The sequence below is a fragment of the Pseudomonas nicosulfuronedens genome (assembly GCF_005877905.1).
GTDB lineage: Bacteria > Pseudomonadota > Gammaproteobacteria > Pseudomonadales > Pseudomonadaceae > Pseudomonas > Pseudomonas nicosulfuronedens.
Genome location: NZ_SWDV01000043.1, coordinates 1 through 57,671, shown reverse-complemented (window position 1 = coordinate 57,671; position 57,671 = coordinate 1). Strand labels below are relative to the sequence as shown.

The following is a 57,671-nucleotide window of genomic DNA, read 5'->3' as shown; positions in this document are numbered from 1 at the left end:
GGCGGCGCCATCGCCATCGGCCACCCCTACGGCATGAGTGGCGCTCGCATGGTTGGGCACGCCCTGCTCGAAGGAAAACGCCGTGGGGTGAAGTACGTAGTGGTGACCATGTGCGTCGGTGGCGGCATGGGTGCGGCCGGCCTGTTCGAGGTGCTGTGATGCGGGATGATCTGTTCTCTCTGGCTGGCAGGACCGTGCTGGTCACCGGTGCCTCCAGCGGTATCGGCGCGCACCTGGCGCGAGTCGCCAGCCAGGCTGGTGCCCGTGTAGTACTCGCGGCGCGGCGCATTGATCGCCTCGAACATCTGGCTGCCGACCTGGGCTGGGAGGGAGGGCGTGCCATCGCGGTCGCCATGGACGTCACCTGCCGGGAAAGCGTCGAGTCAGCCTTCACCGCTGCCGAGAAGGCTTTCGGTGTGGTCGACGTGGTGCTCAACAACGCCGGTATCGGCAATGGCCAGCGCGCCCTGGAGATCAGCGAGGAAGACTGGCGCGCGATGCTCGCCACCAACCTCGATGGCGTCTGGCGCGTGGCACAGTGCGCCGCCCAGCGCATGGTGCGTGCAGGCGTATCGGGCAGTATCGTCAACATCGCTTCGATGCTCGGCCTGCGTGTCGGGACGGGCTACAGCCACTACTGCGCGGCCAAGGCCGGCGTGGTGCAACTGACGAAGTCTCTGGCACTGGAATTGGCGCGCCACGGCATACGCGTCAACGCTCTCGCACCGGGCTATTTCAAGACCGAGATGAACGATACCTACTTCGACAGCGAACAAGGCCAGGCCTACATCCGCAACGCCGTACCGCTGCGCCGCCTGGGCCAGTTGGCGGAACTGGAAGGCCCGTTCCTTCTGCTGGCCAGCGAGGCCGGCGCCTACATGAGCGGTGAGGTGATTGCCGTGGACGGCGGGCAACTGGTCGGTTCGCTCTGACGAGGCTCGAAGCAGGGTTGGCGCCGGAAGGCAAAAGCCTGGCGCCTTCGAGCGATATGCCCACGCCCCTCAACTGCCATCGTTTCGTCACGGCGCCTGCAAGGCGCCCCCTATATGACAACGAGGCCTGCAATGCACGATATTCCGCAAGACGAGCAACCCACTGGCGTCAGTCGCCGCTCCTTCATCCGTAACGCTGGAGTGGTCAGCGCTGCCGGAGCAGTGGCGGCACTTGGCGCGAACGCCACGCTAGCAGCGACGCAGGACACTGCGCGCCCGCTGCGTGCCAAGGACTGCGACTACGACGTTATCGTCATTGGTGGCGGTTTTGCCGGCGTTACCGCCGCGCGCGACAGCCGCAAGCAGGGCTACCGCACTCTGCTGCTGGAAGCCCGTAACCGTCTCGGCGGAAGAACCTTCAGCAGCCAGTTCGCCGGGCACCACATCGAGCTCGGCGGTACCTGGATCCACTGGACGCAGCCTTTCGTCTGGAGCGAAGTGCAGCGCTACGGGTTGCAGCTCAAGGAAACGCCTGAGCCTTTCGTTGAAGACAAACAGGTCATCTACGTCCAGCACGAAGGCCAGGGCGTTGAACTCAAGGGCGCAGACCTGGTGACCGTCGCCGAGGCGGTTCAGGCCTACTTTGCCGAAGGCCGGCGCATGTGGGAGCGGCCGTACGATGCCGCCCACACCTGGGAGGCGATCAGCGCCGCCGATGCCATGACCGCGGCCGACCGCTACGACGCGCTCAAGCTCACCCCGCTGCAGCGCACCATCGTCGATGCCTATGTCGGCGGCGCCGCCCATACCTCCAGCGACAAGGCCTCCTATGTCGATGCCCTGCGCTGGTGGTCTCTGCCCGGCTGGGACCTGTCGCTGTTCATCGATTCGCTGGGGCACTACAGCTTCAAGGACGGCACGATCAGCCTGATCAACGCCATGCTCGAGGAAGGTAAGCCCGAGGTCCGCTTGTCCACCCCGGTAAAGCACGTCGAGGACAAGGGCGACCGCGTGCTGATCACCACGCAGCAGGGTGAAACCCTGAGTGCCGGTGCGGTCATCGTGGCCGTGCCGATGAACGTTCTGCCGCGTATTGGCTTCTCCCCTGCCTTGGACCCGGCGCTGGTGGAGGCCGCCAAGGAACGTCACTCCGGTAGTGGTGTGAAAGTCTTCATCAAGACCCGTGGCAAGCTGCCGGTGGAAGGCAAGATGCTCGGCATCGCTGACTCGCACCAGCCGCTGAGCCTGCTGGTGACCTATGCCAAGGCCGAGGACCACACGATTTTCGTCGGTTTCGGCAGCGACCCGGAAAAGCTCGATATCCAGGACCGCGACGCGGTGCAGAAAGTCGTCGATGGTTTCTTCCCTGGCATGCAGGTTGAAGAGTGCTACGGCTACGAATGGACCCTCGACCCCTACTCCCTCGGCACTTACTGCAGCTACAAGCCCAAGTGGTTCGGCAAGTACTACGACCACTTCCAGCAGGATCGCGGCCGCGTGCTGTTCGGCCAGGGCGACCATGGCGAAGGCTGGCGCGGCTTCATCGATGGCGCCATTGCCGCCGGTGGCAAAGCGGCGCTGCGGGCGCACAAGCTGCTCGGCTGAGGCACGCCCGGTGATCGCCTGTACAAGGCGATCACTGGGAACTCAACCGCGTGCGGCCTGCTGGCGGAATTCCCGCGGCGTGAAGCCGGTCCAGCGGCGAAATGCGCGGGTGAAGGAGCTGGACTCGTTGTAACCCAGCCGCGTGGCAATTTCCGTGAGGTTGGCCGGGGAGCGACGCACCAGGTCCACTGCCAGGGCCTGGCGAATCTCTTCCACCAGATCGTTGAACTCCAGATCAAGCTCGCGCAGGCGACGTTGCAAGGTGCGCTTGCTCATGCACAGCTGGCCGGCGATGTCATCCAGGTTGATGCCACTTCCCAGGCACGTCTCTATCGCCAGTCCCAACCGAGCGGTCAGGTCAGTATCAGCCAGGCGCTGCCGGCGGGCCTCTTCCAGGCCCGGCTGCAAGGCCTGGAACAGCCGGGGGTCGGCGCTCAGCAGCGGCTCGTCGAGCATTGCCGCAGGCCACAGCATGAGGTTATCCGGCTGGCCGAAACGCACCTGGCAGGGGAACGACCGCAGGTGCTCGCTGATGTCGTCCGGTTGCTCGTGGGCAAAATCGACGCGGCACACCTCGTACTTGCCGCCCGTGACCTCGCGTATCCGGTTGTAGAGCGCGCCGAAGGCATATTCGGCGTCCTGCCGGCGTTGGGTGATGCTCGGGTCGCTGATCCGGTAGCGGATTGCCAGGTGCTCGCCGAGTGTCGACCAGCTCACTTCGTTGGCCTGCGCATGCACGACCAGGTAGCGCTCCGCGAAGTCGAGCATCGCACGCACGTTGGCGGCCGCGCGGATCGCATGACCGAAACCGCCCAACAACGTCGCGTTAGGCGTGGTGTTGAAATGGCCCAGACCGAGTTTGAGGCCCAGCGCGGGGTCCAGCTCACTGGCGGCGATTTCCAGCAGCTGCACGTAGTTGCTCAGCGGAATCTGCCGCTCGGGGTGGTCGAGCACGCCCTCCCCCAGCCCTGCCGCTGCGAGAAAAGGCCGAAACATCGCCGCGTGGGTCTGCAGCAAGGCCTCGGCGTAGATGGTGTGTTTCAATCGAGACATGAGGCGTCGCTCGTTGTTGTTCTTGTCATGGCCAGTGCGAGGCAGTTCCTCGCTGTCATTTCATTGTCCCTCACGCCCGGATAAAGAGCAGTGGCACTTCGTCGATTGGCGTGCAAGGACAATATGCTGACACGCAAGGACGATATGCATACCCCCCGTTCTGGGATCGTTTGGCCTCATCCGGCAAGCCATCCCGAGGAACGCCATGACCCGCCAGTCGCTGCTGTGCCTGTTCGTCTGCACGCTGATCTGCCCCTGGGCACTCGCTTCGTCCACCGACAAGCCGAACATCGTGCTGATCCTGATGGACAACCTCGGCTATGGCGAGCTCGGCGCTTATGGCGGTGGCGTCCTGCGCGGTGCAGCGACTCCGCGGATCGACCAGCTCGCTGCAGAGGGGGTGCGCCTGACCAACTTCAACGTCGAGGCGCAGTGCACACCGTCGCGCTCGGCCCTGATGACCGGCCGCTATCCGATTCGCTCCGGTACCTCTCGCATCCCCTCGGGCGGAGCGCCGGATGGGCTCACCCTGTGGGAGGTAACCCTCGCCGAAGTCCTGTCCAGGCGTGGCTACGCCACCGGCATCTGGGGAAAATGGCATCTGGGCAGCAGCGAAGCGCGCTTCCCGACACACCAGGGCTTCGACGAATGGTACGGCGTGCCGCGCACCTACGATGAAGCGATGTGGTCCGGCTCCGATCACATGGAGGGGCTGACGCCGGCCATTGGCAGCCAGCAGGGATTGAGCCCGTCGCTGGTGCCACCGCAATACATCTACGAGGCGCGTGCGGGCGAGCCAGCGAAGAAAGTGGCAGAGCTGACCTTGCAGACACGACGCACCCTGGATGCCGAGATCACCCGCCGGGCAACCGACTTCATCCAGCGCAACGCCAAGGTAGGCAAGCCGTTCTTCGCTTACATCCCCTACTCACTCGTACACATGCCGGTCATGCCCAATCCGGCTTTCGAAGGGCGCACCGGTAATGGCTCCTGGGCCGATGGTCTGGCGGAGATGGACGACAACACCGGACGCATCCTTGATGCGCTGCGCGAGGCCGGTGTGGCCGACAACACGCTGGTGATCTTCACCAGCGACAACGGTGGCGAGGCCACCAGCCCGTGGGAAGGCGCCAACGGTCCCTGGCGCGGCACCTACTTCACTGCCATGGAGGCCTCGCTGCGCGCACCTTTCATCCTCCGCTGGCCTGGCAAGGCGCCCATTGGCATGGTCAGCAACGACATAGTGCAGATATCCGACCTGTTCACCACCCTGGGGCATGCAGCAGGCGCCGAGCTGCCCAGTGACCGCCCGATCGATGGGGTCGACCAACTGCCCTTCCTCACCGGGCAGCAACCGCACTCCGCGCGTGACAGTGTTCCGGCCTATGTGGGCGAGCGTTTGTACGCGGTGAAGTGGCGCAACTGGAAGGTCCATTTCATCTGGCAGGAAAACATGTACGACCCGCCTCAGCAGCTGCCAGTACCCAAGATCATCAATCTGCTGACTGACCTGCGCGAAGAGCACAACGTCGCCGCCACCAATTCCTGGGTCGCTCACCCGGTAATGAAAATGATCGGCGCGCTCAATGCCAGCCTCAAGCAGTACCCGCCGATTCCCCCCGGCAGTCCTGATCCCTATCAGCCTCCCCGCTGAACCGAGAAGGTGCTGCTCCTTTGGGCCGGGCTTTGCCCGGTCTTTTTTTGCCTGCACGTCGCCTCCGCAAATTGGCACCCAATGACAAGACGGTGGCGTGCTTCAGCGATCCACCCGGGCACCGGAACTGCGATTTTTCAGGCAACGGCGTTCACAGCGCCGCACTCCCCTGAACCTCCTGTCGCGCGCCAAGGCGCGCAGAGCCCTGATGACAATGCCCAGAAACCTTTCACCACTGGCTCTGACCAGTCTGTTCGCGGGAGCACTGCTCCTGGCTGACCTTGCGCAGGCCGCCAACTGCGATGCCACCCCCGGCCAGCGGGTCTTCGAAAACAAGTGCAGCGCCTGCCATGCCCTCGGCGAGGACCGCGTGGGCCCGCACCTTTCCGGCGTGGTCGGCCGGCGAGTCGGTTCGGTTGCCGGTTACACCTATTCGGCCGACCTGGCCTCGGCCGGTACCGACTGGTCGCTGGAACGCCTCGACCAGTGGCTGAGCAGCCCCGCCCGACTCTACCCCGGTACGGCAATGGCCTTCGGCGGCATCCGTAATCCAGCCGATCGCCAGGCCCTGCTGTGTTTCCTCCAGCAACAGCACTGAGCCTTTACCTGCACTTCCTCACCCGTATGGCATGACAACAAGGAAAACAATCAATGCACGCCAACACCTTCACCCGTTGCCTGCTGGCCGGCGCGGTCTCCCTCGCCGCGGCCGGCCAGGCCGGCGCAGCCGCCTTCACGCTGGGCGAGATCAAGGGCCAGTTCGACTCGAGTCTGTCCATCGGCGAGAGCTGGTCGACGGCCAGCCCCGACAAGAAACTGATCGACGTGAGCAACGGCGGAACCGGTCACTCGTCCACCGGTGATGACGGGCGCCTGAATTTCAGCAAGGGCGACGCCTTCTCGAAAATCTTCAAGGGCGTGCACGACCTGCAGCTCACCTACGACGACACCAGCTTCTTCTTGCGCGGCAAGTACTGGTACGACTTCCAGCTGAAGGATGAGAACCATCCTTTCAAGGAAATCAGCGACCACGGCCGCGAGATGGCCTCGCGATCCTCCGGTGCCGAGTTCCTCGACGCCTACGTTTCGCAGAAATACGAGCTGGCGGAGCGGCCAGGTAACGTGCGCCTGGGCAAGCAGGTCATCAGCTGGGGCGAAAGCACTTTCTATGGCAACTCGATCAATGCCATCAACCCGCTGGATGTCGCCGCCTTGCGCCGCCCCGGCGCGGAACTCAAGGAAGGGCTGATTCCGGTCAACGCGCTGTATGTCTCGCAGAGCGTGAACGAAAAGGTGAGCGTGGAGGGCTTCTACCAGTTGCAGTGGAAGCCCTACGCCTTCGACAACTGCGGCACCTTCTTCGGCAGCGATGTAGTCGCCAAGGGCTGCAATACCAACATGACCGTGGGCTTCGCCGATGCAGAGGCGCTCGAAGCCCAGGCGGCCGCCCTTGGCCTGGGCTTCGGCGTCAACGGTCGCGAAGGCGTCTACGTGCCGCGGGAGAAGAACCGCGAGCCCGGCGACAGCGGCCAGTATGGCCTGGCCATGCACTGGCTCGACGATGGCGCGGAGTACGGCGTCTATTACCTCAACTACCATTCGCGGATTCCCTTCGCCAACACCCGCACAGCCAAGGGCGTGGTCGGCCAGCTCGATGCCCTGCTCGCCGCCGATCCCAGCGGCGAGCTGGCCATCGCCAGCACCCTGGGCAACAGCAGCTATTACCTGACCTACCCAGAAGACATCCACCTGTTCGGTGCCAGCTTCGCCACCACCCTGCCCACCGGCACGGCCTGGAGCGGCGAGATCAGCTACCGCCCCAACGCTCCCGTCGACATCAACGGCACCGACGTCGGCGCTGCGGTACTCAACCCGGTCTACACCGCACTGACCGGCGCCGCCGCGGAGCCCACCGTTCCGAGCGTCGAAGGTCAGGTCAACGAAGGCTACAAGCGCAAGGAAGTGACCCAGCTGCAGAGCACCCTGCTGCACATCTTCGACCCCATGCTTGGCGCGGAGTCCCTGGTGCTGGTTGGCGAGGCGGCCATCACCCATATCGGTGGCCTGGAATCCCTGGACCGCCAGCGCTACGGCCGGGACTCGGTGTACGGCGATGTCACCAACTCGCGCCACGGTTACTACAGCGCGACCTCCTGGGGCTACACGGTCAGCGCCCAGCTCGACTACAGCGACGTCTTCGCTGGCATCAACCTCAAGCCCAACCTGGGCTGGAGTCACGACGTGCATGGCTACGGCCCGGTGTTCAACGAGGGATCGAAAGCCATCAGCGTCGGCGTCGACGCGGACTACCGCAGCACCTACACCGCCAGCCTGGCTTACACCAATTTCTTCGGCGGCGACTTCAACACCAACGTCGACCGCGACTTCGTCTCGCTGAGCTTCGGCGTGAACTTCTGAACAGGAAAACGAGCAGCATGAAAAACCGCAAACTGATGCAAACCGGTACCCTTGCAGTCGCACTCTCACTGTTGGCCAGTAGCGTGATGGCGGCCGTCAGCCCTCAGGAAGCCGAACTATTGGGCACCAAGCTGACGCCGATTGGCGCGCAAAAGGAAGGCAATGCCGACGGCAGCATTCCCGCCTGGACCGGCGGCCTGCCGAAGAGCGCGGGGCAAGTGGATGCCGGCGGCTTCCTCAGTGATCCTTTCGCCGCTGAAAAGCCGCTTTTCGTCATCACCGCTGCGAACGCCGAGCAGTACAAGGACAAGCTCAGCGTCGGCCAGCTGGCGATGCTCAAGCGCTACCCGGACAGCTACCGGATCCCTGTGTATCCGACCCACCGCAGTGCCGCGGTTCCACAGCAGATCGCAGCCCTGGCCAAGCAGAGCGCGCTCAAGACCCAGTCGATCAATGATGGCAACGGTCTGGCCGAATTCTCCAGCACGGGCTACTACGCCTTCCCTATCCCGAAGAACGGCGTCGAGGTGGTGTGGAACCACGTCACCCGCTACCTGGGCGGCAGCTTCAAGCGCAGCTACATCCAGGCAACTCCCCAGGAAAACGGCGGTTTCACCCCGGTGCGTTTCGAGGAGGAGCAGGTCTTCCCGCCACAGATTTCCGGCCTGCCCAAGGACGAAACGGACAACCTTCTCTACTACTACAAGCAGTGGGTCACCGCGCCGGCACGCCTGGCCGGCACCGTGGCAGTGGTGCATGAAACCATCGACCAGGTGAAGGAGCCGCGCCTGGCCTGGGTCTATAACGCTGGCCAGCGCCGAGTAAGACGCGCGCCACAGCTGGCGTATGACGGCCCGGGCACGGCCTCGGACGGCCTGCGCACTTCCGATGACCTGGATATGTTCAACGGCGCGCCGGACCGCTACGACTGGAAACTCGTTGGCAAGAAGGAGATGTACATTCCCTACAACAGCTACCGCCTGGAGTCGCCGCAGCTGAAATACGACGACATCGTCAAGGCCGGACACATCAACCAGGACCATACGCGCTATGAGCTGCACCGGGTCTGGGAGGTAGTCGCCACGCTCAAGCCCGGCGCCCGGCATCTCTACTCACAGCGGCACTTCTACCTCGACGAAGACACCTGGCAGATCGTCGAGGAAGATCGCTACGACGGCCGCGGCCAGCTCTGGCGCGTCGGCGAAGGGCATATCCTCTATCGCTACGACCAACAGGCCTCCTACGCGGCGGCGGAAACGCTGTATGACTTGCAGTCGGGACGCTACATGGTGGTGGGCTTGCGCAACGAGGAACCGCGCAATACCCAGTACGGGTTCACCGCCAAGGCGTTCGACTACACCCCCGCTGCCTTGCGCAACGATGGTCTGCGCTGAGTCAGCGCCGCACCTGGAGAGCGGGGCCCGGCGGGCCCCGCTTCAGGTTTGCAGATCAAGGCAACGGCTTCGCCTCGGGGAACTTCCAGCTGCCGTCCAGCAACTCGGCCTGGGGACGATACAGACGCACCATGTAGTTCCAGCCCGGAGTGATCGGCAGGCAGTTCGCCTGCTTGCCATCGCAACCGCCAAACAGCACCTGCACCGAACCATCGGCGGCGCGCTTGGCCGTGAGGTTGTTCAGGGTGTAGGCGTTCTGCGGGTTGGCCTGGAAGTAGCCTGCGGCGTTGTACACACTGATCGACCAGAAGGCATCCACCGGTACCCGTCCGACCGTCAGCCCGTAGCGCGTGGTGCCGTCATTTCGCTCCGGCGTGACATTCAGGTACAGCGCATCGCGCTCCGGGTTACCGCCCCAGGCCGAGGCACTGCCGATCAGGTGCCGCAGCGGATCGACCTGGCCGCGCGCGCCGAACATGCCGCGCGAGTCCGGCAGGGTCGCCGCCAGGCCTAGCAACGCAGTGCGAACACGTTGCTGACTGGCTGCATCCCACGAGGTCTCCTCATAGCGTCCGGGCCCTGCCGGTTGGCTCACCCGTACCTGCTGCTGCAGCGCATGGGCAGCCTGCAGGTCACTGGCATCGGTGGGGTCGACCAGAGTACGGATACCGACGAGCACATAGCGCGTGCCGATCTGCTGGCGATCGAAGCGATAGGTGCCAGCGCCGTAGCCCATCGGTGAGGTGTACTGGTCCTGGCTATAGGCGACCAGCGAGAAGTAGCGCTTGCCGGCATCGGGTAGCGTGATGCTCACCGGGCCGGCGTCGAGGTCGAACACCGCCGAGGAATACAGCGTGTCGCGGTTAGGGCGGACAATCACCTGGCTGTCGATCGGCACCAGTGCGGCGTTGTGCACGAACTGGCCGAAACCGCCGCGCTTGACGGTCAGATCGAAGAAGCGCGCCGACTCGGCACGGGTGAAGTTGTCGATGGTCACCGTCGTTTCGGCGGCCAGCGCGGGCGCCTGGGCAGTGGCGACCGCCAGGGCCAGGAAAGTGGCCTTGAATGCGGACATTGCGGTTTCCTTGTTGTTGTATTCAGTCAATGCGTTGCACGCGGGGAGCCTGCCAGTGGCCGTCGAGCGCTGCAGGCCTGGGCCAGTAGAGCCGACCGGCGATGTAGAACGGCCCGTCGGGAGCGGGTAGCCAGTTCGCCTGCAGCGCGCCAGCCGGCGGCTGGTGCTGGATGTAAAGGGTCAGGCCGCCATCGGCATCGTGCTGCAGCGTTGGCAGCATCGCCGAGTTGATCAGATAGCGATTCAGCGGGTTGGCCACCAGCAATCGAGCCGAGTCGTACATCGTCAGCGACCAGAAGGCGTTGACTGGCGGCAGTTGGCCGGGAGCGAAGCGCAAGGTGTAGCGATGCCGCGAGGCATCCAGTTTTTCGCCGCTGCTGTCTAGGTAGAACGGCGGATAGAGGGTTTCCTCCTTGTCATTGCCGTACAGCCCGGTGACCGTCGCCCGCATCCGATATAGGTAGTTGTCGCCCAGGAAGGCGCGACTGCCGAGGAAATTGCTGGTGGCGACCTCGCCGCGTGCCACGCGCTGGCCCAGGGCGTCGAAATCGCGCCAGGCGTCGGCAATGCCTGCCTTGATCGCTTCCCGCAAGTCCGCCGGCAGGTTGTCCGCATCGAAATGCTGGCCCGAACCTATCCCCAGCCTGGCGAAGCGGGCCATCAGAGCCTTCTCGGATGGATGAGTCGGGCAGTACCCGAGCACGAAGTTGAGCTGCTCGAAGAACTCGAGACTGCTGCGCTCCGCCTCGGCGCTGAGCGGCACACGGAAGTCCACCGGCGGTACGGCAGGCGGCGCAGGCTGACCAAGGAACGCCGAGAGCGTCTGCACCTTGTAACCCGCCTGGACCTGCTTGACATTCTCCAGGTCGTCAGTCCCCTTGAGCTGAGTGCGATAGAAGACGAAAGCGAACTCAGTTTCCGAGCGGAATACGCGATCGATGCCCGGCGGTACAGCGCCGTCCCAGTCCGGCCCGGCGAGCAGGAAGCGCCCACCACCATTGCCAGTGGTGCGGCTGCCGACGTAGCCGAAGTTGTAGGTGTAGGCATCGACGAACTGCGCCGAGTAGTAGCGCCCGTCCTCGATTGCCGGCAGGGTCAGTACCAGCGGCTCGCGGCGCAGGTCGGCGCCGAGCTGGGAGTACGGAGTATCGGCATTGGGCGTCGGGTATGCCTTGTCTTCCGGGGTGTAGATGCGCGCGGTGTTGTGCAGAGTGTTCCAGGGTGCCTTGAATTCCGGATGCTGGCGGTCCTGGAAATAGGTGTACTGCACCCGGTAGTTGTCCACCAATGGGAAGCCGTAGATATAGGCATCCCTGGCGATGGCCCGGGCCTCCTGCGGCGATGGTGCTGCTGCGTGGGCGCCCGAGAACGCCGTCAGCAGCAAGGCAATGAGGAAAAAGGGACGTTTCTTGTTGTTCACGTTCGTCTCCTGGAGCCGGCCAGCGACGACCGGCATGGTGGGAAGGCTTGAATCTTTCTATTTCACGGGATCGATAGCCGGACCGTTCGGTTTCCAGGTACGAATCCGCCGGGCAGCCTCGCCCTCCTCGCGGTAGGCATGGCAGGTATTGAGGACCCAATGGGTTGGCATCTGGAACGACGGATCGGCGGCTGCACGTTCACGCAGGCGTTTCTGTTGCAGGGGTGCGAGCGTCTGAATGGCAGTGGTGGCCATGGGGCCGAGCAGTTCGGTCAGGTGCGTGCAACCGACGGTTCCGCCAACCCGTTCGGCGACTCGTCGTTTGAAACCAGCGCCGATGCGCACCCCTGCCAGTGCGCGGTAAGCCTCGGTCACCTGGCCGCATTCGGGGGTCGGAGCCTGCTCGCTGAAGGCCTCGACGCTGTGAATCACCAGGTCCCAGTCCAGCACCATCACCAGACGCATCTGGTGCAGCACGCCGCTGGCAGCCACCTTGCCGTAGATGAATTGTGTCTCTTCGCCCTTGGTGTCGATCAGGCAGCCTTCGATTTCGAACAGCCCGTCCTCGCGCTGGTAGCCACGGCACTGCACCTGGCGGTCATGCAGCAGGCGACGTGGCGGTCGTGAGTCTTGCATGGAAATTTCTCCGCTTGAGCAAAAGACCAGGGGCGCCGTGGCGCCCCTGTCATTTACACGGTGCCCAGGCCGCCACCGCAGACCAGGACCTGCCCGGAGACATAGTCGGACTCCGGAATGCAGAACAGGTACACCGCATCGGCCGCTTCGTCCGGGGTACCCGGACGACCCAGTGGGATCAGCGTCTTCGAGGCCTCGACGGTCGCTGGGCTGATACCCACCTTGATCTGCCGGCCTTCGATGTCGATGAAGGTCGGATCGCCTTCCACCGGCTGGGTCTGGCGGGTCTCGATGTGGCCGAAAGCCACGGCGTTGACGTTGACCTTGTAGCGCCCCCACTCCTTGGACAGGGCCTTGGTCATGCCCAGCACGCCGGCCTTGGCGGTGGAATAGTTCATCTGGCCCGGGTTGCCGGCGGCCGATACCGAGGAGATGTTCACCACCTTGCGGTTGACCACCCTGCCCTCCGCTGCCTCCTGCTTGGCCAGGGCGCTGATGATCGGCTGGGCGGCACGCAAGATGCGGAATGGCGCGGTGATGTGGCAGTCGATGATGGCGTACCACTGCTCGTCGCTCATCTTCTGGATCACGCTGTCCCAGGTGTAGCCGGCATTATTGACGATGATATCCAGCGTGCCGTAGGCATCCATGGCGGTCTTCACGAAACGATCGGCGAAGTCCACGGCGGTGACGCTGCCGATACAGGCAACGGCGTCGCCACCCTCGCTACGAATCTGTGCGACGACCTCCTCGGCCGGGGCCGCATCGAGATCGTTGACGACCACGCGGGCGCCCTCGCGGGCCAGTTTCAGCGCGACGCTGCGGCCAATGCCACGGCCGGAGCCGGTGACCAGCGCCACCTTGCCTTCGAGTTTCTTCATCGGGGTTTCCTTGTTTCTTGTCATTGGAGTCAGGCCAGCGCGACGACGGCCTCGCCGATCAGCTTGTCTTCGCCGTACTGGTTGCTGCAGCGCAGCGCCAGGCGCACGAGGCATTCACCGCCGGCCTCGTACTTGTCGATGACCCGTCCCCGGCAGGAGGGGACATGGCCCAGTTGGGTAATGCCGGTGAAGCGCACTGACAGCGCGCGGATCTGCGCCTGTGGGACCCAGCGGGTGAGCATTCGGCCCAGGTAGGCGACCGAGAGCATGCCGTGGGCAAAAACGTCGGGCTGACGCGCGCGACGGGCGAAATCGAGGTCGATGTGCACCTGGTTGTGGTCGCCGGAGGCACCGGCGTACAGGGCCAGCGTGGTGCGATCAACGGCTGGAAGTGACAGCGGCGGAATTTCGTCGCCGACCTGCAGGTCGCTGTAACAGGGTTGCTGCATGGCTCTCTCCTCAGCGTTGCACCAGGGACGAACGGATGTCCGCAACATGCTCGCCGCGCTGGTTGGTGACGCGGGTTTCCTGGACCACGAAAGTCAGCGCTCCTCCCTTCTTCTCGTACACGTCGACCACCCGCGTGTCGAAAGTCAGCAGGTCGCCGGCGAACGCCAGGCGGTGGTACACGAATCCCTGCTCGGCATGCAGGATGCGGCCGAGGTCGAAGCCGAAGATGTCCTCGACGATATGATCGCTATCGCGTCCTTCGCACTCCAGGCACATGAGAAAGCTGGGCGGCACCGGCAACGAGGGATGGCCGGCCGCGCGTGCAGCGGTTTCGTCGGTGTAGACCGGGTCGGTTTCTCCGATGGCCTTGGCGAAGAAGCGCAGGCGCCCCTTCTCCACTTCGGCCTGGGTGACGCCCAGTGACCGGCCGATCAGGCTCTTGTCTGGCATCTGCTATTTCCTCCGCAAGGAGACGCCCCGCGCCTGTGCGGCGGGGGCGTCCGAGCCGTCAGCCGCGACCGAACAGGGTGACGATGCCCGCACCGCCGAGGCCCAGGTTGTGCTGCAAGGCGTGCTGCAGGCCTTCTACCTGGCGTGCGCCGGCGGTGCCGCGCAGCTGGTTGGTCAGCTCGTAGCACTGCGCAAGGCCCGTGGCACCCAGCGGATGGCCTTTGGAGAGCAGGCCGCCGGAGGGGTTGGTGACCACGCGGCCACCGTAGGTGTTGTCGCCGTCGAGAACGAACTTCTCGCCCTCGCCTTCGGCACAGAAGCCCAGACCTTCGTAGGTCAGCAGCTCGTTCTGGGCGAAGCAGTCATGCAGTTCGCAGACACGGATATCCTCTGGGCCGACGCCGGCTTTCTCGTATACCTCGTTGGCAGCCTGACGGGTCATGCCGACACCTACCGCGCTGATCATCGACGGCGGGTCGAAGGCCTCGGGCTGGTCGGTCACCAGGGACTGGGCAAGGATGGTGACGTCGGTGCGCAGGCCATGCTTTTTCGCGAAGCGCTCGGAGACGATGATCGCCGCGGCGCCGCCGCAGGTCGGCGGGCAGGCCATCAGGCGCGTCATCACGCCGGGGAAGATGACCTGGTCGGCCATCACATCCTCGACGCTGACCACCTTCTTGAACACCGCGAGCGGGTTGTTCGCCGCATGGCGGCTGGCCTTGGCGCGGATCGCCGCGAAGGTTTCCATCTTCGTGCCGTACTTCTGCATGTGCTCCAGGCCCGCGCCACCGAAGAAGCGCAGTGCGTTGGGCATGCCGGCGCCTTCGGGGAAGACGATGTCGGCCACCGCGCACCCTTTGCCAACCGTGGCCGGGCGGTCGGTCCAATGGTCCTTCAGGGCGCCAGGCTGCATCTGCTCGAAGCCGAAGGCCAGCGCACAGTCCACCGCGCCGCTTTCCACCGCCTGGCGCGCCAGCCACAGTGCCGAGGAGCCGCTGCCGCAGTTGTTATTGACGTTGAGCACCGGGATACCGGTCAGGCCCACTTCATAGAGGGCCGACTGGCCACTGGTGGAGTCGCCGTAGACGTAGCCGGCATAAGCCTGCTGCACCAGGCGGTAGTCGATTCCGGCGTCCTGCAGGGCCAGGCGCACGGCCTGGGCGCCCATCTCGATGTAGCTGGCGCTGGCGCCGGGCTTCGCGAACTGAATCATGCCGACACCGGCGACGTAGGTTTTCTGCGACATCACTCTCTCCAGAGTCATTGGACGGTGGCCAGCCGCCGCGGCATGCGGCGAACAGGCCAGGCTGGATTCGATGGTTGCGCAGTGCATGCGGGGCGCCATCCCCTCCCCTCGCCGATGGCGCCCCCTCCCGACGAGGGGGGAACCGTTGGAACGCGCTCCAGGCACTCTCGCTGGTCCCCCCCCCATCAGGGAGGGGGGATTGCGCCCCTCCGAGGGGAGGAGGTAGCCACCCGGCAGGTACAGGATGAGCTCGCCGTCGTAGGACGGCGCAAGCCACAGCAGCCGGGGCGCAATAGCCGCGCAAACCACCTCACCGTCAGCCGCCCCGGCACTGTCAATTCCCGCGTCGGATGGGCTCCTGGCCGCTTCCGATGTCGGGGAAACACGCACTGGAGAACCGCATGACAATAAGAAAAACCGGAGTCTTCCAACCGCACCTGCTCGCCGCCGCCGTCGCTCTTGGCGTGGCCACGCAGGCTGCCGCCGTCGACTTCAACATCGGCGAAATCGAGGGCAAGTTCGACTCGTCGTTGTCCATTGGTGGCAGTTGGTCCACCACAGGCGCCAACCCGAACTTCATCTCCAACTTCAACTCCCAGGGCGCCAAGGGCAAGGCCGCCTCGCGCACTGCCGACGATGGCCGTCTGAACTTCCGCTCCGGGGAAAACTTCTCGACCATCTTCAAGGGCATTCATGACCTGGAGCTCAGGTACGGCGACAGCGGCGCCTTCCTGCGCGGCAAGTACTGGTACGACTTCGAGCAGGCCGACGGCAACCAGCATTTCTACGACATCGACGACAAGGGTCGCGACGAGGCCGCGCGGACCAAGGGTGGACAGTTCCTCGATGCGTTCGTCTACCACAACTACAACCTGGGCGATCTGCCGGGCAACGTGCGCCTGGGCAAACAGGTGGTGAACTGGGGCGAGAGCACCTTCATCCAGAACGGCATCAGTTCGATCAACCCGGTGGACGTGGCCGCTCTGCGCCGGCCCGGTTCCGAGGTCAAGGAAGCCCTGGTACCGGTGAACATGTTCTACCTGTCCCAGGGTCTGACGGAGAACCTCACCGCCGAGGGCTTTTATCAGATCGAGTGGGATCACACCGTCGTCGACAACTGCGGCACGTTCTTCGGCGTGGATGGCATTGCAGCCGGCTGCTACGACCGCCTGGTGGTGACCGGCGACGACCTCGCCCCTGGCCAGGCGAACAACACCGGCGGCCCAGCCACGCTGGTGCGTGGCGGCACCGACGATGCCTACATTCCGCGCAGCAAGGACCACGACGCCCGCGACGGCGGTCAATACGGTATCGCCTTGCGCTGGTTCGTGCCGGAGCTCAACGACACCGAGTTCGCCGCCTACGCGATGAACTACCACAGCCGTTCACCGGTGCTCAGCCTGACCACCGCCACCAACCTGTCCAACCAGTTGGCGGCCATCCGCAGCGCGCGCTACTACATCGACTACCCCGAGGACATCCGCCTCTACGGCCTGAGTTTCGCCACCAACCTGGAAGGCGTGTCGCTGGGCGGCGAATTGAGCTTCCGCCCCAACATGCCGCTGCAGATCAACACCGCTGACCTCAACCTCGCAGCCCTGGGCAGCGCGGCGTCGCCGATCTACGTCAGCGGCGAGCAACGCCTGAGCGCCGGCGCCGACATCCCGGGCTACAAGCGCATGCCGGTCACCCAGGCACAGCTCACCGCCACCAAGCTGTTCAACCAGGTCCTGGCTGCCGAACGCCTGACCGTCGTCGGCGAGGTCGGCTACAACCACATCGGCGGTGTCGGCGACGCCGACGGCAGCGACATCCGTTTCGGCCGCAACCCGGTGTTCGGCGCCGGCCAGCTGTCCAACCAGGCCGTCTGCCGGGGCAGCGCGGTGGGCACGGCCAACGCCAGCAACCCGCAGCAGGAATGCAACGACAACGGCTTCTACACCAGTAGCTCCTGGGGCTATCGCCTGCGTGCGCAGCTCGACTACCCGAACGTGTTCGCCGGCATCAACCTCGCGCCGAACCTGGCCTGGTCGCAGGACGTCAGCGGCTACGGTCCGAACTTCGAGGAAGGCCAGAAAGCAATCAGTGTCGGCCTCAACGCCGATTACCTGAACACCTACACCGCCAGCCTCGCCTACACCGACTACTTCGGCGGCCACTTCAACACCCAGACCGACCGCGATTTCGTCGCCCTGAGTTTCGGCGTGAACTTCTGACGCAGGTATCCGATCATGAAAAACTCGATGTTGATGAGCACTGGCGCACTGGCGCTGACCCTGCTGGCCTCCAGCGTCATGGCGGCTGTCTCACCACAGGAAGCCGCGGAACTGGGAAACACCCTCACGCCACTTGGCGCGCAGAAGGAAGGCAACGCCGATGGCAGCATCCCTGCCTGGACCGGTGGCCTGAAGCCTGACGCCGCTCCCGTGCAGAATGGTTTCCTGGGTGATCCCTACGCTCAGGAAAAGCCGCTGTTCGTGATTACCGCGGCCACCGCCGCGCAGTACAAGGACAAGCTGAGCGAAGGGCAACTCGCGCTGTTCAAGCGTTACCCGGATACCTACCGCATTCCGGTCTACCCCAGCCACCGGAGCGTCTCCAACCCACAGGCGCTGTATGACGCGGCGAAGACCAGTGCGACCTCGACCGAGCTGGTCAACGATGGCAACGGGTTGGCGCACTTCACCGCACGCAACTACGCATTCCCGATTCCCAAGAGCGGCGTCGAGGTCGTGTGGAACCACGAGACGCGCTATCGCGGCACCAACTACCAGCGCACCACCGCCCAGGCCGTTCCGCAGGCCAAAGGCGACTACATGCTGGTCGGCTTCCGCGAAACCATGGGGCTGCCGCAGTACCTGCCCGACGCCGATCCGGCGAAGACGGCCAATACGCTGTACTACTTCAAGCAGGAAGTGATTTCCCCGGCGCGCCTGACCGGCACGGTCAACCTCGCCTACGAGACCATCGACCAGCTCAAGGACCCGCGTCAGGCCTGGACCTACAACGCCGGCCAGCGCCGTGTGCGACGCGCCCCCGAGATTGCCTACGACGGCCCAGGCACCGCTGCGGACGGCATGCGCACCACGGACAACACCGACCTCTACAACGGCTCGCCGGATCGCTACACCTGGAAACTGGTGGGCAAGAAGGAGATGTACATCCCGTACAACAACTACCGGCTTTGGTCACCGTCGGTGAAGTACGCCGACATCATCAAGCCGGGCCACATCAACCAGGACCTGACCCGCTACGAACTGCACCGCGTCTGGGAGGTCGAGGCGACGCTCAAGCCCAACGAGCGGCACATCTACGCCAAGCGCCACATGTATTTCGACGAGGACAGCTGGGCGCTGGTTGGGGTCGACCACTACGACAGCCGTGGTCAACTCTGGCGCGTCGCCGAAGGGCATCTGGTCAGCGACTACCAGCACGGCATCGCCAGCTATGCCGCGCAGACGCTGTATGACCTGATCGCCGGCCGCTACGTGGTGCTGGGCCTGATCAACGAGGCCAAGCAGGGTACGCAGTACGACCAGAAGTTCACCACCAACGACTTCACGCCTGCCGCCTTGCGCAACGCCGGCATCCGCTGAGTCAGATCTGCTGCACTACGCACGCCCCGCTCTGCGGGGCGTGTCGTTTCTGCTGCGGTCGCTAAGCTTCGCTGGTCAGCAGCCCGTGGAGCATCCGCGCGATCATCGCGGCGCTCTCGTCTTCCACCAGGTAGTGCGGGCGCTCCAGGCGCATGGCCCGTGGCAGGGTCAGGAGTGTCTGGTACACGAAAAACCGTGCCTTCTCACGGTCCTTCACGCGGATTTGCGCCGCGAACCGCTCGAACAGCGCAGGCGTCGCGCCGGCAGACCAGCATTGCCGGGAGTCCACCAAGTCCAGGCGGACCAATTCGTCGTAGCGGGTCACCCGCTCGCTGAAGTCCGGGTCCAGGCAGGACTTGCGGTGATGCACCGCCAGCCCCCTACGCAGCACCAAAAGCAACCCGTCGAGCAACGTCGCCGCTTCGGGCAGGGCATCGATGGCGGCCAGCAACTGCTCGCCCGCCTCGCGGCGGTAATCTTCGAACACCGCGGCAATCAGCGATTCCATCGCCGGAAAGTATTCGTAGATCGAGCTGATGGCCACTCCGGATACATCCGCGAGCCGCAGAGCCGTAAGGGCCTCGCGGCCCTCTTCCTCGAGAATCTGCCGCCCGGCCTGCTTGAGCGCCTCCACCAGGGCAATGGAGCGCGCCTGTCGCGGTTGCTTGCGCGGTTGCGGCGGCATGCCCAGCGGTATCAGCGCAGGATCCGCATCGTGGTGTTCCTGGTCTTTCGGCGGTTTGCCCATGGTTTCCAGCCCTCCGGCTGACTTGGCACCGCGCCGAGGCTGCACGGTGCCAAGGCGCTTCAGACGATCAGGGTCGACAACTCGCGACGGACCGCACCCGGAATGCTCGCCGAGCTGCGGCTCTCACGGTCGACATAGACGTAGACCACTTCGCCACAGGCGCAGGCCTCGTCTTCGTCTTCACGGAACACACCCAGCTCGTAACGCGCACTGCTATGCCCCAGGTGGACGATACGCAACCCGATGCTGACCCGCTCGGGAAAGGTGATCGATGCGAAGTACGTGCAGTTCGAGGCCACGATCAGCCCGATCACCGGGCTGTTCCCGATATCCAGCGTGCCGCTTTCCACCAGGAACTGGCTGATCGCGGAATCATAGAAGGAGTAATAGACCACGTTATGCACATGGCCATAGGAGTCATGGTCGCCCCAGCGCGTGGTCACCGGGTAGAAACGCACATAGTCGGCCCGACGCGGGCGCCCTGCCGGCTTCACAGTACCGCCTGATACAGTGCAAGGGCCGCATTCAGGTTGACCTCGCGCGGGTTGTTGGCGAGCAGGCGACCCTGTTTCAGCGCATCCTCGGCCAACCCCTCCAGGTCATTCTCAGCTACCCCGACTTCACGCAGGCGGGTCGGCAAACGCAGGCGTAGCGGCAGGTCGGTGAAGTACTCGATCAGCGCCTGTGTCCTGCTTCGAGCGTCACCCTCCAGCCCCGGCAGGACGATATCCGCCAGTTCGGCATAGAGAGGCGCCGCAGCGTCCTGGTTGAAGCGCAGCACACCGGGCAGCATCAGCGAATTGGACAGGCCGTGAGGCACATGGAAGCGCGCACCCAACGGGTAGGCCAGCGCATGCACCGCCGCCACCGGCGAATTGGCGAACGCCATGCCGGCCAGGCAGGCGCCCATGAGCATGTCTTCGCGGGCCTGGATATCTGCACCGCTGCTGCACGCGCGCTCGATACTTCCAGACAGCAGGCGCAGGGCTTCACGCGCCAGGCAATCGGAAATCGGATTCTTGCGGTGGCGGCTGGTGAAGGCCTCGATGGCATGGACCATCGCATCGATCCCGGTGGCCGCCGTGACATGCGACGGCAAGCCGATAGTCAGGTCGGCATCAAGTACCGCGAGATCCGGCAGCAACAAGGGCGAGATAACCACGCTCTTCTGCCCGTCGCCATTGGTGACCACGGATACCGCGGTCACCTCAGAGCCGGTACCCGCCGTGGTCGGCACCAGGATCAGCGGCAGGCGGGGCCCGCGCGCCACCTCGGTGCCGTAGACGCAAGCCAGCGACTCGCCGCTGCGCGCCAGCAGTGCCGCCAGCTTCGCAGCGTCCAGAGAGCTACCGCCGCCCAGACCGATCACGCAATCGGCCTCGCATTCCAGCGCCGTGGATACCGCAGCCTCGATCACGCTCTCCGGCGGGTCGGCCTGGACTTCAGCGAACACGCGCAGCGATAGCTGACTGCGGGCGAAATCGTCAATCACTGGCTGCAGCAGTCCGGCGCCCAGGACGCCCGGATCAGTGACCAGCAGTACCGAGCGGCAGCCCATGCTGCGCACACGTTCGGCCAATCGCGCGGACGCGCCGCGCTCGATGTGAATGGATGGAGTCGTATTGAAAGTCAGCGTCGCCATGGTGTCTTCGTTCCGGCTGGTCTGTCGCTTTGCGAAGGCGCCGAGGCGTGTCGGCGCCGGACGGCGATCCCCGCTCCCACAGCCAGCATAGGGACCTCGACACGCCATCGGTCCCCCCTCATTCGGGAGGGGCATTCATGGCGTACAGGACACTTGATCGGCGAATCCAGAATGCTCCTGGCAGCGATTTTAATCTCTTGATAACTCCTTCTAAAACAACAAGTTAACCACACCATCGGAACGCCGAATCCGGAACGTGATGGGCAGTTTTCGTCCCTATACTGGCCCCTCGATTCGGCCCCTGCCGGCCCCGGCCGCCTTGTCGAAACGCTCCGGCGCCCCTCGCCGGCCCTGTCATTGGAGTAGCGAGTCAATCGATGACTGCATCGCTGGAACAAAGAACGCAGCTGCTGCTGAACGATCCCGTCGCCCTTGCTGGGCATTCCTGCCAGACCTGGAGCCACTTGCCGCGCGAAGAGGTCGATGCCCTGCAACTCGCAGGACTGAAGCTGCGTTTCGCCCAGTTGCGCGGACGAATTCCGGTGCTGAAGAAACTGGCCGATGGCGAAGGGCTGGAGCGCATCGATACGCTTGAAGATGTGGTGCCGTTGCTCTTCGAGCATACGGTGTTCAAGTCCTACCCGCCGTCGCTGCTGGAGAAGAGCAACTTCGCCGCGATCAACAAATGGCTGGCCAAGCTGGTTACACCCGAAATCGGCGAGGCGATCTGCGCCGTGGACGTCAGTGCCTGTCAGGGACTCGACGACTGGTTCGAGACCATGGATGCGGCACTGCCGCAGCTGTGCATCAGCCATACCTCAGGTACTTCGGGCACCCTCTCCTTCCTGCCCAACAGTACCCGCGAGTTCGATAAGGCCTGCGCGGTGCGCAGCATGTTCGCCTGGAGCCTGCAGGGCCCCGATTCACCGCGCCCCGAGATGCACACTGCCTACCCGTACTACCGCAATGGCTACCTGAGTCACCTGCGCGGCAACGTGGCGCTGATGCAGCAGTTGCTACCGAGCGAGGCGAACTTCCATGCCGCCTATCCCGACACCCTCTCCAGCGACGTGCTGCACCTGGGTGCCAAGGTTCGTGCGGCGCAAGCACGCGGCACCCTCGATCGGCTGGTGATCAACCCGGCCCTGCTGGCCAAGAAGAAGTCCTTCGACGAACAGCAGGCGCAGATGCCCCAGCACCTGGCCACCTTCTTCGACCGCATGGCCAGCGAGCTGCAAGGCAAGCGGGTGTATATCGGCGGCACCTGGAGCCTGCTGCACAACATGGCCAAGGCCGGTCTGGAACGGGGGCTGGAAGGCGTATTCCATCCGGACTCCTACATCGCCACCACCGGTGGAGCCAAGGGCGTGGTGCAGCCTGAAGGCTGGCGTGAGGAGGTGCTGCGGTTCACCGGTGCGCGGCGCATCAACGAGTCCTACGCCATGTCCGAAGTGGTCAGCGGCTCGCACTTGCGCTGCGAGCAGGGCAACTACCACTTCGCCCACACCGTGATCCCCTTCGTGCTCGATCCGCAGACCAGCAAGCCGCTACCGCGCAGCGGGCAGCAGACCGGCCGTGCGGCCTTCTATGACCTGGGCGCCGATGTGCACTGGGGGGGGTTCATCACCGGTGACGAAATCACCGTCGAATGGGACCAGCCCTGCACCTGCGGCCGGCCCAGCCGCTACGTGGTCGGCGCGATCCAGCGCTACAGCGAGAAAAACGGCGGCGACGACAAGATCACTTGCGCCGCGTCGGACAACTCGCACCGCGAGGCCATGGACTTCCTGAATTCCTTTGAGGGCTAAGCCGATGAGCAAACCCATTGCGCCGATGATCATTCGCGGCGAAGTCATTACCGACAACCTGATCGAAGTCGGTGGCCGTGGCGGCGACCTGAGCTTCCTGACCCCGGATGCACACCAGTACATCGACAGGCTGCCACTGGGCAATCCAGCCAAGCTGGCCGATCTGTACCAGCTCAGCTTCGAGGACATCCTCGACTACGCCGGCGCCCTGGCCGAGCGACTTGACCTGTCGACCAACCCCTTTCTCCAGGAAGCCTGCGAACTTTCCTACCAGACCGCGCCGGTGACCCCGACCATGGTCAAGGCAGCCTACATGAGCCTGCGTCAGTACCTGGACCGCAACTTCATCGTGGAAATGGTCGAAAGCACCGTCGGCATCAAGTACCTCGAAGGCTGGGTCCACCAGCGCCTGCTCGATGGCACCGAACTCGAGACCCGTTGCTTCGGCTCCCGCACCCTGCACATCGTCGCCGGCAATGCCGCCCCACTGTCGCTGGTGACCATCCTGCGCAACATGGTGCTGCGCAGCGACGCCATCATCAAGGCACCGTCCAACGACCCGTTCACCGCGCTGGCCATCGCCCGCACCATGGTCGAGATGGCGCCGGAGCACCCGCTCACCAAACACCTGTCGGTCGCCTACTGGAAAGGTGGCGACCAGTCCCTGGAACAACGCCTTTACCAGCCGCAGAACATCGAGAAGATCGTCGCCTGGGGTGGCTTCGCCTCACTCAAGCATGTAACCCGTTACATCCAGCCGGGTCTGGAGCTGATCTCCCTCGATCCGAAGCGCAGCGCGAGTGTAATCGGCGAGGACACCTTCGCCAGCGAAGTGTGCATGCGCGAAGCGGCTCTGCGCCTGGCCACCGATATCGGCGCGCTGAACCAGAAAGGCTGTGTCTGCGCGCGGGTCATCTACGTGCAGAGCGGCACCGACGAATCAGGTCTGGAGCGGCTCAACACCTTCGGCCGCTATGTCTACGATGCGCTGCAGACGCTACCCAATACCCTGAGCACTGCGCCCAAGCGCTACGACCAGGGGCTGAAGGCACACGTCGACGCGCTGCGTCTAGATGACGAATGGTACCGAGTGATCGGCGGCCAGGACGGCGAAGGCGCGATCATCTGCTCGCAGCTGCCCGAGCCCGTATCCTTTGCCACCCTGCTCGATGACCGCACCGCCAACCTGGTCCCCGTCGACGAGCTGAACGAGGTGCTGGATGCAGTGGATGCCTACACCCAGACCGTCGGCGTCTATCCCGAAGCGGTCAAGGACGAGCTGAAGAACATCCTGCCGCTGTATGGCGCCCAGCGCATCGTCTCGCTGGGTTATGCGGCGGCGATGAAATGGCAGGCGCCGCAGGATGCCATTGAGCCGATGCGACGCATGGGCAAGTGGATCTCCAACCAGATCGCCTCGCCGGAAACTACCGCTGCGCCCTGGCTGCGCCCTTCCCTTTGACTCTCCCCCCTTGACTCTCACCCTTTGAATCCAGCGTGCCCGGCAAGCCGGGCACACGCATCCCCTGCCCGGAGAAATCCATGAGCCATTGCCTCGCCTACGCCGCCCACGCGGCCCACGCTCCACTTGCACCAACGCGCCTGCAACGCCGTGACCTGCGCGACGATGACGTGCAGATTGCCATCAGCCATTGCGGGGTCTGCCACTCGGATCTCCACTACCTGCACAACGACTGGAACAGCAGCGTGTTTCCCTGTGTTCCGGGCCACGAGATCATCGGCCGGGTCACCGCCGTGGGCCCGACGGTCAGCCGCTACCAGGTAGGCGACAGCGTGGCGGTCGGCTGTATGGTCGACAGCTGCCAGCACTGCGCGGCCTGCGAGGAAGGCCAGGAGCAGCTCTGCGCGACGATGTTCACCCCGACTTACAACGGCAAGGATCGAATCAGCGGCGACCTGACCTACGGCGGCTACTCGCAATCCATCGTGGTGCGCGAGAAGTTCGTCCTGCGCCTGCCGGAGTCGCTCGACCCCGCCAGGGCCGCGCCGCTGCTATGCGCCGGCATCACCGTCTGGCAGCCACTGCGCAAATATGCCGTGCAAGCTGGCACCCGCCTCGCGGTGGTCGGCCTGGGCGGGCTCGGTCATCTGGCGGTCAAGCTGGCGCGGGCGATGGGCGCCGAGGTGACGGTGCTCACAACATCCCCGCACAAGGCCGACGACGCCCGCGCGCTGGGTGCCCAGCACGTGCTGCTGTCGAAGGACGCGGCCGCAATGAAGGCTGCCTACGCCAGCTTCGACATCATCCTCGACACCATTCCCAGCCGGCACGACGTCAATCCCTACCTGATGCTGCTGGCCCGTGGCGGTAAGCTGGTGCTGATCGGCGCGCTGGAGCCGCTGGAGCCGATCCACGGTGCGCTGCTGATGATCAATGACCGGTCCATCGCCGGCTCGCTGATGGGCGGCCTGCCGGCCACTCAGGAGCTGCTGGACTTCTGCGCCGAGCACCAGGTCCTGCCGGAGTGCGAGACCATCGCCATACAGGATATCAACACGGCTCTGGAGCGCCTGCAGAAGAACGACGTGAAATACCGCTTCGTGATCGACATGGGCAGCCTGCAAGGTGACGCGCAGCGCTGATTGGCAGAAATGAAAAAGGCCACCGTGGGGTGGCCTTTGTTTTGCCTGCAACGATCAGGGCGTGGCGATATTGAAGTCCGGCGTGAAGGCATCCAGCAGGCTCATCAGCTCGCCCAGCTTGCGCGGGTCTCCCTCTACCTTGGCCAAGCCCTGCTTGAGTGCGGAGGGGAAATCCAGCTCCTTGAGGCTGATGCGGTCCAGCGTGGCCTTGTCGATGCTCAGCGCTGCATCGGGGTGCACGTGGCTACTGTGCTCGCGATAAGTCAGCACGCCGTTGCGCAGGGTCAGGGCAAAGCTCTGCTTGCGATCGGTGAAGGTCCAGTTCAATTGCATGTCGTGGCCTTGCGCCCGTTCGGCATTCAGGCGCACCGCCATGTAGTCGAAGAACATCGACGGCTCCAGCGCCTTGACCAAATCTGCCGAAGGCTTGCGAAGGCTCGCCTGGCGCACTCCATTGCGCAGCTCGACGGCTGCCGACAGGTACATGTTGCGCCATAACGAACTCTCGGCCTGGTAGCCCAGCTGTTCCAGCGCGTCGGCCTGTGCGTCACGGGCCGCACGATTGTCCGGTTGGGCGAAAACCAGGTGGTTGCCCAGCTCTACCGCCCAGCGGTAATCGCCCTTGTCCATCGCGGCGCGCATCAGCTCCAGCACGTGCTCCGCGCCACCCAGCGCCTCGACATAGCGAGTACCGGCGTCCTGCGGCGGCAAGGGGTCTAGGTTGGCCGGGTTGCCGTCATAGAAACCCATGTAGCGCTGGTACACCGCACGCGAATTGAAGCTGAGCGAGCCGTAGTAGCCTCGGTTATACCATTTGCGTTCCAGGTCGCCCGGCAGCTTCTGCATCGCTGCTGCAATCTCGGTCGGGGTCAGGCCCTGGTTGAGCAGGTGCAGGGTGTGGTCGTTGATGTAGGTATACATGTCGCGCTGGTCGGCCAGCAGCGTGCGGATCCGCTCGCCGCCCCAGGTCGGCCAGTTGTGCTGGGCGAACATCACGTCGGCACGGTCGCCATAGCGCACCAGGCTGTCGTCGAGGTAGCGGCCCCAGGCCTTGGCGTCACGTACCAGCGCACCCCGTGGGGTGAGGATGTTGTGCTGGGTGTGGGTGGCGTTCTCGGCCATGCACAGCGCGCGCATCTGCGGCAGGTACAGGTTCATCTCCGCCGGCGCTTCGCTGCCGGGGGTCAGCTGGAACTCGATGTCGATGCCATCGACGCGCACCTGCTGATTGGACTTGTCGATCAGCACGGTCGGGGCGATCAGGCCAATGCTGCCGCCGGTTGGGCCGCCCTTGCCGATACCCGTATCCACCTGCCCTTTGTCCCCTCGCGGCACTAGGCCGCCTGACTGATATTGGGCACGGCGGAACATCGCGGTGCCGGCGAAGACGTTCTCGCTCGCCGCCTCTTCCATGAAGCCGCTTGGCGCGTACACCTGCACCTTGCCGGCGACCACATCGGCCTCGTCGATGACTCCGCGAACGCCACCGAAGTGATCGATATGGCTGTGCGTATAGATCACCGCCGTCACCGGACGCTGCGGGCGATTACGGTAGTACAGGTCGAGGGCGGCGCGCGCCGTTTCGCTGGTCATCAGCGGATCGATGATCACCAGGCCCTTGTCGCCCTCGATAATCGTCATGTTCGCCAGGTCCATCCCGCGCACCTGGTAGAGGCGCTCGGCAACCTGGAACAGCCCGGCGTTGCTGTTGAGCTGGGCCATCCGCCAGAGACTCGGGTTCACCGAATCCGGGGCCTGCTCGGCGTTGAGGAAGTCGTACTGGTGGGTATCCCAGACCACCTTGCCGTTGGCGTCCCTGATCTGACCGGAGAATGCAGCGACCAAGCCGCGGCTGGCGTCTTCGTAGTCCTGCCGGTCGGTGAACGGTAGTGCCTGCAGCACTGCTGCGTTGCTGGCACGGGTCGCCGCGCTGGCCGGTTTTGCCAGGGCCGGGCCGTTGTCCGCCTCCGCTGCGCTGGCCATACCCGTGCATGCCAACAGGACGGCGAGCGCCAGGGCATTTCGGCGGCACATGCCCGAGGTAGTGAGGGAAATCATTATTGTTCTCCGTAAGTCATTGAATTCATCGTCGCCGACATGGCAGCGTCCGCGAGGGCCGCCTGCTGCCGCTGGGTGCAGTAAGCTTCATGGCTGTCAGCGCTGCCCAGGAGCAGGTCTGCGACTACCGCGCGCTTGAAGTAGTGGCCGACGCTGCACTCCTCGGTAGTACCGATCCCGCCATGCAACTGGATGGCCTGCCCGCAGACGAACTTAGCCGCGCGGCCGACCTGCGCCTTGATCTGCGAGGTGCGCAGCTGCAGGTCGTGGATCTGCGGGTTGTCGATGGCATCGAGCAGGACGAACAAGGCCGATCGTGCCAGCTCAAGCTGAGCTGCCATGTCGGCCATGCGATGCTGCAGGGATTGGAAGCTGCCGATGGGTACTCCGAACTGCTGGCGCACCTTGAGATAGTCAGCGCTGATCTCGATGACCCGCTCCATGCCGCCCACCAGCTCGGCGCAGAGGCAGGCAGTGGCCTGGGCCATGCCCTGGCGCAGCGCAGCCAGGCCCTCGCCCGGTCGTCCCAGTACGGCGGCTTCGCTGACGTCGACCTGCGACAGTTGCAACTCCACCACCCAGCTGCCGTCGTGCAGCGGTACCGGGATCAGGCCCAGACCTGGGAGGTCAGCCTCCACCAGGAACAGCGTGCAGCCCTCCTCCGCCTGCGCGGAAATGATGAACGCATTGGCCTGCGTGCCGCCCATTACCAGCGTCTTGCGGCCGTTCAGCCGATAGCCGCCAGGATGGCGTTTCGCGCTAGCGCGTTGCCCCTCAACTAGCCCACGGGTCTGCACCTCGGCATAAGCCAGGGCCAGCCGTGCGGAGCCATCGGCCAGGGCCGGCAACCAGCGCTTCTGATGTTCAGGTGCTGCCGCGGCGACCAGGGTCTGCGCGGCCAGCACGGCGCAGCCGGCATAAGGCGCGAGGACCAGTCCGCGACCCAGTTCCTGGGCGATCACCACACTGTCGACAATGTTGCCGCCAAGGCCGCCATGGACCTCCGGAAGTGCGGCACAGAGCCAGCCCTGTTCGGCAAAGGTAGTCCAGCTGGAATCGCTGCCTTCACCCGCCTGCAGGCGGGCGACGCGAGCCTCGAAGCTGTACTCCTTGTCGATGAAGCGGCGCACGCTGTCCTGCAGCATCTGCTGCTCGGAAGAAAGTTCGAAATTCATGGTTGCTGGGCCCGTTCAGAGTTGAAACAGCATCTTGGCGATGATCCCGCGCTGGACCTCGCTGGTGCCGCCGTAGATGGTCGAGGCGCGGCGGAAGAACATTTCCATGGCGATGCCACGGGCCAGCGCTTCCTGCGGCAGTTCCGCGCCGGGCGGGTCCTCGGGCTGATCCTCAGGAGTCGGATAGGCGATGGCGCCGAAGTCACCCAGCGCTTGCACCATGAACTCGGTGATGCGCTGCTGCAGTTCGGTACCGCGCACCTTCAGGATCGACCCCAGGGCGTGGGCCGCCGGGCTGTGGTCGCCGGCTTGCTCCATCGCCGCCACGCGCTTGACCAGCATGGCGACCGCATCGACCTCGGCCTCAAAACCTGCGAGTTGCCGGGCGAACCCTGTCTGTTCGCCGAGCCACCCGTCACCTGCCGGCAGGCTGCGCGCCAACTGGCGCAGTTGCATCAGGTAGCGGCGCAGGATCGGCAGGTCGGCGGCGGTGGCGTGTTCGTTGTTGAGCAGGAACTTGGTGATCTTCCAGCCATCGCCTTCGTTGCCGATGCAGTTAGTCACCGGCACACGGACGTTGTCGAAGAAGGTCTCGTTGAGGTGATGGCAGCCGTCGATGCTGTGGATCGGTCGTACGGTGATGCCCGCGGTCTTCATGTCCACCAGCAGGAAGCTGATGCCGGCCTGCTTGCGGGCGCTGGAGTCAGTGCGCACCAGCAGGAAGATCCAGTCGGCCTGGTGGGCATAGCTGGTCCAGATCTTCTGACCATTGATCACGTAGTGATCGCCATCCAGATCGGCGCGGGTACGCAGCGATGCCAGGTCCGAGCCCGAGCCCGGCTCGGAGAAGCCCTGGCACCACAGGCGCTCGGCCTTGAGGATCAGTGGAATCTGCGCGGCCTTTTGTTCGGCGCTGGCGAAGTGATTGATCACCGGCCCGAGCAACTTGTGCGCGAAGCCGTCGAGGGTTGGTGCACCGGCAGCAACGCATTCCTCGTCGAAAACCAGGCGTTGCAGCACACTCCAACCGGTGCCGCCATGCTCTTTCGGCCAGTACGGCGCGCCCCAGCCGCGCTCATCGAGGATGCGTTGCCAGCGCACCAGGTCGGGCAGCGCGGAACGGATGCTGGAGCTCGGTTTGCCCGCCAGTTCAGCCGGCAGGTGCAGGCGCAGGAACTCGCGGATCTCCTGGCGGAACTGGTCAAGGCCGGCGTCGGGAAGAAAATCCATGGCGGCCTCCTCAGTTGCGGTACAGGGTGACGACACAGGCGCCGCCGATCCCGACGTTATGCTGGAGTGCCACGCGGGCGCCCTCGACCTGGCGCTGCTCGGCATTGCCACGCAGTTGCTGGGTCAGCTCGTAGCACTGGGCAAGGCCGGTAGCGCCGATCGGATGACCCTTCGACAGCAGGCCACCGGACGGATTGACCACGTAGCGGCCGCCGTAGGTGTTGTCGCCGTCGTCGATGAACTTCGCTGCGCCACCTTCGGGGCACAGGCCGAGGCCTTCATAGGTGACCAGTTCGTTGTGCGCGAAGCAGTCGTGCAACTCGACCACGTCGATGTCTTCCGCGCCGATGCCGGCCGCCTCGTAGACCTGCTTCGAGGCGCTCAGAGCCATGCCGTAGCCGGCGGCATAGCGCAGGTCTTCCTCGAAACTGCGGCCGTCGTCGGTAGTCATCGCCTGGGCGGCGATCCAGACCCGCGCATCCAGACCATGGCGGCGCGCGTAGTCCTCGCTGCAGAGCACCGCGGCGGCGGCCCCGCAAGTCGGCGGGCAGGCCATCAGGCGGGTCATCACGCCCGGCCAGAGCAGTTGGTCGTTGAGCACGTCCTCGGGGCTGACTTCCTTGCGGAACACCGCCAGCGGGTTGCGCGTGGCATGCCGGCTGGCCTTGGCGCGAATCTTCGCGAAACTTTGCAGCGGCGTGCCGAAGCGCTGCATGTGAGCCAGCCCCGCACCGCCGAAGATGCGCAACGCGGTGGGCAACTCGGCGACGTCCAGAAGCGCGTCGCAGCGTTCGATGAAGGGGTCGGCGGCGTTCGGCCGGTCGCTGTAGTGGCTGCTCAGCGCGCCTGGATTCATCTGTTCGAAGCCCAGCACCAGGGCCACGTCGATGGCGCCGCTCTGAATCGCCTGGCGAGCCAGGAACAATGCGGTCGAGCCACTGGAGCAGTTGTTGTTGACGTTGAACAGTGCGATGCCACTCAGGCCGACGTGGTACAGCGCGCGCTGACCGCAGCAGGAGTCGCCGTAGATGTAGCCGGCATAGGCCTGCTGGATGGCACTGTACTTCACCCCCGCGTCTTCCAGCGCCAGGCGCGCGGCCTGGGCGCCCATCAGGTCGTAGCTCAGGCTCGCCCCCGGCTTGGTGAAGGGGATCATGCCGACTCCGGCGACCACGACTTTGTTCGTCATTTCCATTCCTCCCATGGTGGCCCGGTTTCACCGTGCCTTGCTTGTACCGGCATGGTAGGGAGGATCACGGAAGGCGCTGAGCCCCCCGTGTCAGGGGGAGTGGCGAGGGGCTCGCCGGCCCCGCAAGGGCCGGCAAGAGGGGGCTGGAGTTACTCGACGATTACCGCGCGACGGCTCGCACACCAGGCGTCCAGGCGCGCCTGGTAATGCTCTTCGATGAGGTTGCGGCGGATCTTGAGGGTCGGCGTCAGCAGGCCGTTGTCGACGTTCCAGGGTTCGCTTACCAGAACCAGGCAGGCCAGCCGCTCATGCGCTTCCAGCTGCTGGTTGGTCGATTCCAGGAAGGCTTCCAGCTCGGCTTCCAGAGTCGCCCGCCGTTCCGGGGCAGCCAGCGCGTTACGCGTGTCCGGCGAGACATTGATCAGCGCCACCGGTTGCGCCAGACCAACGCCGGTAACACAGGCACCCTCCACATGCTCGTTGTTGCCCAGGCGTGCCTCGATCGGAACAGGCGCCACGTACTTACCCTTGGTGGTCTTGAACAGTTCCTTCACCCGCCCGGTGATGCGCAGGCGTCCCGCTTCGTCCAGTTCGCCACGGTCACCGGTGCGGAAGAAACCGTCCTCGGTGTAGCTGTCGCGGGTCAGCTCCGGCTCCTTGTAGTAGCCGAGCATCTGTCCTGGACTCTTCACCAGGATCTCGTTGTTCTCGGCGATCCTGCACTGCACGTCGCGCACACTCGAACCAACGTAGCCGACACGTACCTCGCCAGGCTGGTTGAAGTGGGAGCAACCGAAGTTCTCCGACATGCCGTAGCCCTCCAGCAGCTCCAGGCCGAGCTGGCGATACCACTCCAGCACTGCGACTGGCAGCGGCGCCGAGCCGGACAGCGCGGTATGCACCTGGTCCAGTCCGAGCGCGCCGAGGATCTGCTGACGCATCGCCTCGCTGCGTTGCGGATCGGCGAAGGCAGCCTGCTGCACTGACTGTGGAATGCGCTCGCTGATACCGTGGTAGAACTTGCCCCACAGCCGCGGCACCGACATGAAGATGGTCGGCCGCGCCCGGCGCAGGTCGTCGGCGAAGGTCTCCAGTCCTTCGTTGAAGAACACTTGGCAGCCATTGAGCAACGACAGCGCTTCGACCACCGCGCGCTCGGCGGTGTGCGCCAGAGGCAGGTAGGACAGCAGCCGGTCGGTCGGCGCCACGCCAGCTCCGCCTGCATACATGCCAACAGTCGATTCGCAGCTGGAACACATGCTGTCGAAGGTGTGCATCACCCCCTTGGGTCGACCGGTGCTGCCAGAGGTGTAGATGATGGTGGCCAGGTCAGCACGCCGGGTTTGCGCCACCGTCTGCAACGGCTCCCAGGTATCCATCAGGGACTGCCAGGATTGCCCTTCGCCAATTGCCAGCAATGGCAATTCGATCACCGGCAGGCTCGCCGGCACGCTGTCGCGCAGTTTATCCCAGCCCGCGGCGCCGCCGTCCAGGTGGCCGAGGAACAACAGGCGCACTTCGGCGTGCTCCAGTACATATGCCACGGTATCGCGGTTGGCTGAGGGGTACAGCGGAACGCTGACGTGCCCGGCCATCCAGATCGCCAGGTCGGCGATGATCCAGTGCGCGCTGTTCTTGCCGAGGATAGCGATGCTGGAGCGCGCGGGCAGATCCAGCGATTGCAGGTACGCGGCCATGCGCCGGGCCTGTTCGCCTACCGCGTGCCAACTGTAGCTTTCATTGTGTCCCTGGCCTTGCGGTTGGTGCAGGTAGGGGGCGTCAGGCATAAGGCGTTCCCAGTGCAGGAAGCGCTGTAGCAATGTCGGTTTTTCTTGTTGATCGTTCATTGCGGGGTCCTACGGACTTGAGGGCGCAGGCGCGCCCTTCGGATTATTGTTCTTGACGGTCCTTCCCGATAGCGCGCTCAGTCGCGAGCATAGAGGGTCACCACAGCGTCGCCCTGCACGCCCTGGCTGTGCTGCAGCGCGTAGCGCGCGCCCGGCACCTGGCGGGTATCGGCGGCACCGCGCAGTTGGCGGACCAGCTCGACGCATTGTGCCAGCCCGCTGGCGCCCAGAGCATGCCCCCGGCCCAGCAAGCCGCCGGACGGATTCACCACGAGATTGCCGCCATAGGTGTTGTCGCCATCCTCGATGAGCTTCTCCGCGTCACCTTCGCGGCAGAAACCCAGGGCCTCATACAGCAGAAGCTCGGCGCTGCCGGTGGCGTCCTGAAGTTCACACAGGTCGATTTCCTCCGGCCCCAGGCCGGCGCGCTCATAGACCAGGCGGGCGGCGGTCGCGGCGATGTCATAGCCTGCCGCACGGATTGCCGTCTCCCCACAGGCCCCTGCCGTCAGTTCGCCGCACTGCGCCTGGGCGATAATCCGCACCGCGCGCTTGTTGCCGCGCTTGCGGACGAATGCGTCGGAGCACAGCACCACCGCGGCGGCGCCCTCGGCGGGAGTGCAGCACTGCGAGGCGCTGAGCGGGCCGAAAGTCTGCGGTTCGAGCAGGACTTGCTCCAGGCTGAGGGGGGCGCGCAGCAGCGCGTCGGGATTGCGAGCGGCGTGCTCACGGGCCTTCACCGCCAGCATCGCCAGACTTTCGCGGCGCGCAGCGTAGCGCGCCAGGTACTCTTCGGCAGCAGCGCCATGCAGCGCATTGCCCAGGGCGACTTCAGCGCTGGCGGCATGGGCCATGGCCGGCTCCACGCCGAGTACCAGCACGCATTCGGCCGCACCTGTCTCCACCGCCTGGCGCGCCAGCAACAATGCGCTGGCCCCCCCGGCGCCGTCGCTTTGCAGGTTGAACACGGGGATGCCGGTCAGCCCCAGCGATCGCCAGGCTTCCTGCCCGGCATGGGGCGCCGCGCCGGCGGCAGCGCAGTAAAGCGCGCCGACCAGGGCGAAATCGATCCCCGCGTCCGCCAGGGCCAGGCGCACGACCGCAACGGCCGAGTCCGCGCCGGCCCCACTGGCGCCCGCCAGGCGGAACGGGGTCAAGCCAACGCCAATCACATTGACGCGACGATTCATCTGTTGGTCTCTCCTGAGACGGGAACCGCCGCCAGAGCGGCGGTCCGAAGCCGATGGAGGGCACCGCAGTGCCCCCCATCGCCGGTTACGCCGGCACCTGCTCGAACAGTTCGACAGCGGCGTTCTTCAGCACCACCACGTCACGTTCCACGGCGCGCATCTCGACAATGATCCGCGTCGGCGACTCGCGCCACATGCGGGTTTCCAGGGTGTCGCCAGGCATGACGATGGCCGCGAAGCGCGCACGCACGCTCTTGAACAGGCGCGAGTCGTTGTCGCAGAACGCCTTGATCACGTGGCGGCCGAGATAGCCGAAGGTGCACAGGCCGTGCAGGAACGGCTTCTCGTAGCCCGCCTTGGCGGCGTAATCCGGATCGACGTGCATCGGGTTCCAGTCACCACACAGGCGGTACAGCAGCGCCTGGTTCACCTCGGTCTTGTCGGACAGCACGATGTCGGGCTCACGGGCCGGCGGTACGTTGACCTCTTCGCTGGCGACCTTCGCCAACCCGGCGCCCGGTACGCCCGGATAGAAACCAGTGACCTCGTTGTAGAACAGCGGCGTGCCGTGCTCGTCGGTGGTCTCGATGGCCAGAACGGTGACGGTGCTCTTGCCTTTATCGATCGCGGTCTTCAGGCGCATGGTGTGCTTGAGCTTGGCGGCCGGCGGCAGCGGGCGGTACATGACGGTGTACTGCTCGCCGTGCAGCCCCTTGCCGAACGGCACGTTGAGACCCTCCAGTTGCGGCTCGCCGGACTTGGCGGCGCGCAGGAACACCTCAGTGGCCGGCAGCACGGCCATGGTCGGCAGGACGCGGAACTCGTCGCCGACGAATTCGTTGACGTAGCGCAGTTCAGCGCGATCCAGCGGGTCCTTGGCGGCGCCCACGGCCAGCGCGTAGAGCGCGGCGTCGTTCTGGTCGTACTCGGTTTCCAAGTAGGAAACGGCCTTGCCGGCCACTTCCATGTCGATGAATTGGTTGCCGCCCTTGGTGGCCGCCGTGTCCATGCGCTCGAAGAGTTCCTTGAAGCTTTCCGCGCCGTTCGCCGGGTGCACAGCGTGCTCGTCGAAGCGACCGATGCGCTCCCAGTTGTCACGTACCAGCTCCGGGCTGAGACCGTCGGTGTGCAGGAAGCGGCCTTGCGAACGTTCCCAGCGGTACTTGGCGTGGAAGCCGCCACCCACTTCGATCAGTTCGCCACTGTCCTGGCAATCCTCGTGGCACAGCCAACCCACCAGCGGCGCAACGTCCTCCACGCGCAGCTTGGCCTGCATCTCCTCGGTGAAGATGCCACTGGCGATGACCATGCGCGATGCGGCGATCGGGGCGATGGTGTTGACGCGGATGTTCTTGCTCGCGCCTTCGATGGCCAGAGAGTTGGCGAAGCCGATCAGCCCCGCCTTGGCGGTGGAGTAGTTGCACTGGCCGAAGTTGCCGAAGATCCCTGCGCCCGAGGAGGTCATGACGATACGGCCGTAGCCTTTCTCGCGCATGATCGGCCACACAGCGTGGGTCAGTAGGAAGGCGCCCTTGACGTGCACGGCCTGGATCAGGTCCCACTGCTCCTCGGTCATCTTGTGGAACGAGGTGTCGCGCAGCACGCCGGCGTTATTGATCAGGATATCGACGGTGCCGAACGCCTTCAGAGCGGTGGCGACGATCTTGTCGCCCTCGGTCACCGAGTGATAGTCGGCCACGGCCTCGCCGCCCAGGGCGCGGATTTCCTCCACTACCGCGTCAGCTGCGGCGGAAGAGCTGCCCACGCCTTCGGTGGTGACGCCCAGATCGTTGACCACGACCTTGGCGCCGCGGGAGCCCAGCAGCAGCGCATGGGCACGACCGAGGCCATTGCCGGCGCCGGTGACGATGGCGACTTTGCCGTCGAAACGCAGTTCTTGTGACACGTTCGTTCTCCTTGGATAGCTCTTTCTTGTCGTTTATTCCCGGCCGGGCCAGGGGATCAGAGAGTGCGTGCGACCAGCTCACGCATGATGTCGTTGGCGCCACCGGCAATGCGCAGCACGCGGTGGTCGAGGTAGTGGCGAGCCACCGGGTACTCGAGCATGTAGCCGTTGCCGCCATGTAGCTGCAGGCACTGGTCGACCACCCGGGTGTACAGCTCCGAGCACCACAACTTGGCCGAGGCTGCGGCGTCCGGGGTCAGTTGGTGCAGCAGGCACAGCTCCATGCAGCGATCGACATAGACCTGCCCGTGAGCCAGGTCAGCGCGCAGGTCGGCGAGACGGAAGCGGGTATTCTGGAAATCGAAGATCGGCTGGCCGAACACCGTGCGGCCGCGGGTGTAGTCGAGGGTCTGTTCGAGCACTGCCTGGGCACCTGCAATGCTGCTGATGGCAATGGACAGGCGCTCCCAGGCCAGTTCCTTCATCAGGTGCACGAAACCCTGGCCGGGAATGCCACCGAGCAGGTTTTCCTTCGGTACGCGGACATCCTCGAAGAACAGCATGGTGGTGTCCTGGGCGTGCAGGCCGACCTTGCGCAATGGCTTGGACTTGCTGAATCCGGGGCGGCCGTCTTCCACCAGCAGCAGCGAGATGTCCTGCGCGCCCTTGCCGGTATCGCCGGTCTTGCACACCACGACGACGAGGTCGCATTGGGTGCCGTTGGAGATGAAGGTCTTGGCGCCGTTGATGACGTACTCATCACCGTCCAGTACTGCGCGGGTCTTCACCGCCTGCAGGTCAGAGCCGGTATTCGGCTCGGTCATCGCTACCGCGCCTATGGCGGTACCGGCGGCCATCCTCGGCAGCCACCGCTGCTTCTGCTCCTCGTTGCCGAAGTTGACCACGTAGCCGGCAACGATATCGTGCACGCCGAAGCCGATCAGCCCGGAACACAGCCCGGCGCGATAGATTTCTTCGGTGGCGATCATCGAGAAAAGCCGGTCCAGGCCGAGGCCGCCATAGGCTTCGGGCGTAGTGGCATTGAGCATGCCCAGCTCGCCGGCGCGCTCCCAGATGGCGCGCGGCACGCGATGCTGCTCCTCCCACTGCTCAAGATGCGGCGCGCACTCCTCGGTAAGGAAGCGCCGTACCGTGTCGCGGAAGGCCTCGTGCTCCTGCTCGAACAGGGTGCGCGGGATCAATGGGGGCATCGGTGGACTCCTAACGGCAGGCTTAAAGGGTTCGCGCGACGAGTTCGCGCATGATGTCGTTGGCGCCGCCGTAGATGCGGTTGACGCGGCTGTCGAGGTAGTGGCGTGCCACCGGGTACTCGAGCATGTAGCCATTGCCGCCATGCAGTTGCAGGCACTGGTCGACCACCTTCGAATACAGTTCGGTGCCCCAGAGCTTGGCGGCGGCTGCCGCCTCGCTGCTGAGCTCGTGCCGCAGGCACAGCTCCATGCAGCGGTCGACGTAAGCCTGGCCAATGGCGATCTCGGTCTTCAGGTCGGCGAGGCGGAAGCGCGAATTCTGGAAGTCAATGATCGGCTTGCCGAATACCGAGCGACCGCGGGTGTAATCGACGGTCTGCTCCAGCACGGCCTGGCTCGCGGCGATACCGAGGATGCCGATGCTCAGGCGCTCCCAGGCCAGTTCCTTCATGAGCTGGATGAAACCCTGGCCCGGCACGCCGCCGAGGATCGCGTCCTTGGGCACCCGGACGTCCTCGAAGAACACCATGGTGGTGTCCTGGGCGTGCAGGCCGACCTTGCGCAGCGGCTTGGACTTGACCACGCCAGCGCGCTCAGCCTCGACCAGGATCAGCGACAGGTCGCGGGAGCCCTTGCCGCTGTCGCCGGTGCGGGCGACGACCACGATCACATCGCAGTTGGTACCGTTGGAGATGAAAGTCTTGGCGCCGTTGATGACGTATTCGTCACCGTCCAGCACCGCGCGGGTCTTCACCGCCTGCAGGTCAGAGCCGGTATTCGGCTCGGTCATCGCTACGGCGGAGATCACTTCGCCGGTGGCCATGGACGGCAACCACCGATGCTTCTGCTCTTCGGTGCCGAAGTTGATGAAGTAGCCGGCGACGATATCGTGCACGTTGAAGCCGTTCAGCCCCGACGTGCCAGCGCGGGCCACCTCTTCGACCGCGATCATCGAGAAGCGCCGGTCCAGACCCAGCCCACCGTAGGCCTCCGGCGTGGTGGCGTTGAGCATGCCCAGCTCGCCAGCGCGCGACCAGATCTCACGGGGAACACGGTGCTGCTCCTCCCAGTATTCATGGTGCGGCACGCACTCGTCGGCCAGGAAGCGGCGGACGGTGTTGCGGAACTCTTCGTGCTCGTGCTCGAACAACGTGCGGGGGATCATGCGGGCGTCTCCTCGGTGCCGATATGGGGCTGCGCTGGGCGCGGCTGGCTTGAGGTGACGATAGGTGCGGGGCCGGAGGGGTTGTACCCCCTCCCCCACCCTCACTTCGAGGGGGGGTGACGAAGACTCGGGCGAGCCCCCTCGATACAAGGGGCGAACGGTGGACAAGAAGGCTTTATGCTGCGGCTACGATGGACCACCGGGTATCAAGCGGCCACGCACCGCTCGCATACCCGGTGGGGCCATTGATCTCAGCGGATCAGGCCATGCTTGCGCGCCCAGGACATGGCGTCATAACGGCTGGAAACCCCAAGCTTGGCGTAGACGTTCTTCAGGTTCCACTTCACCGTTTCCTGGGAAATGTTCAAGGTCAGGGCGATACGCTTGTTCGACATCGCCTGAGCCACCAGCTGGATGATCGCCAGCTCCCGGGGCGACAGCGAGGCGCGATCGGTCACCTCCTCACGGCGGAAACGCGCCAGCAGGTCGTCCAGGTATGCAGTTACATCGCCCTGGGAGGACTGCCGGGCACGCTGGGTGGAGAGCAGCTTGACCACCCCGGCCCCTTCATCGACGAAGGTCCTCACTAGCCCGCCACGCCGCCCCAGTTGCAGCGCCTCGACCAGCAGGGACTCGGCTGCCACTTGCTGGCGTTGTGCGCTGCGCCCCAATGCCATCAGCAACAATGCAGTGACTTCCAGCTGACCACGCCCCAGGGCCTGGGCGTACTCGCGCACCGCCTCCAGTGCCGTCTGCGCCAGTTCGTGCTCGCCAGCGGCCAGTGCCAGGCGCCCGCGCGACAGTTGCACCAGCATGGGGATTTCGCTGAGGAAGCCCCTCTCGCCCTGATGCGTGATTTCCAGCGGTTCCAGGCGGGAGAAGCAGGCTTGTGCACCATCGCCGTCACCCTCCAGCAGACGGATACGCAGCTGCTCGGCCAGGCTGTGGGCAATTCCGCGCTCCAGGCCGATGCTGCGGAAATGCCGTTCCTGGCGCTCCAGGAACGCCAGGGCAGCCACCGCGGATTCCTGCAGGAGGTCCAGACGGGCGCGGCAAATAGTGCCGCGGATCATGGTGTCGGGCATTGCCCACTGCAGAAGGCCAACGCGGTTGGCGAGTACTTCGCGCGCTTCGTCGATGCGGTCGAGTTCGCAGTACACCACGGCCAGCGAGGCCGCACACAGGTAAGCGCTGGCGGACCGGTGGCCATGGGCGGACACCGATCGGGAGAACAGGTCCTGGCCGACGCGCAGGGCATCCGCCATGCGCCCTTCCAGCAGGTGGCAGAGCGTACGGGCACCCTCGACCACCAGGGCCATCTCATCGTTTCGGTCGGCCTCGGCGATGGGGTGTTCGTCCAGGTAGCGCAAGGCGTCGATGTGCCGGCCCTCCGCCGCGTAGGCGATGGCCAGCAACGCCGAAGGGCCATAGCGGACCACCGAGTAATCGTCGTCGAAGCGCTCAGCCCCCTCCAGAACCGAGACGATCTGATCCGTGCGATCACGTTGAATGGCGATGGACGCCTGGACCAGGCGCAAGTGCTGGAGCAAGTCTCCTTCCTGGCTGGCCCCGCTGCGCTTGTACTCCTCGAGCCAGGACTCGGCCTTGGCCGGGCGGGCGGTCAACGCATAGGCCAGGCAGCCACGGAAGAACAGCCGCGGGTGGCTGAACAGGGTTTCCTGGGGCAATCGGTCGAGCAGGCGCAGCAACGGCCCGACCTGGTCCAGGCCCCAACTGGTGGGCGCCGAGCGCTCCACCACTTCGGCTGCGAACTCCAGATCACCGCTCTCGGTCGCATGTCGCAGTCCCTCGGCCAGCAGCTTGCGCTCAGCGAACCAGCGTGCAGCGCGACGATGCAGGTCATTGACCAGGGTGGGATCGCGGCGCTCCAGGCGCGCGGCGAGGAATTCACCGAACAGGGGGTGGAAGCGGTACCACGGCTGGCGGTCGTCACCGACGATGCGGAACACCAGCAGGTTCTCTTCCTCCATTCGCGCCAGCAGTTCGCCTGCATTGTCGTGGCCGGTCAGGTGCGCTGCCAGCGATGCATTGAAACGCCGGCACAAGCTGACCCGTTCCATGAAGCCGGCCAGCTCGGGAGGCAAATGCACCATCACGTCTTCGGCCAGGTAGGTCTGCAGGTCATCGGACATCCAGCCCAGGTCGCGCAGGCTGTTGCGTGCCTCCGGGCGGGCGCGCAGCAGGAGCACTATCAGTTGCAGGCTGGCGGGCCAGCCACTGGTGAGGTCCTGGATCAGGTGGGACTCTTCGCTGCTCAACTTGAGCGACGGCAGGTTGGTTTCGAGGAAGCTGCGGGTTTCCGCGAGGTCGAACGGCAGGCCCGCGCAATCCAGCTCCAGCACCTGGTCCTGCAGGCGCAGGCGGCTCAGGCTCAAGGGCGGGTCGGCGCGCGAGGCAATGATGAAATGCAGGTTCTGCGGGCAATGGTCCAGCAGGCGCTGGACGAGGCGATGGGCACGCGAGTCGCTCACCAGGTGGTAGTCGTCCAGCACCAGGTAAAGCTGCTTGCTGACTGCTGCGGCGCCTTCGACGATGCTTGCAACCAGGCCATCGAGGGACTCGCCACTGGCACCTTCCAGCGGAATGTCGTTTTCCAGGGCAATACCGAGGTGGTTCAGCGCCGCACGCAGGTAGACGAAAAAGGAAGCCAGGTGGCGGTCTTCGGTGCTGAGCGTCAACCAGGCCACCTCGGCGCGCGCCTTGAGCATGGTCTGCCGCCACTGCACCAGCAGGGTGGTCTTGCCGAAGCCGGGACCGCCGATGACCACACCGACGGTGCAATGCTCCATGCGCTGCAGTTGTTCCAGCAGGCGTTGGCGGGTGATGGCGTTAGGACTGACGCGCGGCGGCGCCAGCTTGGTGGTCACGAGCAGTTTGTCTGGATGCATTGTTATTCTTGGCCTTTCTGCATAACTGGCGCGCCGTTGCCCGGCATCATGGACGCGAGGAGCCTCGGGTGTACCGGGATCGATATTGCCCCCCCTCCGCGCAAAGCACACCCCCCTCGCTACGGGGAGAGACATTACCCGCTGCGCCACACCAGGCGATAGGCGATCCGACCAATGAGCCCACCCCAGCGGGGTGGGGGCCGTCGGGCGATGGATTGGGATTCAATTCCGGCCACCTTATCCCCCGGAGTCCCACCATGAGCGAGTACTCAGCCCCCCTGCGCGACATGCAATTCATCCTCGACGATCTCGGCCTGCTCGCACGCCTCCAGGCGCTGCCTGGCCAGGAAGAGATCGGCAGCGACCTAGCCCAGGCCATTCTGGCCGAGGCCGGGCGCTTCGCCAGTGGTGTTCTGGCGCCGCTCAACAGTGTCGGTGACCGCCAGGGTGCGCGCTGGAATGACGGGGCCGTGCGCACCGCCGATGGCTGGAAGCATGCCTACAAGCAATTTGTCGAAGGCGGTTGGAATGCCCTCTCCTGCTCGCCGGAGTTCGGTGGCCAGGGTATCGCCCGGCTGCTGTCGGCAGCGGTGGAGGAAATGTGGAACGCCGCCAACGTCGCTTTCGGCCTCTGCCCGATGCTCACCCGCGGCGCCATCGAGGCCGTCGAACTGCACGGCAGCGCTGCACTCAAGGAAACCTGGCTGCCGAAGCTGATCAGCGGCGAGTGGACCGGCACCATGAACCTGACCGAGCCGCAGGCCGGTTCCGACCTCGCCGCCGTGCGCAGTCGTGCCGAACGCAACGGCGACGGCACCTATCGGGTCTTCGGCCAGAAGATCTTCATTACCTACGGCGAGCACGATCTCACCGAGAACATCGTGCACCTGGTCCTGGCACGGGTTCCTGGTGCGCCCGAGGGGGTCAAGGGCATTTCGCTATTCCTAGTACCGAAGGTGCTGCTCGACGCCTCGGGCAAGCCGGATGCGCGCAACGATGTGCGCTGCGTGTCCATCGAGCACAAGCTCGGCATCCATGGCAGCCCCACCGCAGTCCTCGCCTTCGGCGACCGCGACGGTGCCGTCGGCTGGCTGGTAGGCGAGGAAAACCGCGGCCTGGAATACATGTTCAGCATGATGAACGCTGCGCGGTTCTCGGTCGGCATCGAGGGCATTGGTCTCTCGGAGCGGGCCTATCAGCGCGCCCTGGCCTATGCCCGCGAGCGCCGCCAGGGTGGCGAACTGGGCAGTGCGAGCCGCGAGAAGGTCGCAATCCTCCGCCATCCGGATGTGCGCCGCATGCTGCTGTCGATGAAATCCCGCGTCGAAGCGATGCGTGCACTGGGCTACGAGGTCGCTCTGGCGATGGACGTCGCCAGCGGCCACCCGGATCCGGAGGTGCGCCGGGAACAGCAGGCCTTCGTCGACTTGCTGATCCCGGTGGTCAAAGCCTGGAGCACGGAGAACGCCATCGACATCGCCTCGCTGGGCGTGCAGATCCATGGTGGCATGGGCTTCATCGAGGAAACCGGCGCAGCCCAGCACCTACGCGATGCCCGCATCACAACGATCTACGAAGGCACCACCGGCATCCAGGCCAATGACCTGGTCGGCCGCAAGATCGCACGGGATCGCGGTGTCGCGGCACTGGCGCTGATTGCTCGGATGCGCGATTGCGCCCGTCGCCTGCCGCGCAGCGAGGACGCCCTGGAGCCGATCGGCCATGCGCTCGACCTGGCGCTGGACGCCCTGGAGCGTGGCGTGTCCTGCATCGTCCAGCGCCACGACCAGCAACCACGCGAGATTGCCCTCGGCGCAGTGCCTTTCCTGCAACTGTTCGGTCTGGTAGCTGGTGGTTGGCAACTGGCCAGTTCAGCCCTTGTGGCCTGGCAGCGCCTGCAGGACGGCACGGGCGATCCCGCGTTCTATCGCGCCAAGCTGCACACGGCGCAGTTCTATGCCTGCCACCTGCTACCCACGGCGGACGGTCTGGCGCGGGTGCTCACCGACGGCGGCGAGTCGGCACTGGAGATGGACGACGAGAGCTTCTGATCCGCTACCTGAAACCCGCCTTGCGGTCGCTGCATGGCTTCCCCCCTCATAGGGGGGAGGTCTCGCCCCCCGAAGGGCGCGGGTAGCATCCAGGCCATGTGTGCACACGGTTGCACGGCCACTGGAATCGCTCATGTCGCGCGTCACCCCGCCCCCTTCCGCGACCACGCGGACCACCGCCAAAGACCTCGCCGTGCGCCTGGGCGTGGCGACCTCCACCATCACGCGCGCATTCGACGAACACTCGCGGATATCGCCTGAACTACGCGGGCGAATCCTCGCCATCGCCGATGAGCTGGGCTATCGACCTAACGCCATCGCTCGCTCCTTGAACCGGCGCAAGACTGGCATCGTCGCGCTGGTGATCGGCAGTCTGGGCAATCCTTTCTACCCGGCACTACTTGAAACCTTTGCCCTGCGCCTGCGCCAGGAAGGCCGGCAGTTGCTGATGTTCGTCGTGCCGCCGGGCGGCGATGCCGACCAGTCGATGCCGCAACTCCTGCAGTACCAGGTCGACGCCATCGTGGTGACCGCCGCGAAGCTCTCCTCGCGCATGTCCGAACTCTGCGCGCAACAAGGCATCGCGGTGGTGTTCCTCAACCGGCGTGTGGAAGACCCGAGCGTCTGGTCGGTCTGCTGTGACAACCAGCGCATGGGCCGCGAAGTCGCCGTTTACCTGGCCGGCAGCGGTCGCCGAGCCTGCGCATTCGTCTCCGGTGACCCTGGAATTTCCACCACCACCGACCGCCTGTACGGGTTCAAGCAGGGCCTCGCGGAGCACGGCCAACAGCTCGTTGCCTGCATTGCGGGTGGCTACACGTACGACGGCGCACGACAAGCCGCCGGCCAGCTTTTCAGCAAAACCGCGCCCGCCATCGACGCGGTGTTCTGCGCCAACGACGTGATGGCCCTCGGCGTACTCGCCCACGTTCGCCAGAACACATCCCTGCGGGTCCCGGAGGACGTGGCGCTGGTCGGTTTCGATGACATCCGCGACGCGGCCTATCCGGAGCACTCACTGACCACGGTGCACCAGCCGCTGGACAGGATGATCGATTGCGCCATCGAGCTGCTCGGCACAGGGCGCCCCAACGGCAGCCTCACCGATGCGCTGCGCGAGGTGCCAGGGCGCCTGGTACTGCGCTCCAGCGCCTGAAGCTTCATCGCATTTCCCGTCACGCCTACCCAACAACGACAACAAGGAGACAGGCATGAACACACAAGTGTCCCAGGACGACAACGCGATGTACCTGAAGATCAGCTGGCGGATTATGCCGCTGCTGCTGGTGGCTTACGTGGTGGCCTTCCTAGACCGGATCAACGTCGGCTACGCGCAGTTGCAGATGAAGGAAACGCTGGCATTCAGCGATACCGTCTATGCCATGGGCGCCGGGGTGTTCTTCATCGGCTACCTGCTGTTCGAGGTACCGAGCAACCTGATGCTGGAACGGGTCGGCGTGCGCCGCACGCTCCTGCGCATCATGGTCTGCTGGGGTTTGGTGGCGATGGCGATGATGTTCGTGCGCACACCCTTGCAGTTCTACGTCCTGCGCTTCCTCCTGGGCGCGTTCGAAGCCGGCTTTACCCCGGGCGCCCTTCTCTATCTGACCTACTGGTACCCGCCGGCACGGCGTGCGCGGATGATCGCCGTGTTCCTGCTTGGCGCCATCATCGCCGCGCTGGTTGCCGGCCCGTTGTCGGGCGCCATCATGAAGTACCTGCACGGCACCAACGATTGGCATGGCTGGCAGTGGCTGTTCCTCCTGCAGGGTCTGCCTGCCCCGCTGCTCGGCCTGCTGGCCTGGTACGTGCTGGTCGACCGCCCCGAACAGGCCAACTGGCTGAGCGCTGATGAAAAGGCCCGGCTGCGCCAGCAGTTCGACGAGCAGGCCGAGGCACCAGGCAGCGCTCGCCATGGCTCGTTGCTTGGCCTTCTAGGCGATTTCAAGGTCTGGGCGTTGTCGCTGGTCTATCTGCTGATGGTCGCCGGTACCTACAGCATGGTGTTCTGGACCCCGACCCTGATTCGCAGTTGGGGCGTCTCCGACGTCTTGCAGATCGGCGTGTACGCCACCGTTCCACAACTCTTCGCCATCGCTGGGGTGCTGCTGCTCGGCCGCAGCTCGGATCGCCACCGCGAACGGCGCTGGCACTTCGGCTTCGGGGCGCTGACGGCCATGACCGGCCTGCTCGTCATCACCCTTGGCCAGGGTCAGCTGGGCATCTCCCTGGCCGGCCTGTGCCTGGCGATCCTGGGGATCGCCGCGGTCACGCCGGTGTTCTTCGCCCTCGCATCCGAGTACCTGCCGCGCGCCTCGGTAGCTGCCGGCATCGCCCTGATCAGCAGCATCGGCAACCTGGGCGGCGCCATTAGCCCGCCGATCACTACCGCCCTGAATACCGCCAGCGGCGGCACCAGCTACAGCCTGCTGTTCGTGATGGGGCTCTACCTGCTGGCCACCTGCATCGTCCTGACGGTTGTGCGACCGGCCGCCATCCCTCTTCGCGCCGCCTGAGGCGGCGACCACTGCCCATAGGAGCCCTAAATGATCCAACAACTCAAGAAAGGCCAGTCGGCCCAGGCCAAGGCCTCCGACCAGGCACAGGTGCGCAGCACCGTCGAAGCCATCCTCGCCGACATCGAGGCGCGCGGCGACGCAGCGGTGCGCGACTATTCCGGCAAGTTCGACCGCTGGACGCCGAGCAGCTTCCGCCTGACGCCGGAGCAGATCGCCGCCTGCATCGCCGGCCTGCCGCAGCAGACGCTCGAGGACATCCGCTTCGCCCAGGCGCAGATCCGCCGTTTCGCCCAGGTGCAGAAGGACTCTCTGCACGATGTCGAGGTGGAAACTCTGCCGGGCGTGGTGCTCGGCCATCGCAACATCCCGGTCAACTCGGTGGGCTGCTACATCCCCGGCGGCAAGTACCCGCTGATCGCCAGCGCGCACATGAGCGTGCTGACGGCCAAGGTGGCCGGGGTGAAGCGCGTGATCGCCTGTGCGCCGCCGTTCGAAGGCCAGCCCTGCCCCGAGATCGTCGCAGCCATGCACCTCGCGGGCGCGGACGAGATCTACTGCCTGGGTGGCGTACAGGCTGTAGCGACGATGGCCATCGGCACTGAAAGCATCGAGCCGGTGGACATGCTGGTCGGCCCCGGCAACGCCTATGTCGCCGAAGCCAAGCGCCAATTGTTCGGGCGCGTCGGCATCGACCTGTTCGCCGGCCCGACCGAGACCCTGGTGATCTGCGACGACAGTGTCGACGCCGAACTGGTCGCCGTTGACCTGCTGGGCCAGGCCGAGCACGGCCCAACCTCACCGGCCTACTGCATCACGACCAGCCGGCAGATCGCCGAGGAACTGCCGGCCGCCATTGAGAAGGTACTGTCGCGCTTGGACACCGCGCCGATCGCCAGCGTGGCCTGGCGCGATTTCGGCGAGATCCATCTGTGCGACAGCGACGAGGAAGCCCTGGAGGTCGCCGAGCGCCTGTGCTCGGAACATGTACAGGTGATGACCCGCGACCCGGACTGGTATCACGCCCGCATGACCCGCTACGGCGCGCTGTTCCTCGGCCACCGCACCAATGTCAGCTACGGCGACAAGGTGATCGGCACCAACCATACACTGCCGACCATGGGGGCCGGGCGCTACACCGGCGGGCTGTGGGTCGGCAAGTTCATCAAGACCCATACCTACCAGCGGGTGCTCACCGACGCAGCAAGCGTGATGGTCGGCGAATACTGCTCGCGCCTTTGCGGCTACGAGCACATGTCCGGGCACAAGGAGCAGGCGGACATCCGCGTGCGCCGCCTGAAGCAGGAGGCCTGATGCCATGGGCAAACCCACACCGAATGAGCGCACTGACTACCGCTATTTCCGCGACATCACCACGCGCTGGATGGACAACGACGTCTATGCCCACGTCAACAACGTCGTCTACTACAGCTGGTTCGACACCGTGGTGAATGGCTGGCTGCTGGAGCGCGACCTGCTGGACTTCGTCGAGAGCCCAACGGTTGGTCTAGTGGTCGAAACCACCTGCAGCTACTTCTCCTCCATCGCCTTCCCCGATCTGGTGCGGGCCGGCCTGCGGGTCACGCACCTGGGCACCTCGAGCGTGCGCTACGAGGTTGGCCTGTTCGCCAATGACAATAGCGACGCGTCGGCACAGGGGCATTTCGTGCACGTCTACGTCGACCGTGTGACGCGGCGTCCGGTAGCGCTGCCGGTGGCGCTGCGCCAGGCCCTGGAAAGCATCCAGGTGGCGCCATGATCGACTTCGAGGGGCGCGTGGCGGTGATCACCGGAGCAGCATCAGGGCTGGGCAAGGCTTTTGCCGAGAGAGGCTTCGAGCTGGGCATGAAGCTGGTACTGGCCGACATCCAGGCCGATGCGCTCGATGCAACGGTCACCGAACTGCGGGAGCGCGGAGCCAGTGTCATCGGCCTGCGCACGGATGTTTCCCGTGCCGATCAGGTTCAGGCCCTGGCTGACGGCGCGCTGGCCGAGTTCGGCGCGGTCCACTTGTTGTTCAACAATGCCGGAGTGCTGGTCGGCGGCCTGGTCTGGGAGAACAGCGAGAAGGACTGGGACTGGGTGCTGGGTGTGAACGTCCGCAGCGTGATCCATGCAGTACGCATCTTCACCCCTTTGATGCTGGCGGCAGCTGCCTCCGACGCGGCCTACGAGGCGCATATCGTCAACAGTGCCTCGATGGCCGGCTTGCTCAATGCGCCGGCCCAGGGCGTCTACAACCTGAGCAAGCATGCGGTGGTATCGCTCAGCGAGACGCTTTATCACGATCTCGCCCTGGTCGGCGATCAGGTTCATTGCTCGGTGTTGTGCCCCTACTTCGTACCGACCGGTATCAGCCAGTCCGCCCGCAACCGACCCAACGAGCTCAGCGATGCCACGGCACCCACCCGTTCCCAGCTGGCCGCCATGGAGCGGAACCGCAAGGCCACCGGCGCCGGGCGGGTAAGTGCCGAGCAGATTGCCAGGCTGACCTTCGAGGCCATCGGCCGTCGCGATTTCTACATCTACTCGCACCCACATGCCATGGGGGCGGTGCGCGCCCGCCTTGAAGCCATCGTCGAGCAGCGTAACCCGCCCGACCCCTTCGCCGAGCACCCGGAGCTACGCCGCCAGTTGGTCGAGTCCCTGCGCAGCTGAAACATCGTTCCATTCAACTCCAGAACAATAACGAGGCTGATCATGATTCATCCCATCAAGTGGCTGATTACCCTACTGAGCGTCTGCGCAACTCTACTGGCGAGTTCCCTGGCCCAGGCCGGGCCGGCCAAGCCCAACATCCTGGTGATCTGGGGCGACGACATCGGCTGGCAGAACGTGAGCGCCTACGGCATGGGCACCATGGGCTATACCACGCCGAACATCGACAGCATCGGCATGGCCGGCATCCGTTTCACCGACCATTACGGGCAGCCTTCCTGTACTGCCGGCCGCGCGGCCTTCATTACCGGGCAGTACCCCATCCGCTCCGGCATGACCACCGTGGGGCAACCGGGCGACAAGCTCGGCCTGCAGGCGGCCTCGCCGAGCCTTGCGGAAGTCCTGAAACAGGTCGGCTATCGCACTGGCCAGTTCGGCAAGAACCACCTGGGCGACAACAACCCCAACCTACCCACGGTGCATGGCTTCGACGAGTTCTACGGCAACCTGTACCACCTCAATACCGAGGAGCAGCGCGAGTATGTCGACTACCAGAACTTCGCCAGCACTTATCCCGGCGGACCGGAAGCCTTCGCGAAGAAGTTCCAGACCCGTGGCGTTCTCCACACCTTTGCCAGCGACAAGGACGATCCGACGGTAGACCCGCGATTCGGTCGTGTTGGCAAACAGACCATCGAGGACACTGGACCGCTGACCATGGCACGCATGGAAGATTTCGACGGCGGCGAGGTGATTCCTCGGGCAATCGAGTTCATGCGCAAGGCGCAGAAGGACGACAAGCCATTCTTCGTCTGGCTCAACACCAGCCGTATGCACCTCTATACGCATCTCAACGAGCAATGGCGCCACGCTGCGGCCAAGTACACTCACGAAGAGGATGCCCAGGGCAGCGGCATGCTTCAGCATGATCACGACATCGGCCAGGTACTCGACTTCCTCAAGGCAAACGGCCTGGAGGACAGCACTGTTGTCTGGTATTCCACCGACAATGGCCCCGAGCACTCGTCCTGGCCGGATGGCGCGACCACACCGTTCCGCGGCGAGAAGATGACCACCTACGAGGGCGGCGTCCGTGTGCCTTCCATGCTGCGCTGGCCAGGTGTGGTGAAGCCAGGGCAGATCCTCCATGGCATCCAGGCACACCAGGACATGTTCACCACCTTTGCCAGTATCGCCGGCGTGCCCGATGTGGTTGAACGAATGAAGACCGAGAAAAAACAGTACATCGATGGCATCGACAACCTCGACTACTGGACCGGCAAGTCGCCGGACAGCAAGCGCACCAGCATCCTCTACTACATCGAAGGCAAGCTGACCGCGGTGAGGATGGGGCCGTGGAAGCTGCACTTCTCCACCAAGGAGGATTACTACGCCCCGGTGTTGCCGCGTTTCGCTCCGCTGATGTTCAACCTGCGCAGCGACCCCTTCGAGAGCTACGACAGCAAGGACTCCTATGGCCACCTGATCCAGAAGTCCTCCTGGATCGCTGGCCCGATGGGCGAACTGGTCAGCGCGCACCTGAAGACGCTGATTGACTATCCACCCGTGCAATCTCCCCGATCGTTCGATCGCTCTAATCTGGTTCAGGAGACGTTGCAGGCACAGAAGAAGGCCCCATGAATCGACATAGGAAGCCACTCCAGCAGCGATACACCGCCAATGCTAGTGGGAGCCAGGCTCTCAAAAATACCCAAGCCACGGCGGCCTTCCGCTACCTCTCACAGGTTTGGTGTGATGGCTGTCGCCGTTCAGCGGCAGCCATCAGTCAGAAGCAGATATTGAGTGGTACCCAGCAACTGGACTCTGAATGACGATTAATACTGCCGATAGACACCTGAGAGGCTTACGGGACCATTGGCCGTACTCGTTGTCGGTGTACGGCCATCGGTACTCTGGATAGAGCACGCCTTGAGAAGCACGGCTGAAGTCTTCGCGCTATCGATCTGAGTGTGGCGCCACAGACCCGACGACCGGTTTCAGCTGATCAAGACAATCGGCCGGCGAGAACAGGAAGCTCTGCGCCTGCATCTCCTTGTCGAACAGCACCTTGTATTGGCATACCTGGTCAGCCAGGCCGGAACGTCGGAAGCGGAAGATGTAGTCCCACTCGCGAACACCGAGCAGTCCTTCTCTGAAATGCGGCGCACCGAGCAACTCGTAAAGTTGCCCCTTGCTCATGCCCGGCTGGATCTTCGACAGATTTTCAAGATCCGCGTAGCTGCCTTGTGGGCGGTAGGACTCGCTGACAGATGGGAACCTGGGCGCGGCGCTGTGGCCCTGATCGTCTACCTGACTGAAGGAGCCGCAGGCGCCGATTAGCAGGCCGGCGCAAGTCATGACCAGGGTGCGTACGGCGGTGGCATTGAAAGTATTCATGTTGATTTCCTGAGGCAGGCCCGGCCGAAGCCGGGCTTGGAAGTGAAAACTCACCATTGGTAACCGACGCCGACCGATACCCCGACATCGCCCTGGGTGGTGGTGCTGCCTTGCAGCTTGGTCACCCACTTGCCATTGTCGGAAATGCGCGAGACACCCACCGCCACCGCACCTTGGCCCCGATAGGTACCTGCGCCGGCCGCCGCCATGCTGGCCCCCGGGCTGTAGGGTTGCGGCAGGCTGGCCATGGCCATGGCTCCGGCGATGCCGGCGCTGAGGTCGTTGTCCAGCTCGTCGATATCCTTGCGCAGGCCCCGTGCCACCGAGTCGGTGTAAGCGTTGGTGTTGCTGGTGATGTCACCGACACTTTTGTTCAACTGGGCAACGTTCACCGCATCGGTATCGGCGCTGCCGGCAGCCACGTTGGTGATCTGCCGTTCCGCACCGACGCTGCCCACCGAAACGCTGTTGTCGCGCTGGGCCACCGAATTGGCGCCGATGGCAACCGAGTTGCGTCCCTTGGCCTTGGCGTTGGAGCCAATGGCGGTACTGTTGTCAGCCACCGCTTCGGCGCCTGCGCCCCCGGCGACCGAATCGCTGCCGGTTGCCTTCGGCTTGGGCAGCCGGCTGGTGTTGTTCACCTGGAACATGCCGTCGGTGCCGTTCTGCACGTTGGTCACATCGCCTTCGACCTTGGTCACCCGGTTGTCGAGGTTGCTGACATTAGTGGTGACATTGGCGATCTCGGTGTTGACGTTGTGGATGGAGTCGTCGGTGTATTGCTTGGACTCCGCCACGGCGCCGTCGAGCTGACGCAGATTGACGGCGTCAGTGGCCTCCTTGCCATCGGCGACGTTGCTGATAGTGCGGGTTTCACCTGTAGCAGCGTTGCCCACGGAGACGGTACCGACGCTGGCGTTGGCCGCGTTGGAGTACTTGCCGGTGTAGCTTTCCGCACCGCGGCCGTTGTCGCTGGCGCCCTGCCCCATGGCCACGCTGCCATCCGCCGTGGCACTGGCACCGTCACCCATGGCGATGGAACCCTTGCCACTGGCTTGGGCATTCGGACCGATGGCGATGGAATCGGCACCACTGGCAACCGAGTCGGCCTTGGCCGAGTTGGCGTGGAAGTACTTGATGCCGCCGCCATTGTTGATGTTGGTGATGCTGCCCTCGATGGTGGTGACGCGACCGTCGATATTGGTGACCTGAGCGTTGGTCTCGTTAAGCTGGGACATGTTCACCGCGTCGCTGTCATCAACGCCGCGCGCCACGTTGGTGATCTTGGTGCCGCCGGTTCTGGTCACGCTGTTGTAGGTGCTGCCACCCATCGTCACGCTGTTGTAGTTGATGGTGCCATCGCCATTCAGGTCGTACTTGACCGCCCCCTCGGTGGCCGCCCCGGAGACCTGTTTGAGCTGGGCAACGTTGACCGCATCGGTATCCTCTGCACCGGCCGACAGACCGGTCACACGACGCCCGCCGACGTTGACTTCGCCAGTAGCGGTACCGCCCACCAGGTAGGCCTGGTTCCCAAGGGTGCTGCCGTCGGCAACGGAGCCCGCCCCCAGCGCGATGCTGCCGTCATGGCTGGCAACCGCTCCCATTCCGATGGCTACCGAGTCCACTCCCGAGGCCACTGAGTCGGTGCCGGTGGAGTTGGCGTGGAAGTATTTGGTGCCGGTGTTGTAGATGTTCTCGACGTGGTCACCGAGGTTGGTCACATCGCCTTGCAGCGTGGTGACATCACCCTCCACATTGGTCACGCGGTTATCGATGTTGGCGACCTGGGTATTGGTCTCGTTGAGCTGAGACACATTCACCGCGTCGCTGTCGTTCATCCCATTGGCCAGGTTGGTGATGGTGGTGCCACCGATGTGCGTGCTGTTGTCATAGCTGTCGCCACCCAGGGTGATGCTGTTGTGGGTGCTGTTGTCGTACATCACCGCATCGGCCACCGAACTGGAAGTGATGGCTTTCAACTGGGCCACGTTGACAGCATCGGCGTCTTCCGCCCCCGCCGAGAGGCCGGTGATACGCCGCTCGCCGATGTTGACCTCGCCGCTCGCCTTGCCTCCCACCAGGTAGGCTTCGCTATCCAGGGTGCTGCCGTCCGCAATGGAACCGGCGCCCAGAGCGATGCTGCCGTCGTGGCTGGCAATCGCGCCCATGCCAATGGCCACTGAATCCACACCCGAGGCCATCGAATCGGTACCCGTGGAGTTGGCGTGGAAGTACTTGGTGCCGGTGTTGTAGATGTTCTCGACATGATCACCCAGGTTGGTCACATCGCCTTGCAACGTAGTGACGTCACCTTCCACGTTGGTCACACGACCATCGAGGTTGGAGATGTTCGTGGTATTGGCGTCCACCTGCTGATTGGTCGCGAACAGCTGCGAACCATTGATCGCATCCGTGGAGGTGTCAGTGATCGCACCCGCCGCCACGTTGGTCAGCACTTGAGCGGCACCCGGCGCGTAGGCATCGCCACCGGCCGCAATCAGCGAAAGCTGGTCCGTACCCGTGCGCTGCACCGGGCCGGCCACCCCATTGTTGATGTTGTTGATGCTGTTGGTGACGTTGCTTATATCCGTGGTGTTCTGGTTCACCTGCTGGTTGGTCGCGTACAGCTGCGAGCCATTTACCGCGTCGGTACTGGTGTCACTCAGCTCGCCCGCGGCAACGTTGGTGATCTTCTGCGGATCAGCGGTGCCATGGCTGGCGTCGTAGGCTCCCAGGCTGCCGTTCCACTGCAGCGCATCCTGCTGCAGAGCGGTGATGTTGATGGTGTTCTGCGTTACACGACCATCAATGTTGGTGATCGCGTCACCGACATTATTTATGGTCGTGCCATCCACGAAGTAGGTCGGAGCCGAGATCGAACCATCCGCGTTGACCGCAGAACCACCGCCCAACGCGTTGGCCGTGGAGCTGGCCAAGTCATACAGTTGCGAGCCATTGATCGCGTCGGTGGAGACCGAGTTGATTGCCCCGTCCGCCACGTTGTTCAACACCTGCGCGACGCCCGGTGCCGAGGCATCGCCACCGGCCGCAATCAGCGAAAGCTGGTCCGTGCCCGTGCGCTGCACCGGACCAATTGTGCCGTTGTTGATGTTGGTGGTGACGTTGCTGATGTCGGTGGTGTTCTGATCCACCTGTTGGTTGGTCGCATTCAACTGAGAGCCATTGATCGCGTCAGTGGATCCGGCGTTGACATCTCCTGGCGCCACGTTGGTGATCTTCAGGCCGCCGGCGTCGACTCCAACGGTGGTCACGCTCGGGCCACCGACGATGGTCAGACCGTCGTTGCTGATGGTGGTATTGCCGGTGGTCACCGAGTCGAAAACAGCGTTGTCGGCTATCTGCAGTTGCAGGTTGCCGTTGGCATCCACTTCGGTCTTCAGGTTGGCACCCGAGTAAGAACCTGCAGTAGTGGCAGCGCCCTGAATAACGAACGCTTCGCCCAGTTTCTTATCCACTGAGCCGGTATTGCCGATGAAGGTGATCGGAGTATTGGCCAGGTCGTTAAGTTGCGAGACGTTGACCGCATCGCTGTCCTTCACACCGTTGGCCACGTTGGTGATGGAGGTACCGCCGGAGTGGGTGCTGTTGTCGTAAGTGTCGCCGCCGAGGGTAATGGTGTTATGAGTGCTGTCGTCGTACATCACTGCATCGGCTGTGGCGCCCATCAACTGGGCCACGTTGACAGCGTCCGAGCCCACCAGGCCGGCAGCAACACCGGTGATCTGGCGAGTTTTGCCTTTAGATGCGTCGCCCACGCTGACTGCGCCAAGCGTACTTTTCCAGGTAGCGCTGGTATCGCTGGATGCCAATTTGGTTGACGGGTCGTACCCCGACACACCGGCAGCAGTGCTGGCCACCGAGCCCGCGCCAAGGGCGACCCCATCAACAGCGGAAGTTGTTGCTCCGCTACCCAGGGCGACCGCATTGACGGCTCCACCGGAAACCATCGCCGCATTACCAATGGCAATGCCACTGGTCGCCCCGGTCTGCGCATTAGCGCTGTTACCAATGGCAAGGGCATTGGTCGCCGACGTTGCAGCCTGATAACCAATCGCTGCGGAATTGTCGCCGGCCCCTTTCGATCCGTAGCCGATAGCGACCGCGCTGCCCTTGGACGCATTGGCACCCGAGCCGATTGCCGTGCTGTAGGAGCCACTGGCACTACTGGAATGCCCCAATGCCGTAGCTGCAGGCCCACTCGCCAGGGCGGACACGCCCACTGCAGTTGTGTTGTTGCTCGTCGCGGATGCAGAGGTACCGATAGCCAGGGCATGATCGCTGGAGGCATTGGCACTCAGGCCTATGGCGACCATGTCGGAATGCGCCGGGTTCGCGCTCGACGCTACAGCGTTGTGCCCTATTGCAATGGTGTCGTTGTTGGTGGACTTTGCTGAGTTGCCCATGGCAAGGCCACTGGAACCAGTTGCCGTCGCTCCGATGCCAGCCGCGAGCGCGTTGACTCCCGAGGCGCCATCGTTGTTGTAGTTGCTACCCGCAGTGCCGCTGTCATTGACGCTGTAGTAGTGCGCTATCGGCACAGCTTTCAGCTGGGCCACGTTGACTGCGTCGCTGTTCTGCGTACCGGCAGCCACACCATTAATCTGGCGGTATACATTGCTGGCAGCGTCGCCCACCGACGCAGAGCCATAGGTGCTCTTTGTCGAATTGATCGCTGCAGACTGCGCTGCGTTCGCACCGACGGGCACGTACCCTGCTACCCCCGAAGCTGTGCTGGCGACTGAGGATGCGCCCAGCGCTATGCCAGAATCCACGCTAGCGGAAGCCACACGGCCGAGTGCCACTGAATTGGTCCCGGCAGCATTGGCTTTGGTACCCACTGCAATCGAGCCGCTAGCGGTACTTTGCGCAAGGTAACCCAAAGCGTTGGAGTAGTCCCCTGACGCATTGCTCTGCGTACCGCCCGCGAATGATGTATACCCCGAAGCACTCGGTCCGTAGCCAATTGCCACCGAAGCGTTACCGCCGGCCTTGGCAATTCGACCGACGGCGGTTGCAGCGGCCCCTGTTGCGTTGGCACCTGCACCAAGCGCTGTAGCATCGCCATTGGTTGCCTGCGCGGTTGATCCGAATGCACTCGAATAACTTGCGCCAGCGTTGGCACCGTAGCCCACTGCAGCTGCGCCACTGTCTGCACTGGAAGCGTTGTAGCCGAGCGTGACAGCACCATCGCCTGCAGCCTTCGCGCTATCGCCAATCGCAATTGCACCCTGGCCACTGCTGCCAGAGATCAGACTCGCGCCGGTTATTGCATGCCAACCCATCGCGATGGAGAAAGCCGAGCTCGCGGAAGCCGCGTCGCCAATGGCAATTGCGTAGTCGGCACTGACGTTGGACAAGGCGCCAATTGCGACTCCCAACTGATTGCTCACGACTGCAGAGTCGCCGATCGCTACCGAGCTCGCACCTACTGCGGAGCTCTTCTGACCAACTGCCGTCGAGTTGAGTCCGGTAGCGCTAGCAGCGCTGCCAACAGCAGTACTTCCACCGGCCCCGGCCGCATTCGCTACGGCACCACTACCCAACGCGGTATTCTTCGAGTTTCCGCCATCGTCTGCCACAGCCCCCAGGTTCACCACGGAACTGGGGTCCACGGTGTAGGCCATGGCCTCTCCTCCCGATAGCCCCAGCACTACTGCCGTAACAGCGGCGGCCACTCGGCCCGCCAGGCCGCCACCCTTGCGGTGCGACTTGGCGATTTCACTTGCTGCCACCCACGCGTTGAGCGTGGCGTTCCAGACCAACCGATAGACTTTGTTCATGGCGAAAAACTCCGCCCGACCCACGAGGGCCGGATTTCATTAGGGAAAAGGGAATCTGGGGAGTTAGCGAGTTGAGACGGGCAGCGAGGCCAGCGCCTTAGCAAGCAGAGGTCGCTCAATCGAGGCGCCAGGCTGCGACAGCTCCTGCTGGTACAGGCGCATCGCAGCGGGATAATCCCGACGGACGTATTGCAGATAGCCACCGGCGAAGAACGCTGCCTCGCTGCGCGCATTGCGCCGCTGCAAGGGGTCGCTGAAGCTCATCCCGTCAATGGCGGTGAAGACCGCGCCGACGCTGCCCTCGCCGGCGTATAGCCGGCCGATGGCCTCCTGCTGAGGCGACGCGGCACGTATGCGCGATGCGGTTTCGGCGAGTTTTGCTCGATGGACAGCCGAACTGCCTTCACGTGTCCGCGCGGCCAGCCAAAGCTGCCAAAGCTGGGCATAACCGGCGACGTATGAGTCTTGGCTCGCGCTCAGTTGCTTGAAGGCTTTGCCGGCTTGTTTGAATTGGCCAACGGCGACGAGGTTTACTGCGGAAGGCACTGCGGCAGCATTTGCCAACGGCCCGGCTTGCAGGTGGTCATAGTTTTTGCGGGCCTGCTCATGTCGGCCCTCCGCGTCATCGAGCAATGCCTGCTCGAAAATGACCGAAGGTGCCTCTTGATCATTCTTCGCGACTTGCTGCAACGTCGCTTTTGCAGCAGCGATTTCACCGCGCAGAAGCAACTGCTGTGTCTGACGTACCAGGTC

Annotated in this window: 43 protein-coding genes (1 of these 43 running past the window's edge); 19 read left to right on the top strand and 24 right to left on the bottom strand. The window is 64.4% G+C overall.

The window, feature by feature from the left end; genetic code table 11:
• The 3 genes from FAS41_RS26125 to FAS41_RS26115 all read left to right on the top strand — a co-directional run.
• Window positions 1-159 carry the 3' portion of an acetyl-CoA C-acyltransferase gene (locus FAS41_RS26125; protein ID WP_138526257.1) on the top strand. It extends 1,026 nt beyond the left edge of the window, so the window shows 159 of its 1,185 coding nt (coding positions 1,027-1,185); its start codon lies off the left edge, out of view; it ends in the stop codon at window positions 157-159.
• Entirely contained in the window at window positions 159-932 is a 774-nt protein-coding gene (locus tag FAS41_RS26120) for an SDR family NAD(P)-dependent oxidoreductase (protein ID WP_138526256.1), read from the top strand. Before FAS41_RS26125 ends, FAS41_RS26120 begins: the two co-directional genes overlap by 1 nt.
• Window positions 933-1,064: 132 nt before the next feature.
• Window positions 1,065-2,537, top strand: coding sequence for a flavin monoamine oxidase family protein (locus FAS41_RS26115; protein WP_138526255.1), 1,473 nt, complete (start codon window positions 1,065-1,067; stop codon window positions 2,535-2,537).
• A 42-nt stretch (window positions 2,538-2,579) separates the two neighbouring features.
• Here the strand turns inward: FAS41_RS26115 and FAS41_RS26110 are convergent, their stop codons facing one another.
• On the bottom strand, window positions 2,580-3,590 hold the full coding sequence (locus FAS41_RS26110) for an AraC family transcriptional regulator (RefSeq protein ID WP_138526254.1): 1,011 nt from the start codon (window positions 3,588-3,590) through the stop codon (window positions 2,580-2,582).
• A 205-nt stretch (window positions 3,591-3,795) separates the two neighbouring features.
• On the opposite strand from FAS41_RS26110, the gene FAS41_RS26105 reads away from it, so the two are divergent.
• The 4 genes from FAS41_RS26105 to FAS41_RS26090 all read left to right on the top strand — a co-directional run bounded on the left by FAS41_RS26105 (window position 3,796) and on the right by FAS41_RS26090 (window position 9,056).
• Window positions 3,796-5,244 (top strand): arylsulfatase, encoded by a 1,449-nt coding sequence (locus FAS41_RS26105; RefSeq protein ID WP_138526253.1) that lies wholly within the window; start codon window positions 3,796-3,798, stop codon window positions 5,242-5,244.
• 208 nt (window positions 5,245-5,452) lie between these two features.
• Window positions 5,453-5,842 carry a c-type cytochrome gene (locus FAS41_RS26100; protein WP_240201628.1) on the top strand — a complete coding sequence of 130 codons (390 nt, stop codon included), beginning with the start codon at window positions 5,453-5,455 and terminating at the stop codon, window positions 5,840-5,842.
• A gap of 53 nt (window positions 5,843-5,895) precedes the next feature.
• Window positions 5,896-7,662 (top strand): DUF1302 domain-containing protein, encoded by a 1,767-nt coding sequence (locus FAS41_RS26095; protein ID WP_138526252.1) that lies wholly within the window; start codon window positions 5,896-5,898, stop codon window positions 7,660-7,662.
• A gap of 17 nt (window positions 7,663-7,679) precedes the next feature.
• A complete protein-coding gene (locus FAS41_RS26090; RefSeq protein WP_138526251.1) occupies window positions 7,680-9,056 on the top strand; it encodes a DUF1329 domain-containing protein in 1,377 nt (458 codons plus the stop codon).
• Between the two features lie 55 nt (window positions 9,057-9,111).
• Here the strand turns inward: FAS41_RS26090 and FAS41_RS26085 are convergent, their stop codons facing one another.
• From FAS41_RS26085 to FAS41_RS26055, 7 genes are read right to left on the bottom strand one after another with little or no spacing between them, the layout of a single operon-like run.
• Window positions 9,112-10,131 carry a DUF1254 domain-containing protein gene (locus FAS41_RS26085; protein WP_138526250.1) on the bottom strand — a complete coding sequence of 340 codons (1,020 nt, stop codon included), beginning with the start codon at window positions 10,129-10,131 and terminating at the stop codon, window positions 9,112-9,114.
• 22 nt (window positions 10,132-10,153) lie between these two features.
• A complete protein-coding gene (locus tag FAS41_RS26080; protein WP_240964911.1) occupies window positions 10,154-11,551 on the bottom strand; it encodes a DUF1254 domain-containing protein in 1,398 nt (465 codons plus the stop codon).
• 57 nt (window positions 11,552-11,608) lie between these two features.
• The gene (locus FAS41_RS26075) at window positions 11,609-12,187 is read right to left on the bottom strand and encodes a DUF2889 domain-containing protein (protein WP_138526248.1); all 579 of its coding nucleotides are present in this window, start codon (window positions 12,185-12,187) and stop codon (window positions 11,609-11,611) included.
• A 53-nt stretch (window positions 12,188-12,240) separates the two neighbouring features.
• Entirely contained in the window at window positions 12,241-13,068 is an 828-nt protein-coding gene (locus tag FAS41_RS26070; RefSeq protein ID WP_138526247.1) for an SDR family NAD(P)-dependent oxidoreductase, read from the bottom strand.
• A 29-nt stretch (window positions 13,069-13,097) separates the two neighbouring features.
• Entirely contained in the window at window positions 13,098-13,517 is a 420-nt protein-coding gene (locus tag FAS41_RS26065; RefSeq protein ID WP_138526246.1) for a MaoC family dehydratase, read from the bottom strand.
• A gap of 10 nt (window positions 13,518-13,527) precedes the next feature.
• Window positions 13,528-13,968, bottom strand: coding sequence for a MaoC family dehydratase N-terminal domain-containing protein (locus FAS41_RS26060; RefSeq protein WP_138526245.1), 441 nt, complete (start codon window positions 13,966-13,968; stop codon window positions 13,528-13,530).
• A gap of 58 nt (window positions 13,969-14,026) precedes the next feature.
• Window positions 14,027-15,214: a lipid-transfer protein gene (locus FAS41_RS26055; RefSeq protein WP_138526244.1), complete on the bottom strand. Its 1,188-nt coding sequence runs from the start codon at window positions 15,212-15,214 to the stop codon at window positions 14,027-14,029.
• A 401-nt stretch (window positions 15,215-15,615) separates the two neighbouring features.
• Here FAS41_RS26055 and FAS41_RS26050 point away from each other — a divergent pair, with 401 nt between their 5' ends.
• On the top strand, window positions 15,616-17,430 hold the full coding sequence (locus FAS41_RS26050) for a DUF1302 domain-containing protein (RefSeq protein ID WP_138526243.1): 1,815 nt from the start codon (window positions 15,616-15,618) through the stop codon (window positions 17,428-17,430).
• A gap of 15 nt (window positions 17,431-17,445) precedes the next feature.
• Window positions 17,446-18,810: a DUF1329 domain-containing protein gene (locus tag FAS41_RS26045; protein ID WP_138526242.1), complete on the top strand. Its 1,365-nt coding sequence runs from the start codon at window positions 17,446-17,448 to the stop codon at window positions 18,808-18,810.
• 61 nt (window positions 18,811-18,871) lie between these two features.
• Here FAS41_RS26045 and FAS41_RS26040 read toward each other — a convergent pair whose 3' ends face one another.
• From FAS41_RS26040 to FAS41_RS26030, 3 genes are read right to left on the bottom strand one after another with little or no spacing between them, the layout of a single operon-like run.
• The gene (locus FAS41_RS26040; protein WP_138526241.1) at window positions 18,872-19,558 is read right to left on the bottom strand and encodes a TetR/AcrR family transcriptional regulator; all 687 of its coding nucleotides are present in this window, start codon (window positions 19,556-19,558) and stop codon (window positions 18,872-18,874) included.
• Between the two features lie 59 nt (window positions 19,559-19,617).
• A complete protein-coding gene (locus FAS41_RS26035; protein ID WP_138526240.1) occupies window positions 19,618-20,052 on the bottom strand; it encodes an acyl-CoA thioesterase in 435 nt (144 codons plus the stop codon).
• Window positions 20,049-21,200 (bottom strand): iron-containing alcohol dehydrogenase, encoded by a 1,152-nt coding sequence (locus tag FAS41_RS26030; protein WP_138526239.1) that lies wholly within the window; start codon window positions 21,198-21,200, stop codon window positions 20,049-20,051. Before FAS41_RS26030 ends, FAS41_RS26035 begins: the two co-directional genes overlap by 4 nt.
• Before the next feature lie 377 nt (window positions 21,201-21,577).
• Between FAS41_RS26030 and FAS41_RS26025 the strand changes: the two genes are divergently transcribed.
• The 3 genes from FAS41_RS26025 (at window position 21,578) to FAS41_RS26015 (ending at window position 25,612) form a co-directional block, all read left to right on the top strand.
• Window positions 21,578-23,008, top strand: a complete 1,431-nt coding sequence (locus FAS41_RS26025) for a hypothetical protein (protein WP_138526238.1) — start codon at window positions 21,578-21,580, stop codon at window positions 23,006-23,008.
• A 4-nt stretch (window positions 23,009-23,012) separates the two neighbouring features.
• Window positions 23,013-24,470 carry an acyl-CoA reductase gene (locus FAS41_RS26020; protein WP_138526237.1) on the top strand — a complete coding sequence of 486 codons (1,458 nt, stop codon included), beginning with the start codon at window positions 23,013-23,015 and terminating at the stop codon, window positions 24,468-24,470.
• A gap of 80 nt (window positions 24,471-24,550) precedes the next feature.
• Window positions 24,551-25,612 (top strand): NAD(P)-dependent alcohol dehydrogenase, encoded by a 1,062-nt coding sequence (locus FAS41_RS26015; protein ID WP_138526236.1) that lies wholly within the window; start codon window positions 24,551-24,553, stop codon window positions 25,610-25,612.
• Between the two features lie 54 nt (window positions 25,613-25,666).
• Here FAS41_RS26015 and FAS41_RS26010 read toward each other — a convergent pair whose 3' ends face one another.
• From FAS41_RS26010 to FAS41_RS25965, 10 genes are all read right to left on the bottom strand, one after another.
• Complete coding sequence (locus tag FAS41_RS26010) at window positions 25,667-27,670, bottom strand: alkyl/aryl-sulfatase (RefSeq protein WP_420825995.1); 2,004 nt, start codon at window positions 27,668-27,670, stop codon at window positions 25,667-25,669.
• Entirely contained in the window at window positions 27,670-28,845 is a 1,176-nt protein-coding gene (locus FAS41_RS26005) for an acyl-CoA dehydrogenase family protein (RefSeq protein ID WP_138526235.1), read from the bottom strand. The genes FAS41_RS26010 and FAS41_RS26005 overlap by 1 nt, the downstream gene beginning before the upstream one ends.
• Window positions 28,846-28,860: 15 nt before the next feature.
• On the bottom strand, window positions 28,861-30,075 hold the full coding sequence (locus FAS41_RS26000) for an acyl-CoA dehydrogenase family protein (protein ID WP_138526234.1): 1,215 nt from the start codon (window positions 30,073-30,075) through the stop codon (window positions 28,861-28,863).
• A gap of 10 nt (window positions 30,076-30,085) precedes the next feature.
• Entirely contained in the window at window positions 30,086-31,264 is a 1,179-nt protein-coding gene (locus tag FAS41_RS25995; protein ID WP_138526233.1) for a lipid-transfer protein, read from the bottom strand.
• Between the two features lie 149 nt (window positions 31,265-31,413).
• Window positions 31,414-33,111, bottom strand: coding sequence for an AMP-binding protein (locus FAS41_RS25990; protein WP_138526232.1), 1,698 nt, complete (start codon window positions 33,109-33,111; stop codon window positions 31,414-31,416).
• 77 nt (window positions 33,112-33,188) lie between these two features.
• Window positions 33,189-34,301 (bottom strand): thiolase C-terminal domain-containing protein, encoded by a 1,113-nt coding sequence (locus tag FAS41_RS25985; protein WP_138526231.1) that lies wholly within the window; start codon window positions 34,299-34,301, stop codon window positions 33,189-33,191.
• A gap of 85 nt (window positions 34,302-34,386) precedes the next feature.
• Window positions 34,387-36,207, bottom strand: coding sequence for an SDR family oxidoreductase (locus FAS41_RS25980; protein ID WP_138526230.1), 1,821 nt, complete (start codon window positions 36,205-36,207; stop codon window positions 34,387-34,389).
• A gap of 56 nt (window positions 36,208-36,263) precedes the next feature.
• Complete coding sequence (locus tag FAS41_RS25975) at window positions 36,264-37,409, bottom strand: acyl-CoA dehydrogenase family protein (protein WP_138526264.1); 1,146 nt, start codon at window positions 37,407-37,409, stop codon at window positions 36,264-36,266.
• Between the two features lie 31 nt (window positions 37,410-37,440).
• Window positions 37,441-38,583 carry an acyl-CoA dehydrogenase family protein gene (locus FAS41_RS25970; RefSeq protein ID WP_138526229.1) on the bottom strand — a complete coding sequence of 381 codons (1,143 nt, stop codon included), beginning with the start codon at window positions 38,581-38,583 and terminating at the stop codon, window positions 37,441-37,443.
• Window positions 38,584-38,834: 251 nt separating this feature from the next.
• The gene (locus tag FAS41_RS25965; protein ID WP_169938006.1) at window positions 38,835-41,492 is read right to left on the bottom strand and encodes a winged helix-turn-helix domain-containing protein; all 2,658 of its coding nucleotides are present in this window, start codon (window positions 41,490-41,492) and stop codon (window positions 38,835-38,837) included.
• Between the two features lie 257 nt (window positions 41,493-41,749).
• On the opposite strand from FAS41_RS25965, the gene FAS41_RS25960 reads away from it, so the two are divergent.
• The 7 genes from FAS41_RS25960 to FAS41_RS25930 all read left to right on the top strand — a co-directional run bounded on the left by FAS41_RS25960 (window position 41,750) and on the right by FAS41_RS25930 (window position 50,358).
• Window positions 41,750-43,543 (top strand): acyl-CoA dehydrogenase, encoded by a 1,794-nt coding sequence (locus tag FAS41_RS25960; protein ID WP_138526228.1) that lies wholly within the window; start codon window positions 41,750-41,752, stop codon window positions 43,541-43,543.
• A gap of 133 nt (window positions 43,544-43,676) precedes the next feature.
• Window positions 43,677-44,699 carry a LacI family DNA-binding transcriptional regulator gene (locus FAS41_RS25955; protein ID WP_138526227.1) on the top strand — a complete coding sequence of 341 codons (1,023 nt, stop codon included), beginning with the start codon at window positions 43,677-43,679 and terminating at the stop codon, window positions 44,697-44,699.
• A gap of 55 nt (window positions 44,700-44,754) precedes the next feature.
• Window positions 44,755-46,059, top strand: coding sequence for an MFS transporter (locus FAS41_RS25950; RefSeq protein ID WP_169938002.1), 1,305 nt, complete (start codon window positions 44,755-44,757; stop codon window positions 46,057-46,059).
• Window positions 46,060-46,089: 30 nt separating this feature from the next.
• Window positions 46,090-47,373, top strand: a complete 1,284-nt coding sequence (gene hisD / locus FAS41_RS25945) for a histidinol dehydrogenase (protein WP_138526225.1) — start codon at window positions 46,090-46,092, stop codon at window positions 47,371-47,373.
• A 4-nt stretch (window positions 47,374-47,377) separates the two neighbouring features.
• Complete coding sequence (locus FAS41_RS25940; RefSeq protein WP_138526224.1) at window positions 47,378-47,818, top strand: acyl-CoA thioesterase; 441 nt, start codon at window positions 47,378-47,380, stop codon at window positions 47,816-47,818.
• The gene (locus FAS41_RS25935) at window positions 47,815-48,717 is read left to right on the top strand and encodes an SDR family oxidoreductase (protein WP_138526223.1); all 903 of its coding nucleotides are present in this window, start codon (window positions 47,815-47,817) and stop codon (window positions 48,715-48,717) included. The genes FAS41_RS25940 and FAS41_RS25935 overlap by 4 nt, the downstream gene beginning before the upstream one ends.
• Window positions 48,718-48,759: 42 nt before the next feature.
• Window positions 48,760-50,358 carry an arylsulfatase gene (locus tag FAS41_RS25930; RefSeq protein WP_138526222.1) on the top strand — a complete coding sequence of 533 codons (1,599 nt, stop codon included), beginning with the start codon at window positions 48,760-48,762 and terminating at the stop codon, window positions 50,356-50,358.
• Between the two features lie 315 nt (window positions 50,359-50,673).
• On the opposite strand, the gene FAS41_RS25925 is transcribed toward FAS41_RS25930, so the two are convergent.
• The 3 genes from FAS41_RS25925 to FAS41_RS30905 form a co-directional block, all read right to left on the bottom strand.
• The gene (locus FAS41_RS25925) at window positions 50,674-51,114 is read right to left on the bottom strand and encodes an outer membrane protein assembly factor BamE (protein ID WP_171049555.1); all 441 of its coding nucleotides are present in this window, start codon (window positions 51,112-51,114) and stop codon (window positions 50,674-50,676) included.
• 50 nt (window positions 51,115-51,164) lie between these two features.
• The gene (locus tag FAS41_RS25920) at window positions 51,165-56,918 is read right to left on the bottom strand and encodes a YadA-like family protein (RefSeq protein WP_169937994.1); all 5,754 of its coding nucleotides are present in this window, start codon (window positions 56,916-56,918) and stop codon (window positions 51,165-51,167) included.
• Between the two features lie 63 nt (window positions 56,919-56,981).
• Window positions 56,982-57,671 (bottom strand): tetratricopeptide repeat protein (locus FAS41_RS30905; RefSeq protein WP_171049554.1); only part of this gene is annotated, 690 nt, incomplete at its 5' end.

Excerpts from the sequence above, each read along its gene's own strand:
- FAS41_RS26000 (WP_138526234.1), bottom strand. The coding sequence starts at position 30,075 with ATGGATTTTCTTCCCGACGCCGGCCTTGACCAGTTCCGCCAGGAGATC.
- FAS41_RS26110 (WP_138526254.1), bottom strand. The coding sequence starts at position 3,590 with ATGTCTCGATTGAAACACACCATCTACGCCGAGGCCTTGCTGCAGACC.
- FAS41_RS26085 (WP_138526250.1), bottom strand. The coding sequence starts at position 10,131 with ATGTCCGCATTCAAGGCCACTTTCCTGGCCCTGGCGGTCGCCACTGCC.
- FAS41_RS26015 (WP_138526236.1), top strand. The coding sequence starts at position 24,551 with ATGAGCCATTGCCTCGCCTACGCCGCCCACGCGGCCCACGCTCCACTT.
- FAS41_RS26115 (WP_138526255.1), top strand. The coding sequence starts at position 1,065 with ATGCACGATATTCCGCAAGACGAGCAACCCACTGGCGTCAGTCGCCGC.
- FAS41_RS26075 (WP_138526248.1), bottom strand. The coding sequence starts at position 12,187 with ATGCAAGACTCACGACCGCCACGTCGCCTGCTGCATGACCGCCAGGTG.
- FAS41_RS26070 (WP_138526247.1), bottom strand. The coding sequence starts at position 13,068 with ATGAAGAAACTCGAAGGCAAGGTGGCGCTGGTCACCGGCTCCGGCCGT.
- FAS41_RS26030 (WP_138526239.1), bottom strand. The coding sequence starts at position 21,200 with ATGGCGACGCTGACTTTCAATACGACTCCATCCATTCACATCGAGCGC.
- FAS41_RS25995 (WP_138526233.1), bottom strand. The coding sequence starts at position 31,264 with ATGACGAACAAAGTCGTGGTCGCCGGAGTCGGCATGATCCCCTTCACC.
- FAS41_RS26040 (WP_138526241.1), bottom strand. The coding sequence starts at position 19,558 with ATGGGCAAACCGCCGAAAGACCAGGAACACCACGATGCGGATCCTGCG.
- FAS41_RS26060 (WP_138526245.1), bottom strand. The coding sequence starts at position 13,968 with ATGCCAGACAAGAGCCTGATCGGCCGGTCACTGGGCGTCACCCAGGCC.
- FAS41_RS26100 (WP_240201628.1), top strand. The coding sequence starts at position 5,453 with ATGACAATGCCCAGAAACCTTTCACCACTGGCTCTGACCAGTCTGTTC.
- FAS41_RS25940 (WP_138526224.1), top strand. The coding sequence starts at position 47,378 with ATGGGCAAACCCACACCGAATGAGCGCACTGACTACCGCTATTTCCGC.
- FAS41_RS25930 (WP_138526222.1), top strand. The coding sequence starts at position 48,760 with ATGATTCATCCCATCAAGTGGCTGATTACCCTACTGAGCGTCTGCGCA.
- hisD (WP_138526225.1), top strand. The coding sequence starts at position 46,090 with ATGATCCAACAACTCAAGAAAGGCCAGTCGGCCCAGGCCAAGGCCTCC.
- FAS41_RS25965 (WP_169938006.1), bottom strand. The coding sequence starts at position 41,492 with ATGCATCCAGACAAACTGCTCGTGACCACCAAGCTGGCGCCGCCGCGC.
- FAS41_RS25950 (WP_169938002.1), top strand. The coding sequence starts at position 44,755 with ATGAACACACAAGTGTCCCAGGACGACAACGCGATGTACCTGAAGATC.
- FAS41_RS26105 (WP_138526253.1), top strand. The coding sequence starts at position 3,796 with ATGACCCGCCAGTCGCTGCTGTGCCTGTTCGTCTGCACGCTGATCTGC.
- FAS41_RS26005 (WP_138526235.1), bottom strand. The coding sequence starts at position 28,845 with ATGAATTTCGAACTTTCTTCCGAGCAGCAGATGCTGCAGGACAGCGTG.
- FAS41_RS26055 (WP_138526244.1), bottom strand. The coding sequence starts at position 15,214 with ATGTCGCAGAAAACCTACGTCGCCGGTGTCGGCATGATTCAGTTCGCG.
- FAS41_RS26090 (WP_138526251.1), top strand. The coding sequence starts at position 7,680 with ATGAAAAACCGCAAACTGATGCAAACCGGTACCCTTGCAGTCGCACTC.
- FAS41_RS26010 (WP_420825995.1), bottom strand. The coding sequence starts at position 27,670 with ATGATTTCCCTCACTACCTCGGGCATGTGCCGCCGAAATGCCCTGGCG.
- FAS41_RS25960 (WP_138526228.1), top strand. The coding sequence starts at position 41,750 with ATGAGCGAGTACTCAGCCCCCCTGCGCGACATGCAATTCATCCTCGAC.
- FAS41_RS25985 (WP_138526231.1), bottom strand. The coding sequence starts at position 34,301 with ATGAATCGTCGCGTCAATGTGATTGGCGTTGGCTTGACCCCGTTCCGC.
- FAS41_RS26065 (WP_138526246.1), bottom strand. The coding sequence starts at position 13,517 with ATGCAGCAACCCTGTTACAGCGACCTGCAGGTCGGCGACGAAATTCCG.
- FAS41_RS26095 (WP_138526252.1), top strand. The coding sequence starts at position 5,896 with ATGCACGCCAACACCTTCACCCGTTGCCTGCTGGCCGGCGCGGTCTCC.
- FAS41_RS25925 (WP_171049555.1), bottom strand. The coding sequence starts at position 51,114 with ATGAATACTTTCAATGCCACCGCCGTACGCACCCTGGTCATGACTTGC.
- FAS41_RS26020 (WP_138526237.1), top strand. The coding sequence starts at position 23,013 with ATGAGCAAACCCATTGCGCCGATGATCATTCGCGGCGAAGTCATTACC.
- FAS41_RS26025 (WP_138526238.1), top strand. The coding sequence starts at position 21,578 with ATGACTGCATCGCTGGAACAAAGAACGCAGCTGCTGCTGAACGATCCC.
- FAS41_RS25920 (WP_169937994.1), bottom strand. The coding sequence starts at position 56,918 with ATGAACAAAGTCTATCGGTTGGTCTGGAACGCCACGCTCAACGCGTGG.
- FAS41_RS26050 (WP_138526243.1), top strand. The coding sequence starts at position 15,616 with ATGACAATAAGAAAAACCGGAGTCTTCCAACCGCACCTGCTCGCCGCC.
- FAS41_RS25935 (WP_138526223.1), top strand. The coding sequence starts at position 47,815 with ATGATCGACTTCGAGGGGCGCGTGGCGGTGATCACCGGAGCAGCATCA.
- FAS41_RS26045 (WP_138526242.1), top strand. The coding sequence starts at position 17,446 with ATGAAAAACTCGATGTTGATGAGCACTGGCGCACTGGCGCTGACCCTG.
- FAS41_RS25990 (WP_138526232.1), bottom strand. The coding sequence starts at position 33,111 with ATGAACGATCAACAAGAAAAACCGACATTGCTACAGCGCTTCCTGCAC.
- FAS41_RS26120 (WP_138526256.1), top strand. The coding sequence starts at position 159 with ATGCGGGATGATCTGTTCTCTCTGGCTGGCAGGACCGTGCTGGTCACC.
- FAS41_RS25970 (WP_138526229.1), bottom strand. The coding sequence starts at position 38,583 with ATGATCCCCCGCACGTTGTTCGAGCACGAGCACGAAGAGTTCCGCAAC.
- FAS41_RS25955 (WP_138526227.1), top strand. The coding sequence starts at position 43,677 with ATGTCGCGCGTCACCCCGCCCCCTTCCGCGACCACGCGGACCACCGCC.